This window comes from Parabacteroides sp. FAFU027 (assembly GCF_022808675.1).
Taxonomy (GTDB): domain Bacteria; phylum Bacteroidota; class Bacteroidia; order Bacteroidales; family UBA7332; genus CAXXIC01.
In genome coordinates this window covers 1-57671 of record NZ_JAKZKV010000005.1, presented here as the reverse complement: position 1 = coordinate 57671, position 57671 = coordinate 1, and the positions used below count along the sequence as shown (strand labels likewise).

43 protein-coding genes, 7 tRNA genes and 1 CRISPR repeat array (1 of these 51 running past the window's edge) are annotated in these 57671 nt (G+C 38.1%); of the genes, 25 read left to right on the top strand and 25 right to left on the bottom strand.

Annotation, left to right across the window (positions count from 1 at the left end):
- Positions 1-1202, bottom strand: the 5' portion of a protein-coding gene (uvrB, locus tag MLE17_RS09045) for an excinuclease ABC subunit UvrB (protein WP_243348466.1). The gene continues 814 nt to the left of window position 1, outside the view; only the first 1202 of its 2016 coding nucleotides appear in the window; it begins with the start codon at positions 1200-1202; the stop codon falls past the left edge of the window.
- The gene (locus MLE17_RS09040) at positions 1202-1393 is read right to left on the bottom strand and encodes a PspC domain-containing protein (RefSeq protein WP_243348465.1); all 192 of its coding nucleotides are present in this window, start codon (positions 1391-1393) and stop codon (positions 1202-1204) included. The genes uvrB and MLE17_RS09040 overlap by 1 nt, the downstream gene beginning before the upstream one ends.
- A gap of 139 nt (positions 1394-1532) precedes the next feature.
- On the opposite strand from MLE17_RS09040, the gene MLE17_RS09035 reads away from it, so the two are divergent.
- Positions 1533-2582 carry a DUF2027 domain-containing protein gene (locus MLE17_RS09035; RefSeq protein ID WP_243348464.1) on the top strand — a complete coding sequence of 350 codons (1050 nt, stop codon included), beginning with the start codon at positions 1533-1535 and terminating at the stop codon, positions 2580-2582.
- Positions 2583-2627: 45 nt separating this feature from the next.
- On the opposite strand, the gene MLE17_RS09030 is transcribed toward MLE17_RS09035, so the two are convergent.
- From MLE17_RS09030 to ligA, 4 genes are all read right to left on the bottom strand, one after another.
- Positions 2628-3959, bottom strand: coding sequence for a MalY/PatB family protein (locus tag MLE17_RS09030; RefSeq protein ID WP_243348463.1), 1332 nt, complete (start codon positions 3957-3959; stop codon positions 2628-2630).
- A gap of 173 nt (positions 3960-4132) precedes the next feature.
- Positions 4133-5026: a 4-hydroxy-tetrahydrodipicolinate synthase gene (gene dapA / locus MLE17_RS09025; RefSeq protein ID WP_243348462.1), complete on the bottom strand. Its 894-nt coding sequence runs from the start codon at positions 5024-5026 to the stop codon at positions 4133-4135.
- A 22-nt stretch (positions 5027-5048) separates the two neighbouring features.
- Positions 5049-5561, bottom strand: coding sequence for a DUF6913 domain-containing protein (locus MLE17_RS09020; RefSeq protein ID WP_243348461.1), 513 nt, complete (start codon positions 5559-5561; stop codon positions 5049-5051).
- Entirely contained in the window at positions 5554-7551 is a 1998-nt protein-coding gene (gene ligA, locus MLE17_RS09015) for an NAD-dependent DNA ligase LigA (protein ID WP_410795618.1), read from the bottom strand. The genes MLE17_RS09020 and ligA overlap by 8 nt, the downstream gene beginning before the upstream one ends.
- 117 nt (positions 7552-7668) lie before the next feature.
- Here ligA and trmD point away from each other — a divergent pair, with 117 nt between their 5' ends.
- On the top strand, positions 7669-8343 hold the full coding sequence (gene trmD, locus MLE17_RS09010) for a tRNA (guanosine(37)-N1)-methyltransferase TrmD (RefSeq protein ID WP_243348459.1): 675 nt from the start codon (positions 7669-7671) through the stop codon (positions 8341-8343).
- Between the two features lie 16 nt (positions 8344-8359).
- Here trmD and MLE17_RS09005 read toward each other — a convergent pair whose 3' ends face one another.
- From MLE17_RS09005 to MLE17_RS08985, 5 genes are all read right to left on the bottom strand, one after another.
- A complete protein-coding gene (locus tag MLE17_RS09005) occupies positions 8360-9271 on the bottom strand; it encodes a dihydroorotate dehydrogenase (RefSeq protein WP_243348458.1) in 912 nt (303 codons plus the stop codon).
- Positions 9259-10035, bottom strand: coding sequence for a dihydroorotate dehydrogenase electron transfer subunit (locus tag MLE17_RS09000; RefSeq protein WP_243348457.1), 777 nt, complete (start codon positions 10033-10035; stop codon positions 9259-9261). The genes MLE17_RS09005 and MLE17_RS09000 overlap by 13 nt, the downstream gene beginning before the upstream one ends.
- Positions 10036-10128: 93 nt before the next feature.
- A complete protein-coding gene (locus MLE17_RS08995) occupies positions 10129-10587 on the bottom strand; it encodes a helix-turn-helix domain-containing protein (protein WP_243348456.1) in 459 nt (152 codons plus the stop codon).
- Positions 10588-11595: 1008 nt separating this feature from the next.
- Positions 11596-12615 (bottom strand): DNA polymerase III subunit delta, encoded by a 1020-nt coding sequence (gene holA / locus MLE17_RS08990; RefSeq protein ID WP_243348455.1) that lies wholly within the window; start codon positions 12613-12615, stop codon positions 11596-11598.
- 2 nt (positions 12616-12617) lie between these two features.
- Entirely contained in the window at positions 12618-13388 is a 771-nt protein-coding gene (locus tag MLE17_RS08985) for an AMP nucleosidase (RefSeq protein ID WP_243348454.1), read from the bottom strand.
- A gap of 73 nt (positions 13389-13461) precedes the next feature.
- Between MLE17_RS08985 and MLE17_RS08980 the strand changes: the two genes are divergently transcribed.
- Entirely contained in the window at positions 13462-13923 is a 462-nt protein-coding gene (locus MLE17_RS08980) for a type I restriction enzyme HsdR N-terminal domain-containing protein (RefSeq protein WP_243348453.1), read from the top strand.
- A gap of 51 nt (positions 13924-13974) precedes the next feature.
- Here the strand turns inward: MLE17_RS08980 and MLE17_RS08975 are convergent, their stop codons facing one another.
- From MLE17_RS08975 to aspS, 3 genes are all read right to left on the bottom strand, one after another.
- Positions 13975-14748: a zinc ribbon domain-containing protein gene (locus MLE17_RS08975; protein ID WP_243348452.1), complete on the bottom strand. Its 774-nt coding sequence runs from the start codon at positions 14746-14748 to the stop codon at positions 13975-13977.
- A gap of 5 nt (positions 14749-14753) precedes the next feature.
- On the bottom strand, positions 14754-15851 hold the full coding sequence (locus MLE17_RS08970; protein WP_243348451.1) for a Nif3-like dinuclear metal center hexameric protein: 1098 nt from the start codon (positions 15849-15851) through the stop codon (positions 14754-14756).
- A 75-nt stretch (positions 15852-15926) separates the two neighbouring features.
- Entirely contained in the window at positions 15927-17687 is a 1761-nt protein-coding gene (aspS, locus tag MLE17_RS08965; protein ID WP_243348450.1) for an aspartate--tRNA ligase, read from the bottom strand.
- Positions 17688-18008: 321 nt separating this feature from the next.
- On the opposite strand from aspS, the gene MLE17_RS08960 reads away from it, so the two are divergent.
- From MLE17_RS08960 to cas2, 14 genes are all read left to right on the top strand, one after another.
- Positions 18009-18083 (top strand) — tRNA-Pro (locus MLE17_RS08960).
- A 64-nt stretch (positions 18084-18147) separates the two neighbouring features.
- Positions 18148-18222 (top strand) — tRNA-Pro (locus MLE17_RS08955).
- Between the two features lie 64 nt (positions 18223-18286).
- A tRNA-Pro gene (locus tag MLE17_RS08950) sits at positions 18287-18361 on the top strand.
- Between the two features lie 64 nt (positions 18362-18425).
- A tRNA-Pro gene (locus MLE17_RS08945) sits at positions 18426-18500 on the top strand.
- 127 nt (positions 18501-18627) lie between these two features.
- Positions 18628-20922: a patatin-like phospholipase family protein gene (locus MLE17_RS08940; protein ID WP_243348449.1), complete on the top strand. Its 2295-nt coding sequence runs from the start codon at positions 18628-18630 to the stop codon at positions 20920-20922.
- Positions 20923-20999: 77 nt separating this feature from the next.
- Positions 21000-21076, top strand: a tRNA-Arg gene (locus tag MLE17_RS08935).
- 55 nt (positions 21077-21131) lie between these two features.
- Positions 21132-21205: transfer RNA gene (locus MLE17_RS08930), tRNA-Arg, on the top strand.
- Between the two features lie 22 nt (positions 21206-21227).
- Positions 21228-21301: transfer RNA gene (locus tag MLE17_RS08925), tRNA-Arg, on the top strand.
- A gap of 280 nt (positions 21302-21581) precedes the next feature.
- Complete coding sequence (locus tag MLE17_RS08920) at positions 21582-24230, top strand: AsmA-like C-terminal region-containing protein (RefSeq protein ID WP_243348448.1); 2649 nt, start codon at positions 21582-21584, stop codon at positions 24228-24230.
- 1928 nt (positions 24231-26158) lie between these two features.
- Positions 26159-26926, top strand: a complete 768-nt coding sequence (locus MLE17_RS08915) for a DUF6261 family protein (RefSeq protein WP_243348447.1) — start codon at positions 26159-26161, stop codon at positions 26924-26926.
- Positions 26927-27248: 322 nt separating this feature from the next.
- Positions 27249-31751 (top strand): type II CRISPR RNA-guided endonuclease Cas9, encoded by a 4503-nt coding sequence (gene cas9, locus MLE17_RS08910; RefSeq protein ID WP_243348446.1) that lies wholly within the window; start codon positions 27249-27251, stop codon positions 31749-31751.
- Positions 31752-31812: 61 nt separating this feature from the next.
- Complete coding sequence (locus MLE17_RS08905) at positions 31813-32412, top strand: hypothetical protein (RefSeq protein ID WP_243348445.1); 600 nt, start codon at positions 31813-31815, stop codon at positions 32410-32412.
- Between the two features lie 59 nt (positions 32413-32471).
- A complete protein-coding gene (gene cas1 / locus MLE17_RS08900) occupies positions 32472-33395 on the top strand; it encodes a type II CRISPR-associated endonuclease Cas1 (RefSeq protein ID WP_243348444.1) in 924 nt (307 codons plus the stop codon).
- 77 nt (positions 33396-33472) lie between these two features.
- Positions 33473-33808 (top strand): CRISPR-associated endonuclease Cas2, encoded by a 336-nt coding sequence (cas2, locus tag MLE17_RS08895; protein WP_243348443.1) that lies wholly within the window; start codon positions 33473-33475, stop codon positions 33806-33808.
- Positions 33809-34605: 797 nt separating this feature from the next.
- On the opposite strand, the gene MLE17_RS08890 is transcribed toward cas2, so the two are convergent.
- The 3 genes from MLE17_RS08890 to MLE17_RS08880 form a co-directional block, all read right to left on the bottom strand.
- Positions 34606-35244 carry a DUF6266 family protein gene (locus MLE17_RS08890; protein ID WP_243348442.1) on the bottom strand — a complete coding sequence of 213 codons (639 nt, stop codon included), beginning with the start codon at positions 35242-35244 and terminating at the stop codon, positions 34606-34608.
- 549 nt (positions 35245-35793) lie between these two features.
- Positions 35794-36435 carry a hypothetical protein gene (locus MLE17_RS08885; RefSeq protein WP_243348441.1) on the bottom strand — a complete coding sequence of 214 codons (642 nt, stop codon included), beginning with the start codon at positions 36433-36435 and terminating at the stop codon, positions 35794-35796.
- A gap of 64 nt (positions 36436-36499) precedes the next feature.
- On the bottom strand, positions 36500-37642 hold the full coding sequence (locus MLE17_RS08880; RefSeq protein ID WP_243348440.1) for a WG repeat-containing protein: 1143 nt from the start codon (positions 37640-37642) through the stop codon (positions 36500-36502).
- A gap of 1188 nt (positions 37643-38830) precedes the next feature.
- Here MLE17_RS08880 and MLE17_RS08875 point away from each other — a divergent pair.
- The 7 genes from MLE17_RS08875 to MLE17_RS08845 all read left to right on the top strand — a co-directional run bounded on the left by MLE17_RS08875 (position 38831) and on the right by MLE17_RS08845 (position 47003).
- Positions 38831-39163 (top strand): helix-turn-helix domain-containing protein, encoded by a 333-nt coding sequence (locus MLE17_RS08875; protein ID WP_243348439.1) that lies wholly within the window; start codon positions 38831-38833, stop codon positions 39161-39163.
- The gene (locus MLE17_RS08870; protein WP_243348438.1) at positions 39141-40622 is read left to right on the top strand and encodes a DNA adenine methylase; all 1482 of its coding nucleotides are present in this window, start codon (positions 39141-39143) and stop codon (positions 40620-40622) included. The genes MLE17_RS08875 and MLE17_RS08870 overlap by 23 nt, the downstream gene beginning before the upstream one ends.
- Entirely contained in the window at positions 40619-41887 is a 1269-nt protein-coding gene (locus MLE17_RS08865; RefSeq protein WP_243348437.1) for a DNA adenine methylase, read from the top strand. The genes MLE17_RS08870 and MLE17_RS08865 overlap by 4 nt, the downstream gene beginning before the upstream one ends.
- 2 nt (positions 41888-41889) lie before the next feature.
- Entirely contained in the window at positions 41890-43734 is a 1845-nt protein-coding gene (locus MLE17_RS08860; protein WP_243348436.1) for an McrB family protein, read from the top strand.
- A 3-nt stretch (positions 43735-43737) separates the two neighbouring features.
- Positions 43738-45057: an McrC family protein gene (locus MLE17_RS08855; protein ID WP_243348435.1), complete on the top strand. Its 1320-nt coding sequence runs from the start codon at positions 43738-43740 to the stop codon at positions 45055-45057.
- Positions 45058-45428: 371 nt separating this feature from the next.
- A complete protein-coding gene (locus tag MLE17_RS08850; protein ID WP_243348434.1) occupies positions 45429-46211 on the top strand; it encodes a hypothetical protein in 783 nt (260 codons plus the stop codon).
- 411 nt (positions 46212-46622) lie between these two features.
- Positions 46623-47003: a hypothetical protein gene (locus tag MLE17_RS08845; RefSeq protein ID WP_243348433.1), complete on the top strand. Its 381-nt coding sequence runs from the start codon at positions 46623-46625 to the stop codon at positions 47001-47003.
- A gap of 417 nt (positions 47004-47420) precedes the next feature.
- Here MLE17_RS08845 and fic read toward each other — a convergent pair whose 3' ends face one another.
- The 8 genes from fic to MLE17_RS08805 all read right to left on the bottom strand — a co-directional run bounded on the left by fic (position 47421) and on the right by MLE17_RS08805 (position 56105).
- A complete protein-coding gene (gene fic / locus MLE17_RS08840) occupies positions 47421-48302 on the bottom strand; it encodes a protein adenylyltransferase Fic (protein WP_243348432.1) in 882 nt (293 codons plus the stop codon).
- 65 nt (positions 48303-48367) lie between these two features.
- The gene (locus tag MLE17_RS08835) at positions 48368-48508 is read right to left on the bottom strand and encodes an N-6 DNA methylase (protein WP_243348431.1); all 141 of its coding nucleotides are present in this window, start codon (positions 48506-48508) and stop codon (positions 48368-48370) included.
- A gap of 201 nt (positions 48509-48709) precedes the next feature.
- Positions 48710-49519, bottom strand: coding sequence for a radical SAM protein (locus tag MLE17_RS08830; RefSeq protein WP_243348430.1), 810 nt, complete (start codon positions 49517-49519; stop codon positions 48710-48712).
- Between the two features lie 180 nt (positions 49520-49699).
- Positions 49700-51262: a DUF3987 domain-containing protein gene (locus tag MLE17_RS08825; RefSeq protein WP_243348429.1), complete on the bottom strand. Its 1563-nt coding sequence runs from the start codon at positions 51260-51262 to the stop codon at positions 49700-49702.
- A gap of 142 nt (positions 51263-51404) precedes the next feature.
- Complete coding sequence (locus MLE17_RS08820) at positions 51405-51707, bottom strand: helix-turn-helix transcriptional regulator (protein ID WP_243348428.1); 303 nt, start codon at positions 51705-51707, stop codon at positions 51405-51407.
- 156 nt (positions 51708-51863) lie between these two features.
- A complete protein-coding gene (locus MLE17_RS08815) occupies positions 51864-52850 on the bottom strand; it encodes a hypothetical protein (RefSeq protein ID WP_243348427.1) in 987 nt (328 codons plus the stop codon).
- A 5-nt stretch (positions 52851-52855) separates the two neighbouring features.
- Positions 52856-53926: a site-specific integrase gene (locus MLE17_RS08810; protein WP_243348426.1), complete on the bottom strand. Its 1071-nt coding sequence runs from the start codon at positions 53924-53926 to the stop codon at positions 52856-52858.
- A 249-nt stretch (positions 53927-54175) separates the two neighbouring features.
- Positions 54176-54675: a CRISPR direct-repeat array (repeat unit 46 nt; unit sequence GGTGCTTACGCACCATAAAGATAGATTTTTGAAAGCAAATCACAAC).
- A gap of 107 nt (positions 54676-54782) precedes the next feature.
- A complete protein-coding gene (locus MLE17_RS08805) occupies positions 54783-56105 on the bottom strand; it encodes an ammonium transporter (protein ID WP_243348425.1) in 1323 nt (440 codons plus the stop codon).
- 452 nt (positions 56106-56557) lie between these two features.
- Here MLE17_RS08805 and MLE17_RS08800 point away from each other — a divergent pair, with 452 nt between their 5' ends.
- The gene (locus MLE17_RS08800) at positions 56558-57517 is read left to right on the top strand and encodes an ROK family protein (RefSeq protein ID WP_243348424.1); all 960 of its coding nucleotides are present in this window, start codon (positions 56558-56560) and stop codon (positions 57515-57517) included.
- The last annotated feature ends 154 nt before the right edge of the window (positions 57518-57671 follow it).

Below are 57671 nucleotides of genomic sequence, written 5' to 3'. Positions count from 1 at the left end.
TTAACCAGCTCATAATCAGCTGGAGTAGCACTCACGTAGATGATTTGTTGTGCCAATTGCTCAAATTCCTCGAAACGAAGTGGACGGTTATCAATGGCAGCCGGAAGACGGAACCCATATTCCACCAGATTCACTTTGCGGGAATGGTCTCCACCGTACATTCCCCGAATTTGAGGAATGGTAACGTGGCTTTCATCAATTACGACCAGAAAGTCTTTGGGAAAATAGTCTATCAGACAGAAAGGGCGTGTACCAGGAGCACGTCCGTCAAAATATCGTGAATAATTCTCAATACCGGAGCAATGGCCGACTTCCCTTATCATCTCCAGATCGTATGTAACACGCTCCTGGATGCGTTTTGCCTCGTATTCTTTGCCGATAGAATGGAAAAATTCCACCTGTTTACCTAAATCAATCTCTATTTCACCAATGGCGCGGTTCAGGCTCTCCTTAGTGGTTACAAAGATATTCGCAGGATAAATATTATAACTATCAACAGATGAAAGCGTTAATCCGCTGATAGGATCTACTGTCTCAATGGTTTCTATTTCATCTCCCCAGAAAATAACCCGTAGAATCTCATCCGTATAGGCCAGGAAAATATCCACAGTATCGCCTTTTACGCGAAAATTACCATGCTTAAGCTCTACTTCGTTGCGCGAATAAAGACTGTCCACCAGAGAGCGTAAAAAGGCGTTTCTCGTGATTTTTTGCCCCACTTGGATTACCACCACATTGTTATGAAAATCTTCCGGATTTCCGATACCAAACAGGCAGGAAACCGATGATACAACCAGCACATCCTTACGTCCGGATAGTAGGGCAGAAGTAGCTGAAAGTCTGAGCTTTTCCAGTTCATCATTGATAGCCAGGTCTTTCTCTATATAGGTATCGGTGGTTGGGATATAGGCTTCCGGTTGGTAATAGTCGTAATAGGAGACGAAATATTCGACCGAATTGTGCGGAAAGAAGTTCTTAAACTCGCCATAAAGCTGTGCAGCCAAAGTTTTATTATGGCTCAGAATCAGCGTAGGCTTGTTGACCTTTTCGATAATATTTGCAACGGTAAAAGTCTTTCCAGACCCTGTTACACCTAATAAGGTCTGGTACGGAATACCCTCAAGCACCCCTTTTGTGAGCTGAGCGATAGCTTCCGGTTGATCTCCGGTAGGTTTATATGGTGATTCGATCTTAAATTCCATCACTCCTCGTCTGGGATTACAAACCACAAAATCAGGTAGATAATAACTCCCGAAAATGCAGTAAATACGGTTAATAATGCATAGGCAATACGCACTAAAGTCGGATCCAAATCAAAATATTTGGCAATTCCACCACAAACACCGGCGATTCTCCGGTCATAAGTTCTGCGTAATTTCTTTGTTTCAGTCATGACTGCTATGAATTAGTGACTATATGATACAAAAATAGTACTAAATCGACCGTTTATACGATAGTATATCATTTTATCTTCGAATAATTGCTTATTTCACCGAGATTAAAGACCTTTGTAGAACAAATAAAGAATAAAAATGGCAGTAAAGATTGGAGATAAAGTGCGTTTTCTGAATGCTACCGGTGGTGGCGTAGTAAAACGTTTCATAAATAAGGATTTAGTTGAAGTAGAAGAGGAGGATGGATTTGATACTCCCGTTCTGATTCGTGAATGTGTTGTTATTGAACCGGTAGGAGGTCAGTCCAAACCGTCTTCCACGCCTCAGGTTTCAGCAAAACAAGAAGTCAGAAGACCAACGGTTGAAGCACCTGCTCCCAAGGTTTTAGAAACGCGTGAAGGGGATAAATTAAACGTTTTTCTCGCCTTTCTACCGATGGAACCTAAAAGTCTTCAGAACTCAAATTTTGAGGCATATATCGTGAATGACAGCAACTATTTTCTTCAGTTGTCATATCTGAATAAACCGGCAAATGGCTGGAATCTACGCTATTCGGGGCTAATCGAACCTAATCAAAAGGTATTCCTGGAAGAATTTTCGAAAGAAGAGTTGAATGATCTGGAAAAAATCAGCATCCAGTTCGTTTCTTTCAAGCAGGGCAAAACATTTGAACTGAAGAATCCGGTATCGGTTGATTATAAACTGGATACAGTCAAATTCTATAAACTTCACAGCTTCCGGAGTAATGACTATTTTGACGAGGAGGCCTTAATTTACCCGATAGTAAAAAATGATATTCCTGAAAAACAGATTCAGGTGAGTGCTGAAGAGTTGGAACTTGCCATGAAAGAGAAATCCTTCAATGAAAGACGTCAACCACAAACGATTAATAAAAATCTATCGAATCAGATTCTGGAAATTGACCTGCATATCAATAACTTACTGGATAATACTGCCGGACTCAGCAATGCTGATATGATTCAGTATCAGATGGATAAATTCAGGTCCGTGATGACTGAGAATCTGAAAATCAAAGGCAGTAAGATTGTTTTTATTCATGGAAAAGGGGAGGGGGTGCTCCGAAAAGCTATTCTTGATGAGTTGAAATCGAAATACAAATCCTGCACCTATCAGGATGCCTCATTCAGGGAATACGGATTTGGTGCTACAATGGTTACAATCAGATAAATACAAAAATCCCCACTACTTCATAGGTTGTGGGGATTTTTATGCTTAACAATATTGAGTAAAAGCAGAGGATAATCTTTTCATCGCTTCTTCAATCACCAATCGGGAACAACCGACATTCATTCGCTGATATCCTTCACCACCGGGACCAAAGCTAGGCCCGTGATTAAACCCTAATTTGGCTTCCTGTATTAATATTCTTCGTATTTCATCATCTGACAGTCCTAATTCGCTGAAATCCAGCCATATTAAAAAAGAGGCCTGAGGTATAAATGCTTTGATTTTCGGCAAATGAGCCTTTAAATATTCATCGACATAATTGACATTCTCCTGAATATAATGAACAAGTTGGTTTAGCCATTCTGCACCGTGCTCATAAGCTGCTTTAGTTGCAACAGATGCAAAAATATTCCCTCCACCGATTTCAGCAGCTTCGACCTTGAGTCTGAACTTTGCTCGTAATTCATCATTCGGGATAATAAACGACGCAGAAGCCAGGCCGGCAATATTAAAGGTTTTACTGGGGGCCATAAATGTAATACATTGATTTGCTGCATCTTCTGATATTGTCGGAAAGGGAACATGAGTATTTCCAGGCAAGACCAAATCAGCATGAATTTCATCTGAAATTACCAGAATATTATGCTCCTTACAGATTTCAAGAAGCGCTAATAGTTCCTCTTTGGTCCAAACTCTACCACCAGGATTATGAGGACTGCACAATAACAACATTTTTGTTTTTTCATCAATCAACTGTTTCAGATTTTCCAAATCCATCCGGATTTCACCATTCTTCTGAATCAATTGATTATAAACGATTTGACGGTCATTATTTTTGACCATACTCATAAATGGGGGATAAATAGGGGGCTGTATTACTATTTTATCTTCTGGTTGAGTAAAAGTCTGCATTGCCAGAACGATTCCCGGTAAAATCCCGGGTACATAACCAATCCAGTTTGATTCTACGTGCCAGTTGTGTTTTTGCTTAATCCACTGTGCAATAGGCTGATACCATTCTTTATTTCGTATAGTATAACCCAACACCTCATGGTTTGCCCGTTCGCGAATAGCGTCCATTATAAAGTCTGGAGAACGAAAATCCATATCAGCTACCCATAAAGGTAAAATATCATTGGCTCCGAAGCGAGACTGAAGTAAATCGATTTTATAAGTTGAAGTTCCGGTTCTGTCAATGACTTCGTCAAAATTATATTTCATCATTCTAATTATTGATTTCAATGACAAATATCGGAATTTGTCTGAAAAGAAAAAAGATCCAGGCAATATTTGGAAAGAGCTTGTGTTTTTCCATTTTTGTTTGAAAGAATGACTGAATATTGTTTCTCTAAAAAGTACAACTTTGTTATCTCCCATCTACTTAACATAATATTAATTATGTAACTTTCTAATAGAGTTTTTATTGAGTGGAATTATGCTCGTAAATACTACAAGGAAAGCAAAGTGAAAAGAAGCATGACAAAAACATAAAAAGGCTACCCAATTACTTAGATAGCCTTTTCCATATAAAACAGAGTTTTACAATATCATCAGTATTTGACGTTCAATTCCTCAAGTATTTTTCTGATTTTTTCGAATGTAGTAATTCTTGTTGGAACTAAAGGTAAGCGAAGTCTATTTTCGATATATCCCATAACATGAAGGATGCTTTTTACTCCAGCTGGATTACCATCTACAAATAACAAATCAATCAGTTCCGTAAAACGGTGGTGGATTTGAAGTGCATTAGCATAATCACCATTTAAAGCCAAACGAACCATTTTGCTGAATTCTTTCGGAAAAGCGTTACCAATAACAGAGATAACACCTACAGCACCTAAAGTTATTAGCGGAAAGGTAATTCCGTCATCTCCGGAAATCACCAAAAAATCTTTTGGTTTATTCTTAATAATATCATCCATTTGAGTGATATTACCAGATGCTTCTTTAATGGCTACAACGTTATCAAATTCGCGTGCAAGTCTTAATGTTGTCTCGGCTGTCATATTAACCCCTGTTCTTCCTGGTACATTATAAAGTACTATTGGGAGTTTAGTGGCTTGTGCAATCGCTTTAAAATGTTGATAAATTCCTTCCTGAGTAGGTTTATTATAGTATGGTGCAACCGATAAAATAGCATCAATACCGGTAAAATCATCGTTTTTTAACTTTTCAACGACTGATTTCGTACTGTTACCTCCTACTCCTAAAACGACGGGAACACGACCATTAACACGCTCAACAGCAAACTGGATGATTTGTTTCTTTTCAGTCTCGGAAAGAGTCGGTGTTTCTGCAGTTGTACCCAGCACAACTAAATAATCTATTCCATTATTTATCTGAAAATCAATTAATTTGCCTAACGCCTCAAAATCGATTGATTCATCTTCTTTAAAAGGAGTAATCAGTGCTACTCCCATCCCTTTTAAATTTACCTGTATCATATATTGAGTCTGATTCTGATCGTTAAGATTTGAGTTTGCGAAGATAAGACATAATCTGCTCAGAAAGAAATCTGAAGTCTACATTTTTAGGGGCTTCCAGCATAAAGTCATACAAGTCAAAGCCCTCTTTTTTTATCCCAGCTTTTAGTTTTACCGATGCTTTCGAAATTAAATAGCTCAACGGCAAATAGTTGTGAACCGTCAAATCCAGAAGCATATCAGCATCGGATATTTCATCTAAAAAACGTGTTTCTATCTCCGATTTAGGAACATTCCAGAAGTCCAGATCCCTATTGGAAAAAATAAATCCTCGTATTTCCGGGAAGTTTTTTTCTTTCGCTTCCGAATAAACGACTAAACGACATTCTTTCCCTTCATTCTCCAATTGCGAAACCACATTCTGAATAAACGGATAATCAGCTATTTCGAAAATAAGAACAATTTTCCGTATATCGGAAAAATCTATTATAGCAGCTGTTTTTACCTGCTTCTGGATATTGTTCCTGATTTTATTGGTTATAATACTCTTAATCATTCCCGATCATAGTTAAGAATTCGTCTTCTGATATGATTTTTACTCCTAATTTGGTAGCTTTTTCGAGTTTTGCTGGACCCATATTTTCGCCAGCCAACAAGTAATTCGTTTTAGCTGATATCGATCCGGAGTTTTTACCACCGTTATTTTCAATTAAAGTTTTGTACTCATCCCGGGAATGCTTCGTGAATGTACCACTAATAACGATTGTTAGTCCGGCTAGTTTCTCTGATAAATTTTCAGTTTGAGACTCAGAAATTTCTAATTGTACCCCAGCTTCTTTAAGTCTGGAGATTATCTCGATATTAACCAGATTAGAGAAGAATTCAACTACACTTTGGCCAATTCTTTCTCCGATTTCGTCTATAGAAATAAGTTCTGGTAATTGTGCCTTTTCAAGATTGTCAATAGACTTGAATGCTTTTGCCAGTTTCTTTGCTACAGTTTCCCCAACAAAGCGTATTCCTAAAGCAAATAAAACCCTTTCGAAAGGTACCTTTTTAGAGTTTTCTATACCTGAAATAAGGTTCATTGCAGACTTCTCGGCAAATCTTTCCAGTTTAAGTACAGATTCATATTTTAGATCGTAAATATCTGATATATTATGAATTAAACCGTTTTTAAACAGGAGTTCTGCGGTTTCTCCACCAAAACCATCAATATTCATAGCCTTACGACTAATGAAGTGCTCGATACGCCCCACAATCTGAGGAGGACATCCGGTATCATTAGGACAATAGTGAGCCGCCTCTCCGGCAACACGCACTAATGCAGATCCACATTCAGGGCAAGTATCAATAAATCGTACTTTTTCACCTGATAAATGTCTGTGATTAACATCCACACCGGTAATTTTAGGGATAATTTCACCACCTTTTTCTACAAATACCTGGTCACCCAAGTGTAAATCAAGAGATTCAATAATATCCGCATTATGTAAAGAGGCTCTTTTCACCGTAGTTCCAGAAAGCAGAACCGGAGTCAGATTTGCAACCGGGGTAACAGCACCGGTTCTTCCGACCTGGAAAGAGACTGATTCTAATGTAGTTACAGCTTGTTCTGCCTTAAATTTATAGGCAACTGCCCAACGAGGGGATTTTGCTGTAAAACCTAAGTTCTTTTGTTGATTTAAAGAGTTAACTTTCAATACAATACCGTCTGTTGCAACCGGTAAATTTTTACGTTCAATATTCCAATATTGAATGAAATCATAAATATCTTGGAGAGAACTACATTTTTTGACGGCATTAGAGACCTTGAAACCCCATTTTTCAGCCCATTTCAGGTTTTCAGAATGTTCATCTGAAGGTAAATTATCGCCCAATAAATAATAGAGATAGGCATCCAGTTTTCGCTCGGCAACCAACTGAGGATTTTGAAGTTTCAGTGTTCCTGCGGCTGCATTTCTTGGATTTGCAAATAACTGTTCCTCAGCTCTTTCACGCTCCTCATTTAAAGTATCAAATACACTCCATGGCATTAGAATCTCTCCCCGGATTTCAAACTCATCAGGATAATTATCCCCAATCAGTCTGAGAGGAATGGATCTGATTGTCTTCACATTTTCAGTGACATCATCGCCTTTCTCTCCGTCGCCCCGGGTAACTGCTCTTTGTAATGCTCCATTCATGTAAGTAAGAGAAATAGAAGTGCCATCATATTTTAATTCGCACACTATCTCAAAATCATCATTTAAAGCTTTTCTTACTCTTTCGTAAAAATCAGCAACTTCCCCCTCAGAGTAAGTATTGGAGAGGGAAAGCATCGGATATTTATGTTGGATTTGATTGAAAGATTTGGTAATATCACTACCTACCCGCTGTGTTGGTGAATTCGGATCATAAAACTGCGGATAAGTTTGCTCCAGCTGCTGCAGCTCTTTAAGCAAAAAGTCAAACTTCTGATCGCTGATCAGGGGAGCATTTTGCACATAGTAGTGATAATTGTATTTATGAAGATCAAGACGAAGTGATTCTATCTTATTTTGCATTTCTTCCAGGTTAACCATAGATACAAATATATAAAAATGGACTGAATTTCATGCATGAATAGCCCGTTAGGTTGCAGATTCACTACCTTATGGCTACTTTTGCACAAAATTTAGACTATGAGAATTGATATCATAACCGTTTTGCCAGAGCTGATTCAAAGTCCGTTGAATCATTCCATCCTGAAAAGAGCTCAGGATAAAGGATTTGCTGAGATTCATTTGCACAACCTGCGGGATTATTCTACCGACAAACACCATCGGGTGGACGATTATCCGTTTGGTGGATCTGCCGGAATGGTGATGCAGATCGAACCGATTGACCGTGCTATCTCAGCCCTGAAGGCTCAACGACATTACGATGAAATTATATATACTTCTCCAGATGGAGAAAAGTTTGATCAAAAAATTGCCAACTCTTTGTCTATGACGCAAAATATAATAATTCTTTGCGGACATTATAAAGGCATCGATTTTCGTGTCAGAGAACACTTTATTACCCGAGAGATTTCAATAGGGGATTATGTCCTGACCGGCGGAGAACTGGCAGCAGCCGTTATTTGTGACGCTGTTGTTCGCGTTATTCCTGGAGTTATTTCAGACGAACAATCTGCATTGTCCGATTCGTTTCAGGATAATTTGCTTGCTCCACCCGTTTACACCCGCCCTGCTGATTACAATGGCTGGAAAGTACCGGAAGTCCTTCTGAGCGGTCACCAACGAAAAATCGAAGAGTGGCAATTGCAGCAATCATTAGAAAGAACTCAAAAACTTCGCCCGGATCTACTTAAATAGCTCCGGGCTATTTTTTTTATATCTCTAATGCGCCAATTATTTCATTTACAGATTTATATCCGTTTTTATTCAAGTATTCATTTAACCCATCAATAACCTTTATTGTTACTTCCGGATCAATAAAGTTGGCGGTTCCTAATTGAACAGCAGTAGCACCTGCCAGTAAAAATTCAACCGCGTCACGCCAGTTCATAATACCTCCCAATCCAATTACAGGGATTTTTACCGCACGGGCAGTCTGCCAAACCATACGCAAAGCAATAGGTTTAACACAAGGACCTGATAATCCTCCTGTTACAGTAGATAATACAGGGCGACGCTTGTCTGCATCAATTGCCATTCCCAATAACGTATTTATCAACGAGACCGAATCTGCTCCTTCTGCTTCAGCTGCACGGGCAATTTCTGTTATGTCTGTTACATTAGGAGACAGCTTAACAATCAGCGTTTTAGGATAAACTTTTCGTACTGCTTTCACAACATCAGCCGCACTACAAGCACAGGTACCAAAGGCCATACCTCCCTGTTTTACATTCGGGCATGAAATATTAAGTTCTATACCAGACACCTTATCCAGTTCGGCAACTTTCTCTGTACAAGCAACATAGTCCTCAATGGTTGAGCCTGATACATTTACAATCAGATTCGAATCAATATCCTTTAAACGCGGATAAATCTCATCAGCAAAGTAATGTACGCCTTTATTTTGAAGCCCTACAGCATTCAGCATACCTGCCGGCGTTTCCGCCATACGAGGGTAAGCATTTCCCTGACGGGGAGCTAAAGTCGTTCCTTTGACAATATATCCACCCAAACGGGACAAATCAAAAAAATCAGAGAATTCTTCGCCAAAACCAAAAGTACCTGACGCTGTCATTACTGGATTTTTCAGCTCCAGTTGTCCTATTTTTACGCTTAAATCTGCCATTGTAAATCTTTTATATTGAACACAGGACCTTCAGTACACACACAAACGTGTCCGTTTACTGTATTTTCCACACAGCAAAGACATACCCCAAAGCCACAGGCCATGGTATTTTCGAGTGAAACTTCACAGGAAATATCTTTTGCTTTGGCATATTTTGCCACAGCCACCATCATAGGCTTTGGGCCGCAAGTGTAAATATGGTCAAACTGCTGATTTTGAAGGATAGAATGCTGAGTCACGTAGCCTTTCTCGCCATGCGAACCGTCTTCTGTCGTTGTATAGACATTGCCATACTTACGGAATTCATCTAATTGAAGAAGATCAGCTTCTGATCGTGCCCCCAGTAAAAAATTAGGCGTAATGCCTCTTTCTTTCAGATATTTGCCCCAGAAAAGCATTGGAGCAGTACCAACACCACCACCGACAAGAACTACCGATTTAGAGGCATTCTCAGGCGTTGTAAAGCTGTTACCCAATGGGAAGACTAAATTAAGAGTATCACCGGCTTGCAATTTGCCTAAAGTACGTGTACCATCACCAACTTTTTGCACCAGAAGCCATAGCTCATTGGTTTCTGCAATGTAATTGTTGATAGAAATCGGACGTCTAAGGAAAGTATTGGGTGATCCTTCCACTTTTATCTCTACGAATTGCCCGGGAAGCATATCGGGTAATTTCTGTGCGGAAGTAAGCTTTAGCAAAAAGTAGTTTGCATTCAGGCTTGTATTTTCCGTCACAGAAAGATCCATGACATGTTTTTTCATTGATTTTTTCCTGTTTTTGGGGTTTGGAGTGCAAAGATACGGGAAAAAATATCAATTATTCAACAGGCCAAATGAAGTTTTGATTGGTCTCTTTTATTTTCGGGAACTTTCCTCCGGCAAGAAAATTTCAAAAGTATTGTCAGAGTAGAAGATCATAATCTTAGAAACTTTCTTATGTAACTCCTTAGTTCTTTTTGAGTATTTATCATCTTCAAACTGAATGGAAGCGATGGTAGGAGATTTTTGTAATTCGTCTTTTATTGAATCGGCCTCATCAACCTTCTTCTCAACGACATCCTTTTGTTCAAAATCATCAAATAACCCAGGCTGTTGAGCCTGAATCCCCTTATACATAGTCCCTTTCCCAAACAATAACCATTCAGAATTAATATCCTGATATCGCTCCAAAATCTTCGAAACGATATCTAAGCTAGGATTATTCCGTCCTGTCATGGTATGAGTCATTGTAGGACGTTTCACCCCAATCTCATCTGCAAAAGCACTTACTGACAGTTGCTTTTCATCCATAACCTTTTGTATGCGTGTTAACATAATTGCAAAAGTTAATTATTTACCAGTTTACAAAGATAACAATACAAAACGAAACAACAAAACAGATGTGAATTTATTTTTGAAACAAGTAATTTACAAATACAATCGGTCATTCGTTTACATTTGCAATCCATCTACACACACTTGTTGCGATACTTTTGTAAACGAATTACGCATCAATCGCCCTTAAACTTTAACCGAACTTCACTTAAATTCAATTACAATCTGATACACTGCGATATACACTTATACACTTGTAGTAAAACGAATTATAGTCACATCCATGCACTAAACAAAAGTATCATAGTTTAAGCCACAAAAGCCGATAATAAAGTTATCACATTGATAAACATTGGTTTATCCCCCATGAAACAAGGCATAAAAATAGATTATACATGTTAACACAAACGCCTACTGACAATTGTATTTGTATTATTCCGCATTACAACATATATACAATTTAGTTACTTATATAAATCAACACACTAAAATAATTCAAGCATTATTTAGTGCTTATGGATATGATCTACTGTATTATTGTAATTCAGTTTCCATATACAACCATCATATTTTTGCGTTTATTTAATATTAGAAACATATACCATTCATTAGCCTGATTAATATAGCTGTCGATTTACTTTTGCATATAAAATATAGAGTAGTTATTTTAGAATGAAATACAAATAGCAAAATAAACACCACCCCTATTCAGGGTGACTCTAATAAAGAAAATAGAACGGCTTAATAAAGGGAAGTTATATGATGACAACCAAAAGAAGCACTATAAGAGAGTAGAGAAATATTTTTGCATCAACAAAAATATCCGGAGATTGAGATTAGTAGAAAAAAGGCTTTCTCTGCGCTATTATTGCGCACAAAAGTAAAGACACAATTGGATATTAAAATCTCAGGCGCTACATATCAGATAAACAAATTGATTATCAAATACATAGCGCCTGAATTATTGTATTTAAGAATGAGTCAGAAAAGTAAACTGAGGTATTTTTGTCAATGGAGTATCTTATAAAGCAAAACTTTCAACAAATCCCCGTTTGAGGAACCAGTATCCCCCACTCCTTTCATATTAGCATCACATTCCCGAATCAGGGAAATAATATCCATGGTTTTGAAAGGCGAAAAGTTTCGCAAACCAAACATATAATCTCTTGCCTGAAAAGATTGAATCCTTAATCCCTGCATCACCCCCGCCTCATTCTTATTAGGAAGATAATGACACAACATCAGGTTGCTAAAAAAGTTATGTAATACAATAAGAGTTACATTCAACGGATTGTTTTTAGGATTCTTCTCAAAGTAGAGCGCTATCCGGTTTGCTTTCAAAATGTCCTTCTGAACTACCGCTTTCAAAAACTCGAAATTATTATACTCTTTACTAATGCCGATGTTACGCTCTACCAACTCAGGAGTAATTCTGGTTTGATTTTGCGGTATTGTAATTAAGAGTTTTTCCAACTCTCCTGCCAAACGATTTAAATCGGATCCGATAAAATCAGCAAGCATTTGTGATGCCTTTGGATCTATCTTTAGCCCCTTTTTATCAACAAATACATTAATCCAGGAAGGAAGTTGATTGTCGTAAAGTTTTTTGGATTCAAACAGAATCCCATGCTTTTCAACTTCAGCGATAAGCTTCTTTCGACGGTCAAAACTCCCGTTTTTATAGTTTATCACCAGGATAGTCGACTGTAAAGGTTTCTCCAAATAATTGACCAAATCCTCCAGCTTCTTCACCTCCTGAGCCTCTTTAACAACAACAACCCTATATTGGGCAAAACTAGGATAAAACCGGGCTTCATTGATAATATCCGCCACACTCACATCCGCCCCATACCGAACGATCTCATTAAAATCCTTCTCCCCTTCCTGAAGCGCATTTTCAAGAATCGCATCTGTAATTTTATTTATATAAAACGACTCATCACCCATCAAAAAATAGATGGGTTTAAAATCTTTTTTTGCAATTTGAGAGATGATAGTTTCGAAGCTAAGCTGCTCTTTTTTAGCCATTATTAGTCAAATCTTAGGTGTTTAACAGTGGTTCGTTTTTCAAGGAGGATCCTCAGCGCATCTATCCCGATCAGGACATGGTCTTTTACAAAAGACTCATTTACAATCTTATCACTTTTCTCTGTTTTAACCCCCTCGGGAATCATGGGCTGATCTGTCACCAACAACAAGGCTCCTGTTGGTATTTCATTTGCAAAACCGACTGTAAACAATGTGGCAGTCTCCATATCAATTCCCATACACCGGGTTCGCTTCAGATAATTTTTAAATACATCATCATGCTCCCATACACGGCGGTTTGTGGTATATACCGTCCCGGTCCAGTAATCCTTCTCATGATTCCGGATCGTACTTGACACTGCACGCTGAAGACTAAATGCAGGCAAAGCCGGAACTTCAGCAGGCATATATATATTAGAGGTTCCTTCTCCCCTGATGGCAGCAATTGGCAATATAAAATCCCCGATAGAGTTAACCTTTTTAAGCCCACCACATTTACCCAGAAAAAGAACAGCTTTTGGATGGATCGCTGTCAATAAATCCATTATGGTTGCGGCATTTGCAGTCCCCATACCAAAATTGATTATCATAATACCATCCGCAATGGCATTGGGCATATTCACCTCCGTCACTAGCAGGACTTCAAAATGCTCTGCAAAAATCTCAACATACTGATTGAAATTCGTGAGTAAAATATATTCGGGAAAATCCTTTAGTGAACGCCCGGTATATCGGGGAAGCCAATTATTGACAATCTCTTGTTTTGTCTTCATAAAACCGTAATTTTGTGTTTTTAATGGGACTAATGCGACTGCTAAAGCCCCCATTTACCAACAAAAGTACAAAATGTTAAGATTAAACCTTCCGCCTTTTCCCTTTAAAATCGTGCGCAACGAAAGCAACGTTACAATTTTTGATCCTCTACGAAAGAAATACGTAGCGCTAACACCGGAAGAGTGGGTAAGGCAACATTTTGTGCAATATCTGATTAATGAAAGAGGGTTCCCCGGCGCACTTATTGCAAACGAGGTCAGTATAAAATTGCATCGAACATCTAAACGCTGTGATACTGTTGTTTACGACAACCAACTCAACCCTTTGGCCCTGGTGGAATACAAAGCTCCTGAAGTGGAAATTACGCAAAAGGTATTCGAGCAAATCAGTCGATACAATATCGTATTTAAGGTTCCATACCTTATTATCAGCAATGGACTCTCCCATTATTGCTGCCAGATTGATTACGAAAATCAACGGATTTCATTCTTAAAAGAGATTCCAACCTATCAGGAGATTATACAAAACAAATAGGGCAAAGTTTCGAAAAACCTTGCCCTACTCCAATATTATTTTCTAAGCGGATTACTCAACACCAGCCAATTCAGAGTCGATCATTACACGACCACAATATTCGCAAACGATGATTTTCTTTCTCATCTTTACGTCCATTTGCTTCTGAGGTGGAATCTTGTTAAAGCAACCACCACAAGCATCACGCTGAATAGGAACGATAGCCAAACCATTACGTGCATTTTTACGGATACGTTTGAATGCAGTCAACAGACGAACTTCAATGTTGGCTTCCAGCTTTTTAGCTTTGTTACGCAAACGCTCTTCATCCTGTTTAGTTTCTGCGATGATATCATCCAACTCACTCTTTTTAGACTCTAAATCAGCCTTTTTCTCCTGAAGCACTTCTGTACTTGCAGCCAGTTCTTCTGATTTAGTTTTTGATTGAGCCGTAAATTCACGAATGCGTTTTTCGCACAATTCGATCTCAAGCGACTGGAACTCCATCTCTTTTGAAAGGAAATCAAACTCTTTATTGTTGCGAACATTCTCCTGCTGAGCTTTATATTTTTCAATCAGGTCTTTCGCATTATTGATTTCGATTTTCTTAGCGCTAACTTTACTCGCCAAGTCCTCGATTTCATTTTTGTAGTTTTGGATACGGGTCTCTAAACCGGCCACTTCATCTTCCAGGTCCTGAACCTCCAAAGGAAGCTCACCGCGCAGCGTTTTGATTCTGTCGATTTCTGAAAGTATGGTTTGTAATTCGTGCAGTGCCTGAAGTTTTTCTTCCACTGTCATCTCTTTAGTAGGTGAGTCCACTTTTGTCTTCGCAGTAGTAGCCATACGATTTATAAATAATTTATCTGATTAGTTTTACACTCCGTGAAATGAACGGCAAATGTAGGGAATTTTTTCCGAATAATCTCACAAATAAGCTCAATTGTATATTGCTCCGACTCATAATGGCCAATATCAGCAAGCAATATCGAATTACGATGATTGAAAAAGTCATGATACTTAATCTCTCCAGTCAAAAAGAGGTCTGCACCGGCTCTAAGAGCATCTATAATCAGAAAAGAACCGCTTCCGCCACAGATAGCAATGTTCGTTACCTGTTTATTTTGCAAGGGTGAATACTTTACAGTAGAAACCTCAAATACCTGTTTGATTTTTCCCAATACAGAAAGCTCATCTTCTGCCCTCTCCAATTCACCAATCACACCCGAACCAACTTGATTCCATTCATTTTCCAATGCTATAATATCAAACGCCGGTTCTTCGTAAGGATGCGCTGAAAGCAAAGCTCGAATCACATTTCCTTTAATATGGCTTGGAAAAATGGTTTCGAGGCGAACTTCCGACTCTTTGTGCATCTCCCCTTGCTGTCCACAGAAAGGATTCGCCCCCTCTCCTGCCCGGAAAGTACCGTAGCCTTCTGAATTATAGCTACACTGATCATAATTTCCAATATGACCGGCACCAGCAGTAAAAAGAGAATTGCGAATAATATCAATGTGTGATACAGGTACAAAAGTCACCAGTTTTAGCAGCTTGCCATCAACCGGAGCCAAGACCTTAATGTTTTTTAGCCCCAGTTTTTCTGCCATTTTAAAACTCACTCCACCCCAGGCATTATCCAGATTGGTATGAGCCGCATATATGACAATATCATTTTTAATGGCTTTTATCAAGCATTTTTCGATATAATCTTTTCCGGTCAGCGATCTTAAATCTTTGAAAACCAGCGGATGATGAGCTATAATCAGATTGCATCCTTTCGTAATAGCCTCATCAACGACAGCCTCAGTCACGTCAATGCAAACCAATGCAGATTTTGCCTCCTGACCGGCATCACCAACCTGCACTCCGGAATTATCGTAACTCTCCTGAAAAGCAAGCGGCGCAAATTCTTCAATTGCAGAGATTATCTCCTTGATTTTAGCCATATCAACTAAATAAGAAAGTCGTAAAGACACAAAGCATCTTTCAATACCCTGCATCTTTACGACCTTGCTCTTTTATTATTTCTGTTCTTTTATATTCAAAATGAGATTCAGTTCTTCCAACTGAGCCGGGTCAATCGGTGCCGGAGCATCGTTCATCACATCGCGACCTGAGTTGTTTTTCGGGAATGCGATGCAGTCGCGAATTGAATCCAATCCGGCAAACAATGACACGAAACGATCCAGACCAAACGCCAAACCACCGTGAGGAGGCGCTCCGTATTTGAACGCATCCATCAGGAAGCCGAACTGAGACTGAGCCTGTTCATCGGTAAAGCCGAGCAATTCAAACATTTTCTTTTGAAGCTTACTGTCGTGAATACGGATGGAACCACCGCCAAGTTCTACACCATTGATTACCATATCGTAAGCATTGGCACGTACTTTACCAGGGTCAGAGTCAAGGAATTGAATATCCTCCGGTTTCGGAGAAGTGAACGGGTGGTGCATTGCAAAGAAACGCTGAGACTCTTCATCCCACTCAAACAATGGGAAGTCGATTACCCAAAGCGGAGCAAATACATTTTTGTCACGTAATCCCAGACGGCTACCCATCTCAAGACGTAGTTCACACAACTGTTTCTGTGCTTTGGTTTTCTCTCCCGGAAGTATAAGAATCAAATCGCCCGGTTGAGCACCACAACGTTCAGCCCATTTTTTCAAATCATCGGCAGTATAGAATTTATCTACTGAAGATTTGAAACTGCCATCAGCCTCACATTTTACATAAATAAGACCTTTGGCTCCGATTTGCGGACGTTTTACAAAGTCGGTCAGCTCATCAATTTGTTTGCGGGTATAGCTTGCACATCCTTTTGCACAAATACCGCCCACATATTCCACTCTGTCAAACACAACGAAATTTTTGCCTTCAGTCAAGTCTTTCAGTTCTACAAATTTCATATCGAAACGAATATCCGGCTTGTCCGAACCGTAATATTTCATTGCATCTGAATAAGGCATTCTTGGGAAATCACCTTTCAACTCCACTCCTTTGATGGTTTTGAAAAGATGTTTTGCCATACCTTCAAAGATATTGAGTACATCTTCCTGCTCCACAAACGACATTTCGCAGTCAATTTGGGTAAATTCAGGCTGACGGTCTGCTCGCAAATCTTCATCACGGAAACATTTTGCAATCTGGAAGTAACGGTCAAATCCCGAAACCATCAGCAATTGCTTGAATAACTGCGGTGATTGTGGAAGAGCGTAAAACTGTCCCGGATTCATACGTGATGGAACCACAAAGTCGCGCGCACCTTCAGGTGTAGATTTGATCAAAATCGGAGTTTCTACTTCTAAGAAGTTTTGCTGATCAAGGTAACGACGGGTTTCAAATGCCATTTTATGGCGAAGCTCCAGATTAGCCCGTACCGGATTTCTTCTCAAATCCAGATAACGGTATTGCATACGGATATCATCACCCCCATCGGTCTCATCTTCGATAGTAAACGGTGGAACATCCGACGCATTCAATATATTCAATTGACTTACAATAATTTCGATTTCGCCGGTTGCAATATTGGCATTTTTGCTTGAACGCTCTTTTACTGTACCGATTGCCTGAATTACAAATTCACGGCCCAATTTATTAGCCTTTTCGCATAACTCGGCATCAACCTCCTGATTGAATACTAACTGAGTTACGCCATAACGGTCACGGAGATCCACAAAGGTCATCCCTCCCATTTTACGAATTTTCTGAACCCACCCGGAAAGGGTAACAACCTGATCTACATCAGTTAGGCGCAACTCGCCGCAAGTACGTGTTCTATACATATATTGTGTTTTTTACGATTCCTCGAGTCATTGAATAATACTAACATGCAAAATTAACACAATTCGCCGGAATACCAACGAGGCTTCCTGTCAATCTTTGAAGTTAACAGAACAAAGACTGCATAAGGGTTCCGAGAGGTTTTTATCAAAAAATCAGTGTCTCGAAGATGTCCATCCGCATTTTTCAAAAAAATATTTTCACACTCAATCCCGTGTTACACAAACAGAAGGCTCTTCAACAAAGCGATTCACGAATAAAAAACTCAAAATAAATTTGGAAGTTATTGAACAAATCCCCTATCTTTGCACCCGAAATCAAAACGGGGTGTAGCGCAGTCCGGTTAGCGCATCTGGTTTGGGACCAGAGGGTCGGGAGTTCGAATCTCTCCACCCCGACAAAAATAATCACTGAATAAGTGAGATTTCAAAAAAACATAAAATCAACTATTACAGTTGAACGCGGGGTGTAGCGCAGTCCGGTTAGCGCATCTGGTTTGGGACCAGAGGGTCGGGAGTTCGAATCTCTCCACCCCGACAAAAATAATCACTGAATAAGTGAGATTTCAAAAAAACATAAAATCAACTATTACAGTTGAACGCGGGGTGTAGCGCAGTCCGGTTAGCGCATCTGGTTTGGGACCAGAGGGTCGGGAGTTCGAATCTCTCCACCCCGACAAAAATAATCACTGAATAAGTGAGATTTCAAAAAAACATAAAATCAACTATTACAGTTGAACGCGGGGTGTAGCGCAGTCCGGTTAGCGCATCTGGTTTGGGACCAGAGGGTCGGGAGTTCGAATCTCTCCACCCCGACAAAGAAAAGAATCACAAGAATTGTGGTTCTTTTCTTTTTTTACCCCATTTGAAAATTCTTATTCCAAAACGCACCTTCCTCTTATTCATTTTGTTATATCATTATATCTGCAAGAATGACACAACAATGAACAAATTTATCACGCTTATAATCATCACTTTATCCAATATATTTTATCTGCCATCACAGTCTGTGGGTTTGGTCCTAAGTGGCGGAGGCGCAAAGGGTATTGCCCATATTGGCATCATCAAAGCACTGGAAGACAACAATATACCTATTGATTACGTAACCGGAACCTCTATTGGAGCTATTATCGGTTCACTTTATGCAATGGGATACTCTCCGGAAGAAATGCTTCAATTAATTAAATCTGAGAACTTTAGGACATGGCAGACCGGAAAAGTGAACGAGAAAGACCTGTTTTACTATAAAATAGACGACCCGACACCTGAATTTGGCCGATTCAGGTTTGAAACAACCGATTCCACCCGGGCAAAAACCTACTTTCTACCAGTCAGCCTGATTAATCCGATCCAAATGAACCTGGGTATTCTAAAGCTTTACACCCAGGCCTCAGCTGCTGCCAACAACGACTTTGACCAGTTAATGATTCCTTTCCGGTGTGTCGCGGCTGACATATATCATAAAGAACCGATTATTTTCAGGAGCGGAAGTTTGTGTGATGCAGTCAGAGCATCCATGACATTTCCTTTTGTATTTAAACCCATAGAAATCGATGGAAATCTGGCTTATGACGGTGGTATCTACAACAACTTCCCCGTAGATGTGATGCAAAATGACTTTCATCCTGATTACATAATTGGCAGCGTAGTAGTTAAAGGTAAATACAAACCGGATGAAAAAAATATAATCAGCCAACTGGAAAATATGATTATGCAAAAGACCGATTATTCTATCGGGAATAACCGCGGTGTGGTAATAAGAAGCGATTTGTCAGACATCAATCTGTTGGATTTTGACAAAGCCGATAAGGTCTTTGAGATAGGCTACCGCAAAGGATTGGAGTATGTCAGTCAAATCAAAAGAAATATATCCAGAGACATCCCGCCTGATAGTCTTAGTGCTAAACGATCAGCATTTAAAAAGAGGCTTCCTAATCTGGTTTTTCAAAATGTAATTGTCAAAGGGGTATCCAAAAACCAAACGGACTACATCCTGTTTCAGGTAAAAAATGACGATCGGGATTCCATTAGTTTCGATGATTTCAGAAAGGCCTATTTCAGGTTATTATCGGACGAGAAAATTGCTGAGATTTTACCGGAAGCCATCTTCAACAGAAATACCAGACGATTCGACCTTATATTAAAGGTGAAGATCAAAGAGAACCTTTCTGCGGGAATAGGGGGATTGATTTCTTCGGCCAGTTCCAACCAGGTTTATCTCGGATTGAAGTATCAGGCTATAAAATTTTACAGCTTTGATATTAATGCCGACGCTCAAATAGGAAACAGTTACAACGCCTTTCACTTGTCAGGGCGGGTTGAGATGCCTACTGTCCTACCGTTATATCTTAAAATAACCGTGGGAAGTTCAGCTAAAAAATATTTCGAAAGCAGCCGTCTTTTCTCCAACGAGAATCTATCGGCATACCTCAAACAATCCGAAACCTTCAGTCGGTTAAGTATTGGAACGCCATTCTACTCCGTGGGAAAAGCTATTTTTTCTGCTTCTACCGGGAAACTTACCGATGAATACTCACAAGGAATAACATCTACTGCAAATATAGCATTGGATGAAAGCACCTATAATCTATCCGGACTCTCTGTCCGATTAGAAAAGAATACTCTCAACGCAGTGATGTACCCTACCGCCGGCACAAATGCCTGCTTTCTATTACAGGCATTTACCGGAAAAGAAAGCTTTTATAAAAATGAAAATGAGTATTTACGTCTCCCCTCTCAAACAAGCCACACTTGGGCGCAAGCTGAACTGAGGATCCACCGCTATTTTCAATGCAATAGTAAATACGCTTTAGGCACATTATTAAATGTAGTGGCATCAAACAAATCGCTCTTCAATAATTATGCAGCGACAATACTCCAAGCTCCTGCATTTACGCCAACCCCTCACAGCAAAATGGTCTTTAATGAATCATTGCGTGCAACCAATTACATCGCCGGGGGAATTATTCCGTTAGTAAAGGACATAAAAAAGCTACAACTGAGAGGCGAATTCTACGGATTTCTTCCTTACCGGAAAATAATTTACGATGAAATTAAAAATCCTGCCTTTGATAAAGGTTTTGGCAAATTATCTTACTTTGGCGAGCTTTCTCTTATTTACAATTTCCCAATTGCTTCATTATCAATTTACGGCAATCATTATAGCTTTCCAGGCAACAACTGGAACATGGGTATAAACATCGGTTTCCTGCTCTACAACCCCCATTTTATCGAATAAAAAGCGAAAAATTTCACCGAAATATTTTGGAGGTTTAATCACATTTACTACCTTTGCACACGCAAACGAGAAACAATGGTTCCGTAGCTCAACTGAATAGAGCATCTGACTACGGATCAGAAGGTTACAGGTTTGAATCCTGTCGGGATCACCATTAGTTTCTGTATGAAACTTATCATAAAATCGTTTGTAATACTGCAAATAAAAATGGCTCCGTAGCTCAACTGAATAGAGCATCTGACTACGGATCAGAAGGTTACAGGTTTGAATCCTGTCGGGGTCACTTAATTTTGCAAATACGGAATGGTTCCGTAGCTCAACTGAATAGAGCATCTGACTACGGATCAGAAGGTTACAGGTTTGAATCCTGTCGGGATCACAAAAGTAAAAGCCAATCTGCTAAATATTAGCCGGTTGGCTTTTTTGTTTCCTGAAAATCACACAATACAATTCCATTACCATCCCAAAAGCGACATTTCACAGAAAAATCAGAATAAAGAATTCACAGCTTTTTTGATTTTCACCCCAACTATCTATCTTTGTTATTGTTTTACCGATAGGGTTTCTACTTTTAGAAAATCCTTTTCCAATAAGCTTTTCAAGCATATAATGACATTAATATTTCAACATATTCCCGTTTCAAACTAAAAATTAATCACATGAAGAAAAAGCTTTTAATTGCCGGAGGGATCATATTTGGTTTTCTGGCAATACTCGCCATTCTGCCATTTGCCTTTGAAGGCAAACTGGTGGAAATTATTAAAAAAGAAGCCAACAAAAAGATGAAGGCCAGGCTTGAGTTTTCAGGTCTTAATCTGAGTTTTATCCGTGAATTTCCCAAAGCAACCATCGACCTGAAAGATTTTTCACTTGTCGGTACAGGAGAGTTCAAAGGAGATACACTGGTAGCAGCTGATGAAATCCGTGTAGCGGTCGATTTAAAAAGTATCTTCGGCAGCTCAGGTTACCAGGTTTCGCACATTCTACTTGATCAACCGGTCATCAAACTGAAAGTACTAAAAAACGGGAAAGCAAACTGGGATATCATGATAGAAGATACCACCAAAAAGGCCGCGCCGGAAACCGCATCATCTTTCAAAATGGCTCTTAATCAGGTGGATGTCAAGAATGCACGCTTTGAATACGATGATCAACAGGGCGATATGAATCTGAAGATGAACAATGTAGAACTCGATCTGTCGGGTGATATGACGCAGGATCTGACCAACCTGAAGCTCAAAGCGGATGCGGCAACGATGACCTTTATAATGAACAAAGTCCCCTATATGAAGAATGCTGTTATTCAGGTTAAAGGTGAAATCGAGGCAGACCTGAAAAACAGCAAATACACCTTCCATGACAACACCTGCAAGGTGAATGCCATTGAAGCTGCTATACAGGGCTGGTTTGCCATGCCCAAAGAGGGGTATGACATGGACATCAAGCTGCAAACCAAACAGATCGGATTCAAAGAGATACTCTCCCTCGTTCCGGGCATGTACACCAAAGGATTTGAAGATATTCAGACAGATGGGAAAGTCAGCCTGGACGCTTGGGCAAAAGGACATTACAGCGACAGCATTATGCCAGCCTTTAATGTTGCAGTCAAAGTGGCCGACGCAATGTTCAAATATCCTTCTTTGCCAAAATCCGTTGATCAGATCAATATGGACCTGGTACTAACCAATCCGGGAGGTAGCACAGACCTCACTGTCATAAACCTGAAGAAACTGCAATTCCGCATGGGTGGCAATCCATTCAGCTTAATGGCAAATGTAAAGACCCCTATCAGTAATCCCGATTTCTTGTTAAAAGCAAACGGTACGCTTGATCTCAATATGATTAAGGATGTATATCCATTGGAAAAAGGCACACAACTAAATGGCAAAGTGGTGGCTAACCTTGATTTTAAAGGGAAAATGTCACAAATTGAAAAAGAGCAATACGAGCAGCTCAATGCTAAAGGAACTTTGGGAATCTCCAATATGCTCTATAAGTCGAAAGAGTATCCCGATGTATTAATTAAAAACATGGGACTTAACTTTTCTCCGAAATATGCAGAGCTCACCGGCTTAAATATGAAATTCGGCAAAAGCGATATTTCCGCTACCGGCAAACTGGAAAACTTCATCGCCTACGCATTGAAAAACAAGACATTAAAAGGCTCGTTGAATATGAATTCAAATCTTCTGGATCTTAATGAATTGATGGGCTCTTCATCTTCGTCAAAGAAAGACACTTCAGCAATGTCGGCATTTGAAGTTCCCAAGAACATAGATTTTACAATGTCAGCCAATATCAGAAAGATTCTTTACGATAAAATGACCCTGGAAAATGCTACCGGTAAACTGCTGGTGAAAGACGGACGCGTGGATTTAAGCGGTGTACGTGTTAATGCTTTTGGTGGAACCATCGAAACATCCGGCTATTACAGCACAGCTACCAATCCGAAGAAACCGGAAATCAGCCTCGGGCTGAATATCGTAAACGCATCTTTCACGCAGACCTTCAAAGAGTTGGATTTCGTGAAGAAGCTCTCTCCTATTTTTGAAAAAACGTTTGGAAATTATTCCGTTAATTTCAACATGAAGGGAATGCTCGACGATAAACTTTCTCCGGACCTGAAAACTTTACTTGCAAACGGTTTGCTGCAATCAAAAGATGTACAGGTTAAGGATGTCAAGGCTCTTTCGGCTTTAGCAACCGCGTTGAAAGACGACAAATTCAAAAACCCTTCCATTAAAGACCTGAAACTCCCCTTCAAGATCGAAGACGGACAGGTAAAAACAAGCCCCTTCGACATCAAGCTGGGTGATACAAAAATCAATCTGTCCGGTATTACAGGATTGGATCAGACGATTAACTATGCAGGACTGGTTACACTGCCACAAGGGATCTCATCGAAACTGGGCGTAGGCATTAATCAGGTAAACTTTAAAATCGGTGGTACATTTACCAACCCGAAAGTCTCACTCGACTACAAAGCGGTTGCCAAAACGGTTGTGACCTCTCTCGCCAAACAGGCCGCAACGCAAGGTTTGCAAAAAGCACTCGGGGCTAAGAACAACGAGGAAGTGCAGGCTAAAATTGCAGCTATGAAAGCGGATGCCAAAGCGCAGGCTGATAAAATTATTGAAGCGGCTAACGTACAGGCCCAGAATTTGGTAAATCAGGCCAAAAACCCCATAGCCAAATTTGCTGCACAAAAGGCTGCCGATAAAGTAAAACAGGAGGCTCAAAAGAAAGCGCAAAGCATTATTGATGATGCCGATAAGAAAGCGGAACAGATGCAACAGCAAATGAAATGAACGCAAACTTAAGAGTTAAGATGCCGTCTCTATCAAGGAGGCGGCATTTTTTTTGCACTCCATACACCTAGCTACACAAGTAACTCTTTTAAGCGCTGAGTATAATTTAATGTCTTATTTATCCCATGCTTCTTCGGGACAGCTTGGTCTTATCAATCCGTCAAGCGGCCTGAAACCAATGTACGGTGCGCAGCGCTATCGTTCAGCGGCTTCAGGCCGCTTGACACGTAATGAATTTCCACAATGCATACACGACATCAGCCCTATTCTATTATTTAGTTTGGATCAATACAGATAACCTGAGTTCGGGACAAGATTCGTTTTGTAAATAAATTGCATTTTGAGGCTTTGACTTGAAAAATGAGGATCGAAGTATTTGTGAAATCTTATTATTGAGCTTTTCTCTATGAGAGGCTGTGTAAAAACTCACAAAAGGATCAGGTGTCATTGTTTATTCTGCCCCTAAATCTCCTGGAGCGGACTTTTGCAGTAGCAAGAACACATAAATCAGCACATTTATTGACCGATTTAACCAGAATACAGTATTGTTTGCATCATCCCTCCCCACTTTGGGGAGGTCGGGAGGGGTCGGGAGTTAGTTTTTACACAGCCTCTATGAGCGAAAGGCTCAAATCGCATCTCGAAAGACTCGCTCATAAAGAGTCTTTCGATAGGTAACCGACAAACTTTTCTTATCCCGAATTCACGTAAATAGAAAATTCTATCATAATCCATTCGTCCTCATGGAAACTGGCAAAAGCCATTTTCGTGCCGTCCCCTTTACTCTCAGTTATTTATATTCGCCCTGTTTCGCTGACCGATTCCTAAAAAAGGTCTGAATTTACCCTGTTAGCAATTGACAATAAACATATAACATCATACACTATATTTACACGCTATGCGTAATTTAGAACAAAACGAATTTCATCCTATTTCTAAATAGAAATCGCCCTCCTTTTAAATACCCCAATAAAAAAACGATGGTCAATCAAATCTCCCCAAAATGCAAAATAAGCATTTACTATCGCATTAACATTCAATGGCTTCCATCAAACAAAGCAAAATAGCAGACACAACAAATACATCTATAACATTGACTAACAGAGTCAATAAACAAACAAACACAGATATACGAATCAATGACCCAATGATTGATTTTCTAAATATCACTCATGAAAAAATTAGCTATTTTGGTTGTTGCAAACAAAATATTTTACATACCTTTGTTAGGTGTTCATTTATACACCTTCTAAATAGATGAATACAGGTTGAATGAGTTCTAAATCCACATTAAACATTTCTTTAATAAATCAGCCTGTAATCCGGTTTTATTTGTAACCGGATATTCACTGTAAAAAAAGGAATACGTTCTTTGAAAATTTGCTACCGGTAAGCCAGACCCGGAGATGCCCGGATTATCTCTGAATACTAATGAGTGGGAAAATGTGTTTCTGAACTGGATTACGAACGTCACGTGTAAGCTTATACTTAAGTCGGAGTAAAATCCACGCCGTGAGTAAGCCTAAATCATGCGTCAGAACGGTTTCTACGCCGTGAGTAAAGCCAAAACATAAGTCAGAGCTGTTTTCACGCGGTGAGTAAAGCAAATTTGCACACCAGAGCAAAATCCACGCTGTGAGTAAGCTTAAATCAGGCGTCGGAACGATTTCTACGCCGTGAGTAAAGCCAAAACACAAGTCAGAGCTATTTTCACGCCGTGAGTAAAGCAAATTTACACGTCGGAGTAAAATCCACGCCGTATGTAAGCCTAAATCAGGCGTCGGAAGGGCTTCTACGCCGTGAGTAAGCTCAAAGTTAAATGATCACGCTCTTTCCACATTGTGGTACACCGGTACATTTTTTATTCCAATGTGCAATTCAAGCATTCCAACCGTCTATTAATTAATCACATCCTAAAAGATTTAGTTATGAAGCAAATGTTTTTTTCGAGGTTATCTAACCTCCAGTTATCAACTTTCTCGACAAACTTTCTCGAGATTATAGCCAAGTCGAACGCTAATGGCGTTACTTTCGGTAAGCTATACGAGGAGTTATTAACCCAGGATGGGCTGCTATCTGAAGCTGTAAACCGGACTCGCTTTAGCGAATTGACTCAACAGCTCAATTCGATTGGCGCAGAACGTAAAAAGACCATCACCGGCATGAAAGGTATATTGTATAACCTGACAAAATCGCCTGTAAAAACAGAAAGTGAAGCAGCATCCCTGCTGTATAGCGCCTTTTCTGACCTGGGACCTGCGTTAATTCGTGAAGTTCAGAATAAGCAAACAGGGGCGATCAAATCACTGCTTAACACGCTGGCAAAAACCGAGTATGCTGATGCGATCACGAAGACAAACATGGTGAACTGGATCTCTCATTTAGACAACCTGCAGAGTTCCTTTATCACCACAAACAACCTTCGAAACTCACATCAACGTACCATCAACCAGTCTCAGAGTGCTACTTCCATCCGTCCCGGACTGGCAGATGCGGTAAATAAGTATTATGCCTGGGTGTACGGACAAGCCTTAAGTCTTGAACAGGACACATGGACGACTCTCAATGCCGACCTGCGCTATTGTTACACCAAGGCTATCCAGGATGCAACATCTAAAACGACAGAAAGCACAACTACTTCTGGCTCTGACAACACCAGTAGCACAACTACGAATACCAGTAAGCAGCCGGAATAAACAATGCCTCTTTTGCCGGGAAAAGAGCCCATGGAATAGCGTTCGCGCTATGTTATAAGAAGATTAAAATGAATTTCGCCCCGCAACCGTGAGGATTGTGGGGCTTTTTTTGTTGGAAGAGATAGAAAAAAACAAAAGGCAGGTTTCCCTGCCTTGCTTACCTCCGTATTGAAAGACGAAGGCCACTTAAATGTTTTCACAACGGAATAATCCTTATTGTGATTTGCTTCAAAAATCTACAGCAAATATAAACATTTATTCTATACAACATTGCTCAACCGGAATTATTTTATACTTTTAAGGACTAAATAATCGACATATTATGAAAAAGATATTAGGATTGGACTTGGGAACCAATAGTATTGGATGGGCTTTAGTGGAAATAGATGAAAATGAGAACCCTCAATCTATTAAAGGTATTGGAAGTAGAATAATACCTATGAGTCAAGATATATTAGGTAAATTCGATTCTGGAAATTCAATTTCTCAGACAGCAGAAAGAACAGGTTTTCGTGGAACTCGTCGCCTCAGAGAAAGACATTTACTTCGACGAGAACGATTACATCGTGTATTACATATACTGGGATTCCTACCTAAACATTATGAACAATATATCGATTTTGAGAAACGATTAGGCAAGTATCTTACTGATACTGAACCTAAAATTGCGTGGAAGGTAGATGATGACGGAAAATATGAGTTCGTTTTCAAAAAATCATTCTATGAGATGGTTTCAGAGTTTGAAGTAATGCATCCCAATTTATTCGCAGACAATAAATTAATCCCGTATGATTGGACAATTTATTATCTGCGAAAAAAGGCACTAACTTCGAAAATAGAAAAAGAAGAACTCACTTGGTTATTACTCAATTTCAATCAAAAAAGAGGATACTACCAATTACGGGGGGAAGAGGAAGAGGAAAATCCGAATAAACTAGTTGAATTTCACGCATTAAGAATTATTGAAGTTACTGCTGATGAACCTCAAAAAGGCAAATCTGAGATTTGGTACAACCTTATTCTTGAAAATGGATGGATATACCGCCGTTCCAGCAAAACACCATTGTTTGACTGGAAAGATAAAACTAAAGAGTTTATCGTTACTACAGATCTTAATGATGACGGCTCGATAAAGAAAGACAAGGAAGGTAACGAAAAACGCTCATTTAGAGCTCCGTCTGAGGATGATTGGACTTTATTGAAAAAGAAAACGGAATCTGATATTGATAAATATGGACAAACAGTTGGTTGCTATATATACGATACTCTGTTACAGAAACCGACTCAAAAAATTAATGGAAAACTTATTCGAACCATTGAACGAAAGTTCTATAAAAGTGAACTGAGTACAATTCTGAAAAAACAAATCGAGTTTCATTCCGAATTTAATAATGTAGCATTATACAATGCTTGTCTCGAAGAGTTATATGAAAATAATGAAGCCCATCGAAACAATATCTCTAAGCAAGACTTTATCCATCTATTTATCAATGATATAATATTCTATCAACGCCCGCTCAAAAGTAAAAAATCACTTATCAGTAATTGCAAGTATGAATGCCGCTCCTTTAAAGATCTAAAATCAGGAGAAATCAAAAAAGAACCCATAAAATGTATCGCCAAATCTCACCCACTATATCAAGAACTACGTTTATGGAAATTCGTGCAAGATTTACGAATCTTTGAAAGAGAGAAAAATGTAAATGGGAAATTAGTTACAGATGTAGATGTTACTTCTGATTTTCTTTCAAATATTGATGAGTTTGTTGCCCTCTTTGATTGGTTAAACAGCAAAAAAGAGATCAAACAGGATGTATTACTTTCATCTTATTTCAATCTTAAGAAAAAAAGAGGTGAAGAAAAACTTTCTCACCGATGGAATTATGTGGAAGATAAAGAATACCCTTGTAACGAAACGAGATCCTTAATTAGCTCCCGTTTATCAAAAGCAAATATATCTGACGGTTTCCTGAATAACGAAATTGAGCTTGAACTGTGGCATATTTTGTACTCTATTGAGGATAAAACCGAAATAGAGAAGGCTTTAAAATCATTTGCAAGAAGATACAAACTAGGAGATGATTTTGTTGAAGTATTTCGCAAATTTCCACCATTCAAAAAAGAATACGGAGCCTATTCAGAGAAAGCCATCAAAAAGTTGCTCCCATTAATGCGAATGGGGAAATATTGGTGTTATGATCTAATAGATTCAGAGACAAAAGAGCGTATAGAGAAAATACAGAATGGAGAGTACGACGAACAAATAAAAGATCGTGTTCGTGAAAAGACTATTCATCTTAAAGAATATTCTAGTTTTCAGGGGCTGCCTGAATGGCTAGCATGCTATGTCGTATATGGTAGACACGCCGAATCAAGTGATGTAGTAAAATGGGCTACACCGAATGATCTGGAAATTTTCCTTCAGGAGTTTAAGCAACATTCTCTTCGTAACCCGATCGTAGAACAAGTAATTACAGAAACACTTCGGGTCGTAAAAGATATCTGGAAGAAATATGGTGATATTTCTGAAATACATATTGAATTGGGGCGTGAAATGAAGAATCCTGCTGATAAAAGAAAATCGTTGACAGCACAAATTACGGAGAACGAGAACACAAATCTGCGGATAAAAGCCTTATTGTCGGAATTAGTTAATCATAATGATATTGAAAATGTACGCCCCTATTCTCCAAGCCAACAAGAAATTCTAAAGTTATATGAAGATGGCGTCTTAAGTTCGAGCATTGAAATCCCGGATGATATTACCAAAATAGCAAAAATGAGTCAACCATCTCAATCAGAGTTGGTTCGTTACAAATTGTGGCTCGAACAAAAATACAGATCGCCCTATACAGGAGAAGTAATTCCATTAAGCAAGCTCTTTACTGCAGCTTATGAGATTGAACACATTATACCTCAATCCAGATATTTCGATGACTCTTTAAGCAATAAAGTAATCTGTGAAGCTCAAGTAAATAAAGAAAAAGACAATGCGCTTGGATACGAATTTATTAAGAATAATGAAGGCCGTATCGTTGAACTCAATTTTGGGAAGAAAGTAAAAATATTTACTCTTGCTGAATACGAGGATTTTATCAAGCTCAACTATGGAAAGAGTCGTACTAAAATGAAAAAACTGTTGATGGAAGATATTCCGGATGCTTTCATCGAAAGACAGTTAAATGATAGCCGCTATATAAGCAAAGTAATTAAATCACTATTATCCAACATTGTACGAGAGGAAGGGGAAATTGACGCAATTTCTAAGAATGTTATTCCTTGTACAGGAGGCATTACCTCTATTCTTAAACAAGACTGGGGATTAAACGATGTGTGGAACAGAATTGTTTCACCCCGTTTTGAACGATTGAATGAGTTAACTAAAACCTCACACTTTGGCCAATGGACTAATAAAGATGGGAAACGAGTTTTTCAAACAGAAATGCCATTAGCCCTACAGAAAGGCTTCAACAAAAAACGCATTGATCATCGTCACCATGCAATGGATGCCCTAGTTATTGCTTGCGCCACGCGTAATCATATCAACTATTTAAATAATGAATCAGCAAAGCCTTCTTCTAAGGTTAGCCGATTTGATTTAAAAAGCAAACTTTGCTTTAAAGCAAAAACTGACGATAAAGAAAACTACAAATGGATGTTTCATAAACCCTGGGATACATTTACTCAGAATACGCAGTCTGCATTAGAGAATATTGTTGTCAGCTTTAAGCAAAACCTAAGGGTAATAAATAAGACTGTCAATAAATATCAAACCTATGAAAATGGCATAAAAACGATTAAACGTCAGGAAAAAGGTGAAAGCTGGGCTATTCGAAAACCTCTGCATAAAGATACTGTTGCCGGTGTGGTAAACCTTCGGTTCAAAAAGACAGTTACATTATCTGCCGGTATAGATCAATGGAAAATGCTTGTAGATAAAAATCTGAAACTGAAAATCAAACAGCTTATAAATGATGGCTTTGATAAAAAGAAGATCCAGAAATTCTTTGGAAGTCAAAATAATCAATGGATGGGTATTGATATTTCAAAAGTTGATATATATTATTTCAGTAATGAAAAAGATATTCAAGTTGCCTCTCGTGTAAATTTAGACATGAGTTTCGGAAGTAAAAAAATTGAAAGTATTACCGACACAGGTATTCAGAAAATTCTTTTGAAGCACTTAGCCAATTACAATGAAATGAAGAGTGGAAAAGAAATAGAGCACCCCGAATTGGCTTTCTCTCCAGAAGGAATTGAAGAAATGAATAAAAATATTACAACATTGAACAATGGCAAATTCCATCAATCAATTCTTAAGGTTAGAACTTACGAACCGAAGGGAAACAAATTCAATGTGGGAGTAATTGGAAATAAAAAAGATAAATATGTAGAAGCCGCAAAAGGGACAAACTTGTTTTTCGCTATTTATGCTGATGAAGATGGTAATAGAAGCTTCGAGACAATTCCACTAAACATTGTGGTTGAAAGGCAGAAGCAAGGATTACGCGAAGTACCAGAACAGAATGAAAAGGGTGATAAGTTGTTATTTCATTTATCACCAAATGATCTAATATATCTACCTAATAAAGAGAATGTTGACTATAATACAAATTCCATAGATGACTTAAAAAGAATATATAAAATCGTGAGTTTTACAGGTAATCGACTTTATGCATTACCGCAAAATATAGCAAAGTCAATTGTAGACAAAGTGGAATTCACGCAACTTAACAAGATGGAAACGGACATTGTTGATAATCTATCTATAAAACAGTATTGTCAAAAGCTAAAGATCGATAGATTGGGAAATATCTCATTTTGATTATTTCTCTACAATTCACCCGATGACTTTAAGTCATCGGGTGAATAAAAAACGAACAAATATGATCCTCGAAGAAGGGCTACTATACCATATTTATAATCAAGGTAATAACCGGCAGCAGATTTTCTTTAATCGGGATAATTACCTGTTCTTTCTGAAGAAAATCAATCTCCACCTATTACCCCATGTCGATGTATTAGCATGGTGCCTGATGCCGAATCACTTTCATTTAATGGTATATGTGAGGGAGTTGATTATTCGGGGCGCGACTTCAAGTCGCACTCCGAATAGTCAACAAGACCTAAACAAATCAATCGGAATAATGCTGGCCTCATATACCCGAGCGATCAACATTCAGGAAAACAGAACTGGATCATTATTTCGTGATAAAACCAAAGCCGAATGTATTACGAAAATAGATGAAGGCATAACGCCATCATTCAATAATTCTTATGCCGGAACACGAATAAACACTCACATTACCGAACAAGCCTACCAGAAAATCTGTTTCGATTATATTCATCAAAATCCTGTAACAGCCGGATTGACTGACCTGGCTGAAGATTGGGAATTTTCGTCATACCGAGATTATTCAGGTTTGCGAAACGGCAAACTGATCAATAAAGAAAGAGCGAAAGAATTTGGATTGTTTTCTTTTTAGTCGGAGTGCGACTTAAAGTCGCGCCCCGACTAAAAAAACTGTCCCAAAAAATACTTGCCATGATAAAACGCACGCTTTATTTCGGAAATCCCGCTTATCTGAGCAAAAAGAACGACCAACTGGTCATTAACCTTCCCGGGGCTAAAGGGATAGATAATCTCACCGGCAACAATACCGTTCCTATAGAAGATATTGGAGTTATTCTACTCGACCATCAGCAAATCACCATTACACATGGATTAATGGATAGTCTGCTCAATAACAATGTGGCGCTTATCATGTGCGATAAAAATCATTTACCCACCGGGTTAATGCTGCCGTTGGAAGGAAACCTGGTACAATCTGAGCGTTTTCAGGATCAGATAGAAGCCTCTCTCCCACTCAAAAAACAGTTATGGCAACAGACGATTACAGCCAAAATAGCTAATCAAGCTAATATACTGGCAAATCACCGGAATGTAAATATCAAGAATATGGAATATTGGGCTGCTGCTGTGAAAAGCGGAGATGCAGACAACCATGAAGCCAGGGCTGCTGCCTATTATTGGGGCAACCTGTTTCCTGAAATACCTGATTTCCGACGGGAACGAGACGGTATAGCCCCAAACTATTTACTCAACTACGGATATGCTATATTACGGGGAATTATAGCCCGCTCATTAGTATCTACAGGATTACTTCCCACCTTGGGGATTCATCACCACAACCGATACAATGCCTATTGTCTGGCTGATGATATTATGGAGCCTTACCGTCCGGTAGTGGATCACATCGTTGTCGGACTAGTAAAACAGAACCTTCACAATGGCACTTTAACTCAGGATGTAAAAATCAAACTTCTCTCCATTCCCCAGGCAGACGTGTTAATCAACGGACAACGAAGCCCTTTATTCATAGCTGCCTCTCAGACTACAGCATCGTTGTATAAATGCTTCTCAGGAGAACTTCGTAAAATTGCTTATCCTGAAATGGTATTGAATTAAGATGCACTTGCAAATTGGTTTTATTTTGAGCGCGACTTGAAGTCGCACTCCGATTTATTGCCTTCAATATCTTTACAATGGACACAAGGCTTAGTGAATACAGGATTATGTGGGTATTGGTATTTTTTGACCTACCAACCGAAACGAAGAAAGAACGGAAAATCTATACTGACTTTCGGAACAAACTGATTAAAGATGGTTTTACCATGTTTCAGTTTTCAATCTACCTGCGCCATTGTCCAAGCCGGGAAAATGCAGAAGTGCATATAAAAAGGGTAAAAAAGATGCTTCCCGAAAGAGGACATATCGGAATACTTTGCGTCACGGATAAACAATTTGGACAGATGGAGATTTTTTATGGAGAGAAACCTTGCGAAAAGAGTACGCCAGGACAACAATTGTCCTTATTCTAAAACTATCATAAATATCTCTAAATCACAAATCGCCGCTCTGATTTGGCTGATTTATTCTTCCTTTAGAAAATCTCACAACAGAAAAAGCCTCCCGAATTGAGAGGCTTTTCTGTTACATAGCACCTTTTTTTCAGCTTCTAGTTACAGCTTTTTCTTGTTGTGATACAGCATGTTATGCTGCGGTGTGGTGCTTACGCACCATAAAGATAGATTTTTGAAAGCAAATCACAACTGATAATTGCGGTTTGTGGGTTCCCGCCGGGGTGCTTACGCACCATAAAGATAGATTTTTGAAAGCAAATCACAACGAGTTGGTTGGCCGGATGTCTGCGTAATAAGGTGCTTACGCACCATAAAGATAGATTTTTGAAAGCAAATCACAACTTATGACAACTTCTTCCTCTGCTGCTCCGAGGTGCTTACGCACCATAAAGATAGATTTTTGAAAGCAAATCACAATAACCACTATAAATCAATATGTTACAACACTATAAGAAACGATTAAGAACCACTTTATGCAAAAGGAGGCTTATTTTTGCCTTTGTATAGTGCATATTTGCAACTACTTTCTCTTGATTGTTTTTCAAGAAATAGAAGACCGTTTCTTATTCGTTTTTCTACTAAGTAATTTCGTTTCTTAACCGTTTCTTCAATACTGCTTTCAGATACAAAGTTAGTGTTTCTTTTGGCTTTGACAATTCTTGATTTTACGGGAATTATCAAGAAATCAGGGTACAAAAAAAGCCGCTCCAAATGGAACGGCTTCTCGATAAAATCCAACCATGTTAGCAGCGGAATTACGCAACAATGTTTACTGCACCTACAAAAACACTGTTAGCAACATCTTTGCCATCTTCTGTGATGAATCCCAGGTAAACCTGAACGCTATCACCTACCCATTCAGCAGGAAGGCTGAAAGCCTGAGTTGCGACTGATCTAGCAGCACCAGCAATATCATAAATTGCTTCTCCTTTTACTGCATTGTAAATAACAACTAATGCCTTGTCTGTTTCCTTAGCTGAACCTGATCCAGCGTTGTTAGTCCAGGTGATTGTAAGTTCTTCGTTTGCATAAGTTGCAACACCGCCAACAGCTGGAGTTAATGTACCGCTTGAAACTTGTACTTTAGAGTAGTCTATTTCAACGTTAGGCGCATCACCTACAATTGCATTTGTCAACACTTGAGACATTGCTGCATTAAACGCTGTTTGTTTAGCAGTGAACAGCTTGTAACCTACTCTTAAGAATGGAGTGATTGGTTGTAAAAGACTCAACGCAGTGGTAAATTTAGTGCGTTGGTTCTGTTGTTTCTCTGTGTTAGGATTTGAAGGTTTCTTGTGTACGCGCATATAATCTATGCCCTTCCAGTTGCCTCCGACAACGGTTCCTACTTTTCCGCTGAACCCACCAAGAATTCCGTTTTGAATTTTCGCCATAATAAAAAATGATTTGTGTGATTAATGAATAAAATGAGGTTTGGAGTTGGTAAGGAGTGAATACGAAGTGATTTATTCCCCCTTAACTTTCTCATTATAAAGGTACTAAAACCCGAGCAATAAAAAAGCATAAAGCATTGATTATCTGAATTATAGCACAGGTGCGTAGTTTGGCTATCAGAACTTTCTACAGGGATATGGGTTTAGGGGGGATTTTGGAATCTGGAAGGCTTTTCTATGGTCAATTTGCTTATACCTGTTGGGAAACGCACCACAAATCGAAACCGCACAAACCCAACAGCAATAAATTTCCCCCAGAAAGAAGAAAAAAAATATATACCAACTAAAAGGCAGCTGAGTTGGGTCTGTCAAGGTTTTTTGATAAAATACTACCTGAGGAACGAAGGTGGAGATTTTAGCAAAAAACCGCAGGGCTTGACCTTTACAGGCACGACGGAAGCGGCCTACCTTTGTATATTTCTTTTTTATTCTGGGAGAAATAGGACAAAAAAAACAGCGATAAAATAATTTACCGCTGTTTTTTTTGTATCATAAAGCCTTTAGTTCAGGAAATAAAAAATCAAGTATGTAATCAGTATATATCAATGAGTTGTAACATGTTTCAAATAACTTCAGCACATCAAGCATATTAGGGCTATCATAATCATCAACAAACGGGTGCCCTTTCTCTGTCACTACGCCTTTTTTATTTACCTTCATAGCGTAACGATAAGTAGTCACATTTGCTTTTAATATAGCAATAAGTTGTTTATGGGCTTGAGGGAATTCAGTTGCATATAGTAACTTATCGTCTTCTGAACAATTATTATCTTGAGAAATCTTCTCGAATAAACTAAGGGTTATCGGAAGCAACTCTGATAATGCATGTTCGTGTATAATACTCGAAATTTGAATATTAATGCATTTGCATTCTATGGCCAATTGAAGAGTTCTCTTGTATGTAAGTTCTATACAATGTGAAATTAAATGCAGAAATGGATTCTGAATTGGCTCTATCCGTCCTTTATATTCATTTCTAATGAAATTGATTAAGGTAAGGTACTCGACTGCAATATTAGAATTATCACGGACTCTATTTACCAATGTTTGGTTACGCCAATGTTCTTTTCTTTCTTGCCCAGTCATTGACTGAATTTTAGCCTGTAAGGCAATTTTATCTTCTTTATTCATGGCTATAGTTTATTAAATTATGGTCATTCATAGGATCGCAACTATATATTATATGAATTTAATATTAATCAAACCCATGAATATAGCCATAACCTCCTGATAATGCACGCATCACGGATTCTTCATCATCTAAACTCACTTTATCTGAAGTTTTATCCTCATCTTCTTTTTCAAGTTTGATTAGTTCCGACTCTAAAATCCTATTTTTATTTTCAATCTTAGTTTTCAATTTTTGAAATTCAGGAGAAACATTACCATAAACATCTATTGTGAAAAAATCATCGCAATATTCGGTTTTGACAGATGCCTTTCCCTCTTTAAAGTCAGAAGCTTCTGTATATTTAGGCTGTAAAATCAGATTCATATCAAAATCAATATACCCACAAGCATATTTTTTACTTTCCCAACCTTCCCAATCTCCTACAATATCAACTTTTGCTCTACCACAATGAAAATCATAAACACGAACATAATCATCAGTTAGTAAGATTAATTTATTATCTTCTTCTCTAATATAGCCCCACTGTCCATTTTTTGTAATACACCTTGCATAGCCTTCACTAAAATCCCAAACACAAGCCATCTCTGGAAAGCTCTGACTCTTCCCCTTTCTGAATAAATATGGATTTTTCACTACGAAAATCCACGTTTCAGAAATATCATTATACTGTTTTTCAACTACCATATAATTATGAAGAACCATACCATAGTCAATTAGCTCTCTCATGAAATCTATTATATGATAAGATTCTATTTCGTTTAAACTATTATTTATTTTTTCTACTACAGTCTTTGTCAAATGATTATCGGTGAGAAAATTGACAAGTTCGCTAAAACTATAGAATCTGCAGCTATCAATTCGATGGTTGATAAATGATTTTACTTTATCATCCAAACCGTCGTAATAATCTTTTAGAAGTTTACCTGCTACGACATCGGATTCTGCATTAACAACATCTTCAAATCGGCAAATTGAAGACATGCAAAAATCGCAAGTCGAAAGAGATTTGAACAACTTAACGTAAAATTGATTGTATGATTCACTATTTAGCTCCCACTTTTCGAGCAGGTCATTCTTGTCATTAGTCCGAAGCAAATCAAAAATTTTCAATTGCACTAATGGCAACAACACATTATTAACATCTCTGATTCTTAACTTTTCCTTCAAAATCAAATATGTACTATCCCATAAAGAATTGCTTTTCATAATTGCATTTAGTAGTTAAAACATCAATGGTTTTATTTGCAAAGATACATTATCTATCAAAAAAGATTATCATACAATAAAAAAACATTCTGTTGTCGATCAACTAATATTTATTAGTTTTCTTAAGGGGTGGTGGTCGGGGGCAGTGGTGGCGAAGCATTAAACAAAAATGCAGGTAAAAACAGCCTTGAGCTTCGAAGGGGACAGCAGGCAGCAGACGAAATGTAGAGTAACGAAATGAAGTGTGCTGACTGATGGTCGCGAGCCGCTGCGAGTGGAGCAAGTGCCATAGACACAGATAGCATGGAATGATAATGAAATGCTGTGGCTATGTGCTGTATTTCAGCAGGGCTGGCGCATTTTTTGTATTTGAGCTTTTGGGCGGGAGATGCGAGGGTGTAGTGATGGAATGAAGAGTGAAACGGAGTGTAATGATTGAATGGAAGAGCTACTCCCTGCATGGGTCAAAAGATGTTTCCTGAGCTACTGAAATGTAGAGTAACGAAATGAAAGGAGCTGAGGAAAACCTTAATGTGGGAAAGCGAAAACAAAAAATGTGACAGACCGATCAGCACGCAGCGACCCGCAGGCGAGCCTAACTATCAGTGGCGGCTGAACCCATATTTTTAATCAGTAGTGAAACGAATACCTTATTGGGTCTGGGTGCAGGAGTAGCCACGGGTGAGGAATGAGCGATTGTGTGTAGCAAAACAAGTGACACGCCACGTGCGAGCACCTATTGGAGCGCAGTAGTGAGTGTGGCACGGTGCATGCAAGGGCAGACAAAGGAATACGACCTCTTAAAAGGTGGAGATTCCTTTTGGCTGCTTGTTTTACCCTTGCTTGCATGCTTTTACGAAACAAAATGAGCGATTGACGAACTCCGCTTTACCTGCGTTTTGGTTAAATGCGGGAGGGTTTGGGTATATATCTACCTAAGAAAATAGCATTGCGAAACTTAGGTTATCAGACTAATACAGGCAAAATAATGGTTCATTTAAATATTAAATGCATTTATGCCCAGAATCTAATTTGAAATTTATAGAGTTTTTCATGGGCAGAGAAAACTAAAAATAGCCAATGAGTTACCCTCAATAATAACAATGTGTTGATAACTTACAACTTTGAGAAAGGGATTTATGTCAAAATCTTTTGTACTTTTGACACGATTGTCAAGAAAAAAACTTCATGATGCAAAAAGAAAACCTTGGAGATTCCATAAGAAGACTTAGAGAACAGGCAGAAATGCCCTTACGCAAACTTGCAGCATTACTAGATATTGACCAAAGCACATTAAGCAAGTTGGAACGAGGAGAACGACCTGTAAATCGACAAATGTTACCTATTATAGCAAAAACATTCAATTTGGACGAAAAAGAACTCATTATAAAGTTTATGAGCAAACAAGTTGCTTATCAACTGGCTGATGAGAAATACGCTATGGATATCTTGATAGCGGTAGAAGAAGAAATGAGAAATTATAACCCCAAAATAAGAAATGATTTCAAGGACAGAAAATAATTACTCAGATACAACAGTTCTGAACATCGTTGAAGATGGTTACCAATTAAAATTGGACTTTGCTGCCAATAAATATAATTATGACCTAGAAATACCTGAAATTAGATCGGTAAACACAGATACTATCTACAGACCGATACAGTATTTAGGTACAAAATACAGGCCACTACCAATTATTTTATCCAAAACAATAGAAGCTATTAAGCCAAACTCTTATGTTCTCGATATGTTTTCTGGAAGCTCAGTCGTATCGCAGGTTTTCAATTTGAATGGACTTAATGTTATTTCCAATGATGCAATGAAGTTTACTTATGCTTTTACCAAAACACTCCTGAATATTGACCGAAAAGAAGCAGACCTAAAGATTCTTCAAATTGTTTTTGATAAACTAAGAGCATTCAAATTACATGATAATTACACGACACCTTTTCAGGACAACATCCTACTAGAAAAAAAATTTCTTCAAGAAAAACAAACAGAAAAACTGATTGAATTGTATTTGGGATTACCTCAAGTAAGCAAAGTACTCTTTCTCAATGGCAACAACAAACACGAACAGACGAAAACAATTGTAAATAATATTGGAAAATCAGCAATCGGAAATTGTCCTTTAATCGCTAATTATTATGCAGGTTCTTACTTTGGCATCTTTCAAGCATTAGAACTTGATAGACTGCGAAACGGAATCGAATATTTACTTTCCAAAAATGAAATCTCAAATTGGCAATATCATTTTCTACTGACCTGCTTGCTAAATGTTTCCTCAAAAATTGTTTACACTGCAGGAAAGCATTTTGCACAACCAATTAAACACGAAAACACTTTAAAAACAAAAGTTCTTCACAAAAGATTTTATGAAGACAGGAAAAAAGATGTTTGGAGTGAATTTTTGAAATCTGCATCTTCTTTAGAATTAATCTCAAAGAAAAATTGTTTTTCAAATTCAAACATTGCTATTTCAAAAACAATGGAAGAAATTATTTCTGACTCATCTTTTCTTCCTCCAATTTCAGTTATTTATGCCGACCCACCGTATACAGCACAACAATATTCGAGATTTTACCACATTCCTGAAATAATTTTCAATTACACTTATCCACAATTACAAATTATTAATGGTAAAGCAACTGCTGGTTTATATCCAGAAAATAAATTTAAGTCTAGATTTTGTTCAAAACAAGATGCCTACTTCGCTTTTGTTGACTTGTTCAAATTGGCAGCAAAACTTGAAAGTAGTTTAATTATAAGTTACTCATCTTCTTTATCCCAAGAAACAGGTAACTTAAGAATGATAGAACTTGAGCAGATAATGGAATTAGGGGAATATTACTTGCCGATGTGTTCACATGAAACTTTGAAGTTCAATTTTCAATACAGACAGTTAAACACAACAAAGAAAATAGTCCAATCAAAAGACGACAAAGAATTTTTAATTATTTTCAAACAACCAACCACGTGATACAAAGATATTTAGGAAATAAAAATTCTATAATTGAACCTATACTAACTGAAGTAGGCAAAATTTGCAACCAAGGAGATTGGATATGCGATATTTTCGCCGGAACACTATCTGTATCAATGGCACTGAAAAGAAGTGGATACAGAGTGATTGCAAACGACATTAATAAGTTCTCTTATGCCTTTGGAGTTAGTTATTTGAAAAACAACTCAATACCTTCTTTCGACTTTAATGAGTTGAATATTGATGAGTCAAAATTCTGCATTGGAGTTGATGATTCTCTGTTAAACTTAAAAGGCAAAGATGGGTTTTCTTTTCTTGATGATAAGCGTAATTATTCTACCTACAAGAATTTAGTAACCATTCTAAATTATTTAAATCATATTACAGCTTCAGAAATACCAAAGCAATTCAGACATACATTTTTTTTTGACACATATACACCTGAAGGTAAAAATAGCCACTACAAAAGTTTAAGAGGCACAAGCGGAAAGAGAAGATTCTTCACACCTGAAAACGGAAAACGAATTGACCTCATTATAAATAAACTTTTGCATTGGAAGAAAGAAAAGCTACTGAATGAAGTTCAATATCTTTTGCTTGTAAGTATTCTTGCAGAATCAATTGAAAAAGTCAGCAACACTCAAGGAACATTTCATGATTTTCCAAGAGATACTTTTGATTCTAGGGCACTAAAGAAATTGTTTCTTCGCTTGCCGCCTTTTGATGATGTTATTTCAACAGAAAATAAACACATTATTGGAAAAGAACAGGACTCACTGGAGTTTATAAAGGAAATAAGGTCACATAAACTTATATATATTGACCCTCCTTATAATTTCAGACAATACACATCATATTACTTCATGTTAAACTTAATTTGTGATTACTGCGAAATAGAATCCTTAGAAGATTACTTCAATAATGTTGAATTCGTAAGGGGACAAAATTTGGAGAAAGATTTCAAATCGACTTTTTGTCAAAGCTCACTTTTTATCCCATCTCTTGAGAATCTTATTAAGGATGCCAATACTGAGTATGTAATGATGAGTTACTTTAATGGAAGAAACCATTCTAACAACAGTATTCCTTCAAAAGATAAAAATGGAATCGAAAAAATTGAATCCCTTTTTAATAGTGAACTTTTTGTGCGGGGTTCATTTAAAACAATACCAATTAAAAGATTGAACTATCAAAGTTTTAACGGACATAAAGCACAAGAGCTAAACGAATATTTATTCATAGCCCAAAAGAATAACAAATAAATATGATTTGGTTTTCAAAAATAAATAGCGAAGCATTTAAAGATTGGATTATTGCCATTGGTTCGGGAAATGCAATCAGACCTGGAAAACCGCTTGACCCTTTCGGTTCTTCGATGCGGAAATTCAATAATGCACACACATGGATGAAACAAGTTTCAGACAATGGAACTCTAAATTTACCAACTCCAAGAGCAACAGATCAGGCAAGAATTGATTTAAGAAGTTCTCATTTACTTGATTCAAATAGCATACAATTAACTGCATTAGGAAAGCTTACTTACAATGATTTGGAAAAGTTTGGAATTCCTGATGGTGACGCTAATTATGAAATTCATCGTTGTTTGATTTTGCTCAAGAACAGCTTGAAACTAAAAGATAAACTTTACAAAGGGTTTGCAGATTATTGGAGAGAGCTGAGACAATCTTATTCATTCAATCATTTAATTTCTACGCCTGAACATCTTTACTTTTTTAGCTACTTCAATAAAAACAATAACAATTACAATCCTTATGACGTGATCAAAGGGTTGAATATGAATGATGCTGATTTTCCAGGTCGTATTGATTGGAATGTTGTAAAAGATTATTACAATAACAGACAAGTAGATACAGCTGCTGACAATTTCAAAAGAGCTATTGATGGGATAGTTTCAAGACAAGGCAGAACAAACTTTGTCACAGCATTAGAAATAATTACTAATCCTTCAGAGGCGCAGACAACAATTTCAAATCTCAGTATAAACCAAAGCCTAAAAGACATTCTAGAAAATATCTCAAAAGAACTCTCAAATATTTACAATATGGCTCTAAATCAAATCTTATATGGCCCCCCAGGGACGGGCAAAACTCACAATGCAATTAATCATGCTTTATCAATAGTAACAGGTAGAGACGTGAGTGAAATAATTTCAGAACAGAAAGCCAATCCTGCAAAAAGAGTCGAAGCTAAACAGGAATTTGACAAGTTGGTTACAGCAGGACAAATTCAGTTCGTCACATTCCATCAGTCTTACTCTTATGAAGATTTTGTTGAGGGAATTAAATCCGCTGTTAATTCAAATGGCCAGGTTGAATATAGAATAGAGGATGGAATCTTTAAAAAGATATGCAATGAAGCAAAGAAGGCTGACAATTCTGATAAGAATTATATTTTAATCATAGATGAAATCAACAGAGGGAATATTTCTAAAATATTCGGAGAGTTAATTACTCTTATTGAAAAATCTAAACGAGTAGGCGAGGCCGAAGAAATAAAAGTAAAACTCACTTATTCAGGTATAGACTGTGAAGAAGATTTTGGAGTGCCAAACAACCTTTTCATTCTCGGCACAATGAATTCTGCCGACAAATCAATTGCACTTGTTGATACAGCATTGAGAAGAAGATTTGAATTCATCGAGTATGCTCCAGACCATACATTGCTAAACAACAATATTGAAGGAATTGACTTGCAAAAACTTTTGGAAACAATCAATGCAAGAATTCAAATTCTGCTTGACAAAGACCACATGATTGGTCACGCTTATTTAATAAACGTTGAATCAAAAAATCAGTTATGTAAAGTTTTCAGAAACAGAATTATACCATTACTTGAAGAGTATTTCTATGGAGACTATGAAAAGATTCAACTTGTTTTAGGTGACAACAACGAATTCAATAAAGCAAAAGAAAACAAAGTAGTTGTGAGTAATCCAACTTCTGACCAGAGGAATTTGTTTGGTAAGGATATTGACGGCTTTGAAGAAAAAACCATTTATCAATTGAATGGAAATATCCTGTTTCAAAAGTATGATGATGTTTCTGTCGAATTTTTCACTTCCATCTATACAAAAACCAAAATAAATTAAGAATTGAAAAAGGCATCATATAATATATGTGAATATGGCATTATTCGTTCCAAGGAAGATTACGGTGATGTAGAGAATTATCTCCTGCAAGAAATTTATTTACCAGCCAATCATTTTGATTCACTCTACAAATACATATCAAACAATCAAGACGATTCTAAAGACAGTGAAAAGCCATTTACACTTTCAGCCAAAGGAAGAAAACGGCAAATCAGAGTAAAAAATTATGTTGGAGTGATTGAGACGAAGGAAGGGTTACATCTTGAAATACTCCCTAAAATTCATCTCAACAAAAGCAAAAACGAAGAAGCCGACACAAAGAAGATTTTCCTAAGAATGTTAAGGCATTTAAAGAACTCTCCTTTTGTCAATATAAGCAAAGCTCATTTGGAAACGTCCAAGGACTTTCCAATTCTAGAAGTATTTATCAACTCGTATATCGAAGAAGTTGAAAACAAGATGCAGCATGGAATTAAGCACGATTACATTTTGCAAGAGGATAATATTTCTGTTTTAAAGGGCAAATTGAAAATTACCGAAAACATAAAAAGGAATCATTCAAACATAACCCATTTCTATTGTGAGTTTTCTGAATACTCACCAAATATTTCACTAAATAGAATTATCAAATCGACACTTCTGAAGTTATTGAGACTCTCAAATAATTATCGGAATATATACTCTATCAACAAAATTTTATCTCACCTTGAAGATGTTGATAGTTCAACAGACATTAAATACGACTTTTCAAAAATTAATTTGTCAAGTCGACTATTAATGAACTATAAGACCATTGTTGAATGGTCCGAAATTTTTTTAACGAATAAGTCATTTACCAATTTCAAAGGAGACAATTTAAACATGGCAATCTTGTTTCCGATGGAAAAGATATTTGAAGATTATTTGGCTTATCTATTCAAGAAATATTCTGAAGGTTACAAAATAAAAACTCAAGACAAATCTTATTTTTTAGTTGAAGAACACCGACGTGATAAGCGTTTTGGTTTACGACCAGACATCGTTGTTGATAGCGGCGTGTATCAAAAAAAAATAATTGACACAAAATGGAAACTATTGGATGAATTTGCCGAAAGAAAAAACTACAATATTTCACAAGCAGATATGTACCAGTTGTATGCATACGGGAAAAAATATACTACAGAATCACAAGAACCAAGATTGGTTTTGCTTTACCCTTGCAATCCAAATTTCACAAAAAAACTCGACCATTTTATTTATGAAGGAGATCTAAAGTTGGAAGTTATTCCATTTAATCTCACAAAAGATGAGAAAGAGCAAATTGAGAATATTATTAAATTATAATCTACTATTCTGGGTTTTGAACTGCACCCCAAAAGTTAGAATTAACTTTTAGGGTCAGATCAGGATCTTTCAATACAAACTTCTAAGTACATGACAGAAAATCAAACAGATTGAGGTTAGATTTACCACAAGCGTTTAAAGCACAGAGGCAAACTCTAATCCGTTCTTAAAGAAGCCTTTAGCTTTGTATCCATACTTAAGTATTCTATTTGATTTCACATTCAGATGTAGATGTATTTAAATATGAGAACATCAACGACTCAATCTTTTCCAAGAATGAGTCGTTTTTATTTATCATATAACCAACCTCTGCAATATCTATGAACTGAGGAAATTCTTGTTTTTGTACATTTGTGCAAAAAAGAAATACAATGACAGAGAACTCCACCATAGACAACGCATTACTCGAATATGTATATGAAGTAATGCCAAACTTCTTTCCTTACAAGTATTACGATGAAGGTAGCGATCCTTATTCACACATTGGTACATTTGAGACGAGGTATAACAGAGTACTGAAAGCGAAATTCGATCAAACTAAATTCGAGAAAGACGAGAACATTCCTGCTACATTAATTGGATTAGGTTTAGATGTTGAGAAATTCTGGTACTTATTGCTGTTTATCTATGATTATACTTGCGGAATGTGTGATAAAGGTGGAGGTCGAAGGATTGATAATCCAGAGGATCAACTGATAAAGTTTATCAAAGCTATAGAAGATAATCGACAGGAGAACGAAGCCATTTCTATTAAAGTTGTAGGCAAGCAAAGTACAACGATTGACAACACGGTTGTCATTAATCTACTGTATGATTTCTGTAAAGACGAAGTTTCTAAAATAGATAATGGAAGTAAATTACGGAGTCCCAGACGAATTATTTTTGACTCAACGGATGAAAGAGATTCAGCTCACTTGTGGTTCTTTGCAAATAAGTTTCTTTATGTGTTAGATGTTGTACTCAATGTAAAGGGAAAGACTAAAAAAGGAAGTTCTGTTTCGTATAACAAAAAATTGCTTGTGTCCAGGCTTATTTATTTCATTGGATTATCCTGTAATAAGGAATTATTACACTCGGATGATACTCTAAAAGGATATATGAAACCTTATAAAGAATACTCTATAAACAAGATCAATCAATATTACGTGTGGTAAGTAGTTTTTGACTACTGTATAATCCTGCAATTTTCCTCTCGGTTTAAAGGGAGAAAAATTGCAGGATTTTTTTTACCCATAAACTGATTCAGATACTAGCACCTTTGCAATGTCAATATGACACAAAACAATTAAAAAACAACGCATGACAAAAACAAATTTGTCCCGTCAAGAATCAATCAAAAAGTTTGGTACTTGGTTTTCAGCAAATGCAACTGCTGAAGTAATAGTTGCAAAGTGTATTAAACAGATTGAGATTTGTTAAAGATGGCTGGAGAATCTGAACGCTCTCAAAGTAGAAAAGGAGGTCGAAATTAAAGCAAAAGAAATGGAAATGGTAAAGTCATCCATACAGGGAATGACTACAGTAGAAAAAGAACAAATTAAATCACTATTAAAATGAAATGTAAAATGAAGAAATCAAAACAAATAAAGCACGACAAACTTGCTGTTAATCTGAGGTTAAGCAAGACTAGGCTATCTGCTACTTCAAAGGTAGAACTTCTTGATAAATTCAACATGCTCACGAAAGCTGAGATATTAGCCTGGATTGCAATGTTTCAATTCTATGCAAGAATAGATTTAAAGTCATTAAAACGCGATGAAACCTGCGATATCATTCATGAAGGAACTGAAGATGAAGAAATGATACCCAATGAAAAAAGGCTTAAAGAGGCTATTTATGCAATAAGTACTGAAACAGAAGCATTTATTGAAAATAATTTCTGTTTTGGAATTGACGGTATCGAGGACATGTACGATTTTCTAAATATCAAATGGGAGGAAAGATAATAAATCAGAAGCTCCCAAGGGATCATCAAATTAAATCTTAGCACATAAGGCGTTAATTGTACTATGTTCTCATAAATGAGGAAAAGAGGACATATCGGATTTGAGGAATTCATTTCCGATATGTCCTAAAATCCTCCAATCCTACAAAATACAAAAATGAGGGAATCAATTATCCAATCGGTGATTCTGCGGCTGATGAAAGATCTGAATCTTTTTGTATATAAGGGATGTCAGGATTTTGAATAGTATGCTCAAAATCATCAAACAATTGCGATAAATTGCCTTTTGTTTCTTGTAGAAAAAATGGATTCAACTTACTGCGGTTGCGAAATCTTTTACCCTTTTGACTTCCCAATGCTCAGGAATCCCCCCCTGTCATTCTATCCCCGATGGTTTGTATATATCGTCAGTTGCATATTAATTTTCTTCATAATAATAGGAGTAATCAATTCCTTTCATGAACATTTCGCGGCTGTCAATTTGATCGGTCAGGGCAGCGTTCAGCAGTTTTTTCAGGGTATCACTTTTTGCCGCACTTGCCACCATAGCGTTCATATAATCCGTTTTGCTTATTTTACTCCAATCCACGCATTTTTTCAGGCGTTTTTTCAATATCAAATCCAACCATATCCGGGTGCTACGACCATTGCCTTCCATAAAGGGGTGAGCAATGTTCATTTCCACATATTTATCTACAATTTCATCAAAAGTGTTTTCGGGCATCGCTTCTATTTGTTTTAATGTGGTATCGAGGTACTGCGACATAGCGAATCGGAATCCGCCTTTCGAAATGTTTTTTTGCCTGATTTGCCCGGCAAAGTCGTACAAGCCACCAAACAAATAGGCATGGATTTGCTGTAAACCTTTGGTCGTGCCCACCTCTATGCTGTCGATAAACGAACTTTCGAACAGCGCATAGGCTTTTGTTTTGCTTTTTCCGTCGATCGTTTCATCACTATAGGTAAACCATTCGATAAAGCGGTTGGCCTTTATCCCGGGAAAAGTTTTGCCTAAAGCAATAATGCCATTATAGTCGAGCATATCCGACTTGTACTTTTTACCGTCAGCTGCCGTTAGTTTCAGTTGGGTAGTGGCACTAACCAACTGACTACCCTCTTTCTTTAATTTAGCTTTCAGGTATTTCCAATAGTTACGGGTTTTGGAGTAGTCGTTTTGGTCGGTAAGCACGGCTACAATATCCAGCACCGAAAACCACCATTTGGCGTTTTGCTCGTCCCATAATGCCCGTACTTCGCGATCGTCGAAAAAACGTATGGATATTTTTTGCTGCCCGTTCATATTTACCGAATAATGTTATATACTCAATTTTACTTCTAAATCCTTTAATCCAACCTCTAACCGGTTCAAATCGGCCAAAATATCCTGTATAGCTTCCAATCTACACCATAAGGAGGGTTGGCGACAATCACATCGAAGAATTTGTCGATAAATAATATGTCACTCAATGTTTTATCGCGACGAATGACATATTCGTTATGCCCCATACCGATAGTTTTGAAATATTGGATATACTATCAGATTCATATTGCAGGATATTTTGGGGCATTAATCTATTGTTTCGTGAAATGCAAAAATACAAAAAAAAGGCAGGTTTCAAGATGAATCAGCAATATATAAAAACAGTAGGAAAGCGGCTTACAGAGCTACTTCCCTACTGTCAAAAAGATTAAGGCCTGTAATCGTTATTACAAACAAAACAAATCGGAATTTCTTTCTTCATCACGAAAAACAGTATCCCGATTGAATGCAGCCAGATCATCTTTGATATAAAACTTTAATCCGGTTTGTCGGCAAATAGCAACAGCCCTTACGATAAAGTCATTCCAATCAATCTGCTTATCCCAACCACTGTAATCATTAACTTTGCCAATCTTCACATAATCAACAAAAGGGCTTACCTGATGTAACAGATTGAGTGATTGCTCGGGGTATATTACGGGTTCAAAACTCGCCCACGTCTTTATCCCGGCTTCCGATAATACACGAAGTGATTCTATCCGCTCCTGAGGCAACGCCGCTCCTGGCTCCCACTTAAGAGAGTCGTCATCATTATCAAACGTTAGTGAAGCTCCAACTATAATGCGAGGGATACTTTCTGTAAATAAATCCCTGCTCTTGAATTGATTGAATAAATCAATGTCATTAAGTACACGATTGCCCCCTTTAGTCAAAATAGAAACCTTATGTTCGTACTTATTCAGAATTCCAAGCACCTTTGTTGTCGATTCCTGGAGGCTTTCGCTATAAGGATCGCCTGTAAAGCATAAGAGAATCTGTTTGTTACATCCCTGATACTTTTTCGCACTCTCTTCCAACACCTTAAATTTCATTTCATCAGGGACTTCATGTATCATATACTGAGATATACCATTTCGTGCTGTTTCGTTTAACCTGTTTACATAGCAGTACCGACAATTATGAGTGCAACCTTTGAAGTAATTCAATGCGAGCGGTGAATATTCCCTGGCTCTTCCTGTTGGTTCGTATATTCTCATGTGACCTTTTATTATTTTGTTATGACTAATAGCGCGTAAAGAATCGCCTAAAATTGGATCAAACTTTCACGCACAATCGCACCATGCGTAAATATCTATTGCACTTTGGATAAAGAGAGAAAAATGCCGAAAGGGTGATTCCGACATTTTTCAGTCAAACCAATATCTTGATAAAGTCAATTATTTCGAATACTTATTATGCTCATCATGTTTGAGCAAACCCGATTTCTTGAAGTCTGCAATGTACTTTTCAGCAGTTTTAGGGTTCAGCGTCAATTTATCCGCTACTTCTAAATAGATCTTACGATTAAAGGTATCAGGTAATGCGTCAAAGAATAGTTGCTTTTTATTTTTTCCTTTCCCCACGCAAGCTCTCTCTTCCGGCAACTGACTAAAAACATAAGAAGCATGCTCTATCAACACCCTGACCATTGCCATCGCAGTTTTGAAATCGACATCCGAACAAATCAACGGCTCCTTCATATTGCCTTTATCCATTACCCTCAGAGCTGTAAGTATCATTGCTATCCGAAATGATATCAAACCCAGACGGCGAACACTTGCCAAGTATTCATCCCCTAACATACAATGCAACTTTATCTGCATATCAGAAAAGAAGCTGTTAAACTCATCCTGCTGTTGCTCTGATAACCTAAAATGTAAAGGTGTCGCTTCCTTCAATTGATTGTAAAAAGCATAAAACTGAGAACCCAGATCATCAAAATATTTATCGAGATTCTGATTATCGTTCCCTGCAAATACATTGATCCATTCGGGACGAATGTTCATATAGTAATAGATAAAGCGGCTAAACAGGCCATTTTCAGCACTTGGAATCAGCGTTGAAACCTGGCGGGGAGTTCCCGAAAGAACAGCAGAAAGACGCGGTTTATCAAGCTCTACAAATTCGTTATCCTTCCGACGACTATACGATATAGTCTCGTGATGAAAGGCTTTACGAAATCCATCGGAGTAGTTGCCATGCTCACTATTGAAAGCCTGCGCTAAAGTATCCCCTTCCGTTTCGAACATCAAACCGACCCCATCATTATCGTTTAAAATCTGGAACACACTGGTTGCACTACTGTTTGCAGGAACAACAAGCGCTCTCAGGGGTGGCTCCTGAGGTCTTCCAGCATCACTTCCTCCCCGATTTGCAGCCCTGAATTGCTGCATAAGTTCTTTGTATTGCGCCTTTTCCTGACGTTGCCTCTGCAACAGTTCCTTATGAATAGAATCTACCAACTTACGGCAAAGCGCAAGCCGACCTTTACCAGCTGATGCTTTAGCAGTCACAAAAAGAAATAAGTTAGGAAATACCTCCCTTTGATCGTAAGTCCCAGATAAATTAGGCAAACAAGCTGATAGGGTTACTATTGAACCAAGCAATAAAATATCCTTATCCTCGGGAGAATGCCCCTTTGAAACCGCCTTGCCAAGCATTGACGGTAAGTCTTCATAACATTCACCAGGAAAAGCCGGTAATGCAACTTTGGTCGAACTGTCAGTTTCCGAAATCTCCTGATCGTCTTTTTTTTGAGCCAGAGAGGATCCCAAAGTTTCGTTTTGATTTTCCGAGTTTTCCTCCATTTCCGACACTTTCCCTTTGGAGGAAAGTTCGGATTTTGGGGAGGTAAAACCTATGGGAACTATAATGCCTTCACTGCTGTTTTTTACCGATTCAGCGATCGTTTTTAATCCGGGATTCATTTCAACCGGAGCGGATAACGATGTTTTAGTCATACCAAATACCTCTTTTTTAATTATTTATTGATGATCTATATGGATGGGCGTTCATTAATCTGAACAATATCTATTTGCAGCTCAGACCGTTTTTTCCAGGCAGCAGGCCGACTGCGTATTTTTGCTGCATGTTAGCTTTTAACTACTTCTTTCTACGGTCCTTCCGAGCAATGTAATCAGCTGCTTTTTGCTGAACTTCTGCATCCGTAGAAGTTCGGCTTCCAGTCAACCACTGATCAAGCTCTATTCGCTTAAAGAATAGCTTCTTGCCCATTGGCGAATAACAAGGGATTCGGTTTGTGCTTGTCAGCTTATACAGATAACTGCTACTAAGGTCAAGGTATAGACAAGCTTCATCAAAGGTGATAATTTCCTTCTGCAAAAGATTTTGCACTGTCAATTTGCGCTCAATCGAATCCAATTTTGAAAGTAGGCTTTCTAGCATATTTTCCACACTGAGGGTCTGTCATCCGGGTTTTCATTTTGCGACACCAACCAAAAAGAAAACCGCAACCCAATTATTGGACTGCGGTGCAAAGAAATATGGGTATTTTTGGGGGATATTCTCCCAAAACAAAAAATCGTTCTCCCAAATTGTTATTTATCCTCGTTTACATATACTCTCGTAATCTTTTGTGACATCAGGAAGCTTGTCACATGCCGGGTACTTAGATCGGTCTTCGTTAGAGTTCGGATTTGAAAATGTCAACATATTTCCTCTAATAGTTCTATCTGACACGTCCAATGCCTTAGATATTATTAAATATTGCTGCCCTTTATTTTTACCGTACTCGGTTTCTAGCTTTTGGGAAAATTCAAGAAAGTGAAGCATAGCAACAGCTTTGGGAGTTTTGTATCCTATAATTAAACAAATAAGCTTAATTCGCTGGTTATCTCTAAGGCATTTTACTTTCTCCAACTCTGAAAATTTATAGGGTTCTACTGCTAATATGAACTTCTCATACTTGGTCGAATGATACAAAATTTCCTGAAGTTCAGGGACCGGAAGAGTTGTCGTTTTTTTAGTTGCATCAGATACTGACTGTTCAGTCGCAAAGAAATCTTTCAATCGTACTCTCAAAACTTGTATAGCCTTGTCCGTTTCCGGTTTGTAAAGCAACATAGCATATAACTTTAACTCCCTATGCACCATCTTTACAAGCTCATCAATATCATAACTGTACACAATGTTGCTCAAATAGTCGCCATCCCTCCTGAGTATTTCTACCGTGTGTTCAATCCAGTCCTCGAAGTACTGATGGATATTTTTCGTACCAAATCTGACACACTTCTTATGCACATACTTAATCGCTAGTTCCTTCAGGTAAGCTGATATGGTGGAATAATCGGGATAGTCGCTACTCGACTCTAAACACCATAGCCGATCTATCTGACCAATAAGCTGATCATCATTTGCCTTTTGGCTGAGGATATAATCGGCTTGCGGATTATAGTAGTCCTGACATATCGTATCATGATAGACTGGCACATAAGGATCACCGTTGTTGTCATATTCAATACACTCAATTAGCCATGTCATGTAAAAAATATCATCCGGAGAAATATCTTTAATTGCAGATGTAGACATTGATCTTAAATTTTAATTTCGGGGAAACAATCTATCGCTTCCCTTGCACCTTTATCTGTAATATTGGCGTAGTGCTTTATCGTTGTTTGAACAGATTTATGACCTAAAAGCTTACTAACTTTATAGATATCAACACCATTTTCGAGGAGTATTACTCCGAAAGAATGACGAGCAATATGAAAATGGAGCGTCTTTTTTAGTTTAAGCTTTGTACCTATGTTTTTCAGGGCTTTATCACATGCTTGTTGCGTAGGAACATCAAACACTTTATAATCGTCCGGCTTGCGCTCTCCCAATAACGCTATAGCCTGAGGATTCATCGGCAAATAGGTTACTCCTGTTTGCTTGCCGTTTTTGGTTTGTGTTTTCTGTTGCGAAAAACTCAACCTGAAATCATCGGTTATATTTCCCCATTTGAGATTCTTAATATCGGAATACCTTAATCCCGTAAAACAGGAAAACAAAAATATCGCTTTTACTTTTGGAGTCAATGCGCTATTGCCAATTTTTGAAATTTCATCGGTCGTGAGAAAAGTAACAATATTCTCTTGCTTCTCGGGCGCTTGTATGTCTAGCAATATATTTCCTGGCAAGATACCTTCTGCCATTGCTCTTTTCATTAAACCGCGGAACTTCGAGAAGTAGTCGTAAGCTGTATTACCATTGAGCTTCTTTGCTAAATGATCCGCAAAGCCTTGAATAAAGGACTTATTGACATCTTGCATTTGCAAATTGGGATTGGTCATGTAGTTCTTTAAGTGAGCCAATACTTGCTCTCCGCCTTTGGTGGTTGTGTGTGTTTCACAAAACACCAAAAGCGATTGCTTCTTTTTCTGCACTGAAAGAATACCCTGAGGACTGGTTATTAGCTGATTCTCCCTTTGATTGCGTATATGCTGAGCTAACCTTTCATTTTCGGTGTTTTCATCTCTCTGTGCCTTTGTCAGCCTTTCTGATAGGTATTTGTAGATCTGCAAATACTCGTAATTGCGCTTTCCGTTCTGAAACCAATCCAGATAGTAGCTACCCCGACCGTCTTTAAGCGTCTTAACCCTAAGATTTACTTTTGTCTTCATAACCGTTCGATTACATATACAAATATACTAAAAAGAAACGGTTTAAGAAACGTTTTTCGAAGAAATATGGGATTATATTGGAAGAAAAAGGAATACTACACGCATTCACACCAAAATATAAAGCATTGTTTTTATGCTGTTTATGGCGATATTATTGTTTTTGATTTCCTTTGTTTTGGAGGGGGAATTTGGGTTGTGATTTTGAAAGCAAATCACAACCAAACATACTAAATTGGTCGCTGCTAAGTTGGTGCTTACGCACCATAAAGATAGATTTTTGAAAGCAAATCACAACTGACTCTCAGGGGCATCTGCTCTGGATACAGGTGCTTACGCACCATAAAGATAGATTTTTGAAAGCAAATCACAACACACAGTCTGAAATGCTATCAATTCCTTCGGTGCTTACGCACCATAAAGATAGATTTTTGAAAGCAAATCACAACAGAAAGTAAGAGTAGGAGCCCATGACCTTTGGTGCTTACGCACCATAAAGATAGATTTTTGAAAGCAAATCACAACTGTTTGCGTATTACTTGAAAAAGCAATCAAGGTGCTTACGCACCATAAAGATAGATTTTTGAAAGCAAATCACAACTCTGTTCTTGTGTTGCTGGAGTAGATTCTCGGTGCTTACGCACCATAAAGATAGATTTTTGAAAGCAAATCACAACTCAATACTTGTAGGGCTTTAACACGAAAGGGTGCTTACGCACCATAAAGATAGATTTTTGAAAGCAAATTGAAGCTTTACAGCTAACGCAATCACTACGAAATAAGAGAAAAGGCTCCATCCCAAATCCCCGGAATGAAGCCTTTCTTTTTTCAGATGATGTATATCTATTTTAGAAACAGATCAATAAGAGCGCATATCAGTAGCCTCTTCGCCATGTTGTGTAAGGTCGAGACCTTTTTCCTCCTGCTCCTCAGTAACGCGCATCGGCAAGATTTTATCTGTAATCAAATAGAGCAGATATGAACCGCCAAAAGTAAAAATACTTACGATTACAAGCGCCAACAGGTGATGAACAAAGACAGTAGAGTCACCATAAATCAATCCTACCCCTTTTGCAAAAACACCGGTCAGGATCATCCCCACAATACCACCGATACCGTGACAGGGAAATACATCAAGCGTGTCGTCGATATTGGTTTTTGATTTCAGTTTTACGGCTACGTAACTCACCATAGAAGCAATAAAACCGATAAAAATACTCTGACCTACTGTTACAAATCCGGCAGCCGGAGTAATAGCAACCAGACCAACAACAGCTCCAACTGCCGCACCAACTGCAGAGCGTTTGTGTCCCAATGCTCCGTCAGCCAGAATCCAGGTCAACATAGCGGTTGCCGATGCAAGATTGGTATTCACAAAGGCTGATGTAGCCAATCCGTCAGCTGCCAATGCCGATCCTGCATTAAATCCGAACCACCCAAACCACAAAAGGCCGGTACCAAGCATGATATAAGGGATATTGGTCGGTTGATTGTGCATTATTTTACCTTTTCTTCTACCTAAAAAAATCGCGCCACTCAATGCAGCAAATCCGGCAGAGATATGCACAACAGTACCGCCGGCAAAGTCAAGTACACCCCATTTACGCAAAAAACCATCAGGATGCCACGTCCAATGAGCCAATGGTGCATAAATCAATATAGAGAATAGACAAACAAAGAGCATAAGCGATGAAAAGCGAACGCGTTCAGCCACACCTCCGGTAAAGAGCGCCGGAGTGATAATTGCAAATTTAAGCTGAAACATTGCAAACAAAGCGAAAGGAATAGTCGCAGCAAAAGCCGGATTTGGAGCAATCCCAACATTCCTGAAGAAGGCAAATGTAAACGGATTACCAATCAAACCGTGAAAGCTATCACCAAAAGCAAGGCTAAAACCTACCACCACCCACAATACACTCACAAGCCCGAGAGCAAAAAAGCTTTGTAATAGTGTGGAAACAAGGTTTTTATAACGGACCATACCTCCATAGAAGAATGCCAGACCGGGAGTCATCAGTAATACCAAAGCTGACGCAATCAGAATCCAGGCAGTATCAGCATGATCAATCGGATGCTTTGGATCAATAGTGTTGGCATATTCGACAGGAATTAAAGACGCCAATGCGACAACAATCAGAATCAAGAACGGAAGCCTATACTTCCAGATAGATTTTTCACTCATAAGAATATAGTTTTGTTGGAATAATAATGCAATTCGTAATATTATGACAATTCCGAAATCGAGCGCGAAGATAATCACTTTATCACAATAAAAACACATTCTAAAATCACAAAGCGCATGTTTAAACATTTAAACAGCCAATTATTATAGTATAAATGTCATTTTAATATCATTTCAACCAAATATTAGCATGTCTTTTTGTCAAAACAAGAAGTAGAATTTAAAACAACAAAAGAAATTATCGTCTTACCTTAGGGGTAATTGGAGAATAAATCGTTTAGATAATTAGAAACAAAATTCCGGCATGCCTATTTCACAAAATGTGTGATTTGTGCAAATTCAGGCAAAGAGAATATTTTCTGACTATTTACCCTCCTATTTTTAGAGTCGGAATAGAGAAAATGTTAACTTTGCCGGACTAACTAACTTCTAACACTAACAAAATATTTATCATGGAAAAACCGTATGTAATCGGTATCGACATGGGCGGTACCGGCACCAAATTCGGCATTGTAGATGCAAAAGGAGAAATCTTAGGACAAGGATCAATCGTAACTCCTGACTATCCGGATATCAACGACTACATTAATGCATTGTACGAAGGCGTACTGCCATTAGTCGAGAAGGCAGGCGGATTCTCTAAAATCAAAGGAATCGGAATTGGTGCTCCTAACGGAAACTACTATAAATCATCAATCGAACTCGCACCTAACCTCCCCTGGAAAGGCAATATTCCCCTCGGTGATTTATTAAAAGCCAAATTTAATCTTCCTGTAGCGGTTACCAATGACGCCAATGCTGCTGCTATTGGCGAAATGACCTATGGAGCTGCACGTGGTATGAAAGACTTTATCATTATCACACTGGGAACAGGCGTGGGAAGCGGTATCGTGATCGGCGGCAATGTTCTTTATGGTCACGATGGATTTGCCGGAGAGTTGGGACATACAACTATCCGTCGCACAAATGGCCGTCTTTGTGGTTGCGGCAGAAAAGGTTGTCTGGAAACTTACGCTTCTGCAACAGGCGTTGCACGATCTGCACGCGAGGTTCTGGAAAACACAACCGAAGATAGCCTTTTACGTCAGATCGCGGCTGATAAAATCACATCGAAGGATGTATACGACGCAGCAGTTCAGGGTGATAAAGTAGCGAAAGAGATCTTCGATGTTACAGGTACAATCCTGGGAGAAGCGTTTGCCGACTTTATAGCATTCTCCGCTCCTGAAGCAATTATCATATTCGGCGGGCTAGCTCAAGCCGGCGATTTGATCTTTAACCCGATCAAAGAAGCTATGGAAAATAACGTTTTACCCATCTGGAGAAACAAAGTAAAAGTTCTTCCTTCGGAATTGAAAGCCAGTGATGCGGCTATTCTCGGAGCAGGCGCTTTGGGTTGGGAAGCTAAATAAGAGTGAACTCAATCAAGCAAAATATTAGAGGGTGTCCCAAAAGGGCATCCTCTCTTCATTTTTGCCCATTTCATTCAATTAAGAACTCACCAGGCAGGCGTTAGCATTAATATTGCGAAAGATTGTTTTTTATCGGAGTCTGGCCAAAGAGTTG

Bases quoted from the DNA above. Each gene is read 5' to 3' on its own strand.
- MLE17_RS08885 (WP_243348441.1), bottom strand. From the start codon at position 36,435: ATGAATAAAGAAGATAAAATTGCCTTACAGGCTAAAATTCAGTCAATG.
- MLE17_RS09005 (WP_243348458.1), bottom strand. From the start codon at position 9,271: ATGGCAGATTTAAGCGTAAAAATAGGACAACTGGAGCTGAAAAATCCA.
- ligA (WP_410795618.1), bottom strand. From the start codon at position 7,551: ATGCAAAATAAGATAGAATCACTTCGTCTTGATCTTCATAAATACAAT.
- MLE17_RS08805 (WP_243348425.1), bottom strand. From the start codon at position 56,105: ATGAGTGAAAAATCTATCTGGAAGTATAGGCTTCCGTTCTTGATTCTG.
- MLE17_RS08800 (WP_243348424.1), top strand. From the start codon at position 56,558: ATGGAAAAACCGTATGTAATCGGTATCGACATGGGCGGTACCGGCACC.
- MLE17_RS08920 (WP_243348448.1), top strand. From the start codon at position 21,582: ATGAAGAAAAAGCTTTTAATTGCCGGAGGGATCATATTTGGTTTTCTG.
- dapA (WP_243348462.1), bottom strand. From the start codon at position 5,026: ATGATACAGGTAAATTTAAAAGGGATGGGAGTAGCACTGATTACTCCT.
- MLE17_RS09040 (WP_243348465.1), bottom strand. From the start codon at position 1,393: ATGACTGAAACAAAGAAATTACGCAGAACTTATGACCGGAGAATCGCC.
- cas1 (WP_243348444.1), top strand. From the start codon at position 32,472: ATGATAAAACGCACGCTTTATTTCGGAAATCCCGCTTATCTGAGCAAA.
- MLE17_RS09035 (WP_243348464.1), top strand. From the start codon at position 1,533: ATGGCAGTAAAGATTGGAGATAAAGTGCGTTTTCTGAATGCTACCGGT.
- MLE17_RS08980 (WP_243348453.1), top strand. From the start codon at position 13,462: ATGTTAAGATTAAACCTTCCGCCTTTTCCCTTTAAAATCGTGCGCAAC.
- cas2 (WP_243348443.1), top strand. From the start codon at position 33,473: ATGGACACAAGGCTTAGTGAATACAGGATTATGTGGGTATTGGTATTT.
- MLE17_RS08815 (WP_243348427.1), bottom strand. From the start codon at position 52,850: ATGTCTACATCTGCAATTAAAGATATTTCTCCGGATGATATTTTTTAC.
- MLE17_RS08830 (WP_243348430.1), bottom strand. From the start codon at position 49,519: ATGAGAATATACGAACCAACAGGAAGAGCCAGGGAATATTCACCGCTC.
- MLE17_RS08985 (WP_243348454.1), bottom strand. From the start codon at position 13,388: ATGAAGACAAAACAAGAGATTGTCAATAATTGGCTTCCCCGATATACC.
- holA (WP_243348455.1), bottom strand. From the start codon at position 12,615: ATGGCTAAAAAAGAGCAGCTTAGCTTCGAAACTATCATCTCTCAAATT.
- MLE17_RS08820 (WP_243348428.1), bottom strand. From the start codon at position 51,707: ATGCTAGAAAGCCTACTTTCAAAATTGGATTCGATTGAGCGCAAATTG.
- cas9 (WP_243348446.1), top strand. From the start codon at position 27,249: ATGAAAAAGATATTAGGATTGGACTTGGGAACCAATAGTATTGGATGG.
- MLE17_RS08860 (WP_243348436.1), top strand. From the start codon at position 41,890: ATGATTTGGTTTTCAAAAATAAATAGCGAAGCATTTAAAGATTGGATT.
- MLE17_RS08975 (WP_243348452.1), bottom strand. From the start codon at position 14,748: ATGGCTACTACTGCGAAGACAAAAGTGGACTCACCTACTAAAGAGATG.
- MLE17_RS08995 (WP_243348456.1), bottom strand. From the start codon at position 10,587: ATGTTAACACGCATACAAAAGGTTATGGATGAAAAGCAACTGTCAGTA.
- MLE17_RS08890 (WP_243348442.1), bottom strand. From the start codon at position 35,244: ATGGCGAAAATTCAAAACGGAATTCTTGGTGGGTTCAGCGGAAAAGTA.
- MLE17_RS08825 (WP_243348429.1), bottom strand. From the start codon at position 51,262: ATGACTAAAACATCGTTATCCGCTCCGGTTGAAATGAATCCCGGATTA.
- MLE17_RS08880 (WP_243348440.1), bottom strand. From the start codon at position 37,642: ATGAAAAGCAATTCTTTATGGGATAGTACATATTTGATTTTGAAGGAA.
- MLE17_RS08850 (WP_243348434.1), top strand. From the start codon at position 45,429: ATGACAGAGAACTCCACCATAGACAACGCATTACTCGAATATGTATAT.
- MLE17_RS08940 (WP_243348449.1), top strand. From the start codon at position 18,628: ATGAACAAATTTATCACGCTTATAATCATCACTTTATCCAATATATTT.
- MLE17_RS09020 (WP_243348461.1), bottom strand. From the start codon at position 5,561: ATGATTAAGAGTATTATAACCAATAAAATCAGGAACAATATCCAGAAG.
- MLE17_RS08870 (WP_243348438.1), top strand. From the start codon at position 39,141: ATGATTTCAAGGACAGAAAATAATTACTCAGATACAACAGTTCTGAAC.
- MLE17_RS08875 (WP_243348439.1), top strand. From the start codon at position 38,831: ATGATGCAAAAAGAAAACCTTGGAGATTCCATAAGAAGACTTAGAGAA.
- MLE17_RS09000 (WP_243348457.1), bottom strand. From the start codon at position 10,035: ATGAAAAAACATGTCATGGATCTTTCTGTGACGGAAAATACAAGCCTG.
- fic (WP_243348432.1), bottom strand. From the start codon at position 48,302: ATGAACGGGCAGCAAAAAATATCCATACGTTTTTTCGACGATCGCGAA.
- MLE17_RS08810 (WP_243348426.1), bottom strand. From the start codon at position 53,926: ATGAAGACAAAAGTAAATCTTAGGGTTAAGACGCTTAAAGACGGTCGG.
- MLE17_RS08970 (WP_243348451.1), bottom strand. From the start codon at position 15,851: ATGGCTAAAATCAAGGAGATAATCTCTGCAATTGAAGAATTTGCGCCG.
- MLE17_RS08915 (WP_243348447.1), top strand. From the start codon at position 26,159: ATGAAGCAAATGTTTTTTTCGAGGTTATCTAACCTCCAGTTATCAACT.
- aspS (WP_243348450.1), bottom strand. From the start codon at position 17,687: ATGTATAGAACACGTACTTGCGGCGAGTTGCGCCTAACTGATGTAGAT.
- trmD (WP_243348459.1), top strand. From the start codon at position 7,669: ATGAGAATTGATATCATAACCGTTTTGCCAGAGCTGATTCAAAGTCCG.
- MLE17_RS08835 (WP_243348431.1), bottom strand. From the start codon at position 48,508: ATGGGGCATAACGAATATGTCATTCGTCGCGATAAAACATTGAGTGAC.
- MLE17_RS08905 (WP_243348445.1), top strand. From the start codon at position 31,813: ATGATCCTCGAAGAAGGGCTACTATACCATATTTATAATCAAGGTAAT.
- MLE17_RS09030 (WP_243348463.1), bottom strand. From the start codon at position 3,959: ATGGGAGATAACAAAGTTGTACTTTTTAGAGAAACAATATTCAGTCAT.
- MLE17_RS08845 (WP_243348433.1), top strand. From the start codon at position 46,623: ATGAAGAAATCAAAACAAATAAAGCACGACAAACTTGCTGTTAATCTG.